General features: G+C 41.5%; 39 protein-coding genes (2 of these 39 cut by a window edge). 29 read left to right on the top strand and 10 right to left on the bottom strand.

Annotated features, from left to right (window positions below; all coding sequences use genetic code 11):
- Positions 1-1437: the 3' portion of a phosphomannomutase CpsG gene (locus ACKLNX_RS07550; protein WP_412971863.1), read on the top strand. It extends 18 nt beyond the left edge of the window; 1437 of the gene's 1455 nt are visible here — the last part of the coding sequence; the start codon falls outside the window, past its left edge; its stop codon occupies positions 1435-1437.
- Between the two features lie 110 nt (positions 1438-1547).
- On the opposite strand, the gene ACKLNX_RS07545 is transcribed toward ACKLNX_RS07550, so the two are convergent.
- Positions 1548-2828 (bottom strand): citrate synthase, encoded by a 1281-nt coding sequence (locus tag ACKLNX_RS07545; protein WP_411694801.1) that lies wholly within the window; start codon positions 2826-2828, stop codon positions 1548-1550.
- A 408-nt stretch (positions 2829-3236) separates the two neighbouring features.
- Here ACKLNX_RS07545 and sdhC point away from each other — a divergent pair, with 408 nt between their 5' ends.
- The 12 genes from sdhC to ACKLNX_RS07485 all read left to right on the top strand — a co-directional run bounded on the left by sdhC (position 3237) and on the right by ACKLNX_RS07485 (position 22458).
- The gene (sdhC, locus tag ACKLNX_RS07540) at positions 3237-3611 is read left to right on the top strand and encodes a succinate dehydrogenase, cytochrome b556 subunit (RefSeq protein WP_412971862.1); all 375 of its coding nucleotides are present in this window, start codon (positions 3237-3239) and stop codon (positions 3609-3611) included.
- Positions 3605-3952, top strand: coding sequence for a succinate dehydrogenase, hydrophobic membrane anchor protein (gene sdhD / locus ACKLNX_RS07535; protein ID WP_411694799.1), 348 nt, complete (start codon positions 3605-3607; stop codon positions 3950-3952). The genes sdhC and sdhD overlap by 7 nt, the downstream gene beginning before the upstream one ends.
- Position 3953: 1 nt before the next feature.
- Positions 3954-5726 (top strand): succinate dehydrogenase flavoprotein subunit, encoded by a 1773-nt coding sequence (gene sdhA / locus ACKLNX_RS07530; protein ID WP_412971861.1) that lies wholly within the window; start codon positions 3954-3956, stop codon positions 5724-5726.
- Between the two features lie 14 nt (positions 5727-5740).
- Complete coding sequence (locus ACKLNX_RS07525; RefSeq protein ID WP_411694797.1) at positions 5741-6451, top strand: succinate dehydrogenase iron-sulfur subunit; 711 nt, start codon at positions 5741-5743, stop codon at positions 6449-6451.
- Positions 6452-6722: 271 nt separating this feature from the next.
- Positions 6723-9551 carry a 2-oxoglutarate dehydrogenase E1 component gene (locus ACKLNX_RS07520; RefSeq protein ID WP_411694796.1) on the top strand — a complete coding sequence of 943 codons (2829 nt, stop codon included), beginning with the start codon at positions 6723-6725 and terminating at the stop codon, positions 9549-9551.
- Positions 9552-9560: 9 nt separating this feature from the next.
- Positions 9561-11072, top strand: a complete 1512-nt coding sequence (gene odhB, locus ACKLNX_RS07515) for a 2-oxoglutarate dehydrogenase complex dihydrolipoyllysine-residue succinyltransferase (protein ID WP_412971860.1) — start codon at positions 9561-9563, stop codon at positions 11070-11072.
- A 172-nt stretch (positions 11073-11244) separates the two neighbouring features.
- Positions 11245-12411 (top strand): ADP-forming succinate--CoA ligase subunit beta, encoded by a 1167-nt coding sequence (sucC, locus tag ACKLNX_RS07510; protein WP_412971859.1) that lies wholly within the window; start codon positions 11245-11247, stop codon positions 12409-12411.
- The gene (gene sucD / locus ACKLNX_RS07505; RefSeq protein ID WP_411694793.1) at positions 12411-13283 is read left to right on the top strand and encodes a succinate--CoA ligase subunit alpha; all 873 of its coding nucleotides are present in this window, start codon (positions 12411-12413) and stop codon (positions 13281-13283) included. The genes sucC and sucD overlap by 1 nt, the downstream gene beginning before the upstream one ends.
- 409 nt (positions 13284-13692) lie before the next feature.
- Positions 13693-16701 carry a TonB-dependent receptor gene (locus ACKLNX_RS07500; RefSeq protein ID WP_412971858.1) on the top strand — a complete coding sequence of 1003 codons (3009 nt, stop codon included), beginning with the start codon at positions 13693-13695 and terminating at the stop codon, positions 16699-16701.
- An 80-nt stretch (positions 16702-16781) separates the two neighbouring features.
- Positions 16782-21173 carry a pullulanase-type alpha-1,6-glucosidase gene (gene pulA / locus ACKLNX_RS07495; protein WP_412971857.1) on the top strand — a complete coding sequence of 1464 codons (4392 nt, stop codon included), beginning with the start codon at positions 16782-16784 and terminating at the stop codon, positions 21171-21173.
- A 250-nt stretch (positions 21174-21423) separates the two neighbouring features.
- The gene (locus tag ACKLNX_RS07490) at positions 21424-21849 is read left to right on the top strand and encodes an SRPBCC family protein (protein ID WP_412971856.1); all 426 of its coding nucleotides are present in this window, start codon (positions 21424-21426) and stop codon (positions 21847-21849) included.
- Positions 21850-21900: 51 nt separating this feature from the next.
- The gene (locus tag ACKLNX_RS07485; RefSeq protein WP_412971855.1) at positions 21901-22458 is read left to right on the top strand and encodes a zf-TFIIB domain-containing protein; all 558 of its coding nucleotides are present in this window, start codon (positions 21901-21903) and stop codon (positions 22456-22458) included.
- A 14-nt stretch (positions 22459-22472) separates the two neighbouring features.
- Here ACKLNX_RS07485 and ACKLNX_RS07480 read toward each other — a convergent pair whose 3' ends face one another.
- The 3 genes from ACKLNX_RS07480 to ACKLNX_RS07470 all read right to left on the bottom strand — a co-directional run bounded on the left by ACKLNX_RS07480 (position 22473) and on the right by ACKLNX_RS07470 (position 26701).
- Positions 22473-22829, bottom strand: a complete 357-nt coding sequence (locus ACKLNX_RS07480; protein ID WP_412971854.1) for a DUF1428 domain-containing protein — start codon at positions 22827-22829, stop codon at positions 22473-22475.
- A gap of 93 nt (positions 22830-22922) precedes the next feature.
- Entirely contained in the window at positions 22923-24764 is a 1842-nt protein-coding gene (locus ACKLNX_RS07475; RefSeq protein ID WP_412971853.1) for a hypothetical protein, read from the bottom strand.
- Between the two features lie 8 nt (positions 24765-24772).
- On the bottom strand, positions 24773-26701 hold the full coding sequence (locus tag ACKLNX_RS07470; RefSeq protein WP_412971852.1) for a hypothetical protein: 1929 nt from the start codon (positions 26699-26701) through the stop codon (positions 24773-24775).
- Positions 26702-26900: 199 nt separating this feature from the next.
- Between ACKLNX_RS07470 and ACKLNX_RS07465 the strand changes: the two genes are divergently transcribed.
- Genes ACKLNX_RS07465 through ACKLNX_RS07445 form a run of 5 tightly spaced genes read left to right on the top strand, consistent with a single transcriptional unit; the run spans position 26901 to position 34031 of the window.
- Positions 26901-28796, top strand: a complete 1896-nt coding sequence (locus ACKLNX_RS07465; RefSeq protein WP_412971851.1) for a carbamoyltransferase — start codon at positions 26901-26903, stop codon at positions 28794-28796.
- Positions 28797-28801: 5 nt separating this feature from the next.
- Positions 28802-29239: an SxtJ family membrane protein gene (locus tag ACKLNX_RS07460; RefSeq protein ID WP_412971850.1), complete on the top strand. Its 438-nt coding sequence runs from the start codon at positions 28802-28804 to the stop codon at positions 29237-29239.
- A gap of 1 nt (position 29240) precedes the next feature.
- Positions 29241-29393, top strand: a complete 153-nt coding sequence (locus ACKLNX_RS07455; RefSeq protein ID WP_411694784.1) for a DUF5989 family protein — start codon at positions 29241-29243, stop codon at positions 29391-29393.
- Positions 29394-29409: 16 nt separating this feature from the next.
- Positions 29410-31419 carry an alpha-amylase family glycosyl hydrolase gene (locus tag ACKLNX_RS07450; RefSeq protein ID WP_412971879.1) on the top strand — a complete coding sequence of 670 codons (2010 nt, stop codon included), beginning with the start codon at positions 29410-29412 and terminating at the stop codon, positions 31417-31419.
- Positions 31416-34031, top strand: a complete 2616-nt coding sequence (locus ACKLNX_RS07445) for a TIM-barrel domain-containing protein (RefSeq protein WP_412971849.1) — start codon at positions 31416-31418, stop codon at positions 34029-34031. Before ACKLNX_RS07450 ends, ACKLNX_RS07445 begins: the two co-directional genes overlap by 4 nt.
- On the opposite strand, the gene ACKLNX_RS07440 is transcribed toward ACKLNX_RS07445, so the two are convergent.
- Positions 34020-35543 carry a tryptophan halogenase family protein gene (locus ACKLNX_RS07440; protein WP_412971848.1) on the bottom strand — a complete coding sequence of 508 codons (1524 nt, stop codon included), beginning with the start codon at positions 35541-35543 and terminating at the stop codon, positions 34020-34022. The two genes, ACKLNX_RS07445 and ACKLNX_RS07440, sit on opposite strands and share 12 nt — an antisense overlap.
- A gap of 244 nt (positions 35544-35787) precedes the next feature.
- Between ACKLNX_RS07440 and ACKLNX_RS07435 the strand changes: the two genes are divergently transcribed.
- Positions 35788-37251, top strand: coding sequence for an MFS transporter (locus tag ACKLNX_RS07435; protein WP_411694781.1), 1464 nt, complete (start codon positions 35788-35790; stop codon positions 37249-37251).
- A 58-nt stretch (positions 37252-37309) separates the two neighbouring features.
- Here the strand turns inward: ACKLNX_RS07435 and ACKLNX_RS07430 are convergent, their stop codons facing one another.
- Positions 37310-38344: a LacI family DNA-binding transcriptional regulator gene (locus ACKLNX_RS07430; protein ID WP_412971847.1), complete on the bottom strand. Its 1035-nt coding sequence runs from the start codon at positions 38342-38344 to the stop codon at positions 37310-37312.
- Between the two features lie 170 nt (positions 38345-38514).
- Here ACKLNX_RS07430 and glnS point away from each other — a divergent pair, with 170 nt between their 5' ends.
- Positions 38515-40179 (top strand): glutamine--tRNA ligase, encoded by a 1665-nt coding sequence (glnS, locus tag ACKLNX_RS07425; protein WP_412971846.1) that lies wholly within the window; start codon positions 38515-38517, stop codon positions 40177-40179.
- A 253-nt stretch (positions 40180-40432) separates the two neighbouring features.
- Here glnS and ACKLNX_RS07420 read toward each other — a convergent pair whose 3' ends face one another.
- Complete coding sequence (locus ACKLNX_RS07420) at positions 40433-41185, bottom strand: YciK family oxidoreductase (protein WP_411694778.1); 753 nt, start codon at positions 41183-41185, stop codon at positions 40433-40435.
- Positions 41186-41452: 267 nt separating this feature from the next.
- On the opposite strand from ACKLNX_RS07420, the gene ACKLNX_RS07415 reads away from it, so the two are divergent.
- The 3 genes from ACKLNX_RS07415 (at position 41453) to sohB (ending at position 48000) form a co-directional block, all read left to right on the top strand.
- Positions 41453-44047, top strand: a complete 2595-nt coding sequence (locus ACKLNX_RS07415) for a VolA/Pla-1 family phospholipase (protein WP_412971845.1) — start codon at positions 41453-41455, stop codon at positions 44045-44047.
- Positions 44048-44256: 209 nt separating this feature from the next.
- Entirely contained in the window at positions 44257-46803 is a 2547-nt protein-coding gene (locus ACKLNX_RS07410; protein ID WP_412971844.1) for an acylase, read from the top strand.
- 171 nt (positions 46804-46974) lie between these two features.
- Entirely contained in the window at positions 46975-48000 is a 1026-nt protein-coding gene (gene sohB / locus ACKLNX_RS07405; RefSeq protein WP_412971843.1) for a protease SohB, read from the top strand.
- Positions 48001-48184: 184 nt separating this feature from the next.
- Here the strand turns inward: sohB and ACKLNX_RS07400 are convergent, their stop codons facing one another.
- A complete protein-coding gene (locus tag ACKLNX_RS07400; RefSeq protein ID WP_412971842.1) occupies positions 48185-48547 on the bottom strand; it encodes a hypothetical protein in 363 nt (120 codons plus the stop codon).
- Positions 48548-48650: 103 nt separating this feature from the next.
- Here ACKLNX_RS07400 and ACKLNX_RS07395 point away from each other — a divergent pair, with 103 nt between their 5' ends.
- Positions 48651-49409: a Nif3-like dinuclear metal center hexameric protein gene (locus tag ACKLNX_RS07395; protein ID WP_412971841.1), complete on the top strand. Its 759-nt coding sequence runs from the start codon at positions 48651-48653 to the stop codon at positions 49407-49409.
- A 202-nt stretch (positions 49410-49611) separates the two neighbouring features.
- Positions 49612-50388 carry a methyltransferase domain-containing protein gene (locus ACKLNX_RS07390; RefSeq protein ID WP_412971840.1) on the top strand — a complete coding sequence of 259 codons (777 nt, stop codon included), beginning with the start codon at positions 49612-49614 and terminating at the stop codon, positions 50386-50388.
- Between the two features lie 62 nt (positions 50389-50450).
- Here ACKLNX_RS07390 and ACKLNX_RS07385 read toward each other — a convergent pair whose 3' ends face one another.
- Positions 50451-50939, bottom strand: coding sequence for a glutathione peroxidase (locus tag ACKLNX_RS07385; protein WP_412971839.1), 489 nt, complete (start codon positions 50937-50939; stop codon positions 50451-50453).
- Between the two features lie 63 nt (positions 50940-51002).
- Positions 51003-52661, bottom strand: a complete 1659-nt coding sequence (locus ACKLNX_RS07380; protein ID WP_412971838.1) for a response regulator — start codon at positions 52659-52661, stop codon at positions 51003-51005.
- Positions 52662-52925: 264 nt separating this feature from the next.
- On the opposite strand from ACKLNX_RS07380, the gene ACKLNX_RS07375 reads away from it, so the two are divergent.
- The 4 genes from ACKLNX_RS07375 to mmsB all read left to right on the top strand — a co-directional run.
- A complete protein-coding gene (locus ACKLNX_RS07375; protein WP_412971837.1) occupies positions 52926-54416 on the top strand; it encodes a CoA-acylating methylmalonate-semialdehyde dehydrogenase in 1491 nt (496 codons plus the stop codon).
- Between the two features lie 62 nt (positions 54417-54478).
- On the top strand, positions 54479-55633 hold the full coding sequence (locus ACKLNX_RS07370; protein ID WP_411694768.1) for an acyl-CoA dehydrogenase family protein: 1155 nt from the start codon (positions 54479-54481) through the stop codon (positions 55631-55633).
- Between the two features lie 9 nt (positions 55634-55642).
- Entirely contained in the window at positions 55643-56857 is a 1215-nt protein-coding gene (locus ACKLNX_RS07365) for an enoyl-CoA hydratase/isomerase family protein (protein ID WP_412971836.1), read from the top strand.
- Positions 56850-57671: the 5' portion of a 3-hydroxyisobutyrate dehydrogenase gene (gene mmsB / locus ACKLNX_RS07360; RefSeq protein ID WP_412971835.1), read on the top strand. It continues 66 nt past the right edge of the window; the window shows 822 of its 888 coding nt (coding positions 1-822); the start codon lies at positions 56850-56852; the stop codon falls past the right edge of the window. Before ACKLNX_RS07365 ends, mmsB begins: the two co-directional genes overlap by 8 nt.

The raw sequence follows: 57671 nt of genomic DNA, 5'->3' as shown, positions 1-57671 counted from the left end.
TTCAAAGCCTACGATATTCGTGGAAAATTATTAGAACAATTAAACGAAACGGTAGCTTATAGAATCGGTCGTGCATTCGCTGAGGAATTACAAGCAAGGACTGTTGTCATTGGTGCAGATGTTAGGAATACATCCATTCCCCTAAAATTGGCGCTTGCAGCCGGTTTAATTGATGGTGGAGCAAAAGTAAAAGACCTAGGCATGTGCGGTACAGAAGAAATTTACTTTGCTACAAAACACCTTGGTGTTGACGGTGGTATCGAAGTCACCGCTTCTCACAATCCAATTGACTACAACGGACTGAAGTTGGTAAAAGCTGGCTCAATTCCCATCAGTGGTGACAGCGGTTTGTTCGCAATTAGAGATAGAGCAGAAAGCTACGATGAAATGAATATCCAAGCACGTTTGTGTGCTTTCAGTGCGGGAGAATTAGTAAGTGATGAAGCCTTCTTAAAAGGAGAGCATTCAATTAAAGAAATCAAATTGCTAGAAACAAACTCATATGAAAGAGTCAGTTGTGTTAATGACTACGTGTTGCACCTTACTAGCTATATTGATTATAAGAAGCTCACGCCATTGAAGTTAGTCGTCAATGCCGGTAACGGAAGCGCTGGTCCGGCTTTGGATGCGATTGAATTTTTCTTTAAACATCAGAATGTACCAGTTGAATTTATTAAAGTTCATCATGAAGCCAATGGGGATTTTCCAAATGGCATCCCAAACCCTTTGCTCCCTGAGAATCGCGCCGATACAACAAATGCCGTAGTTGCAAACAATGCACATATGGGAATTGCATGGGACGGTGATTTTGATCGTTGTTTCTTGTTTGATGAAAAAGGTCAATTCGTTGAAGGCTATTATATCGTTGGCCTCTTAGCGCAAGCGTTCTTAGCCAAGGAAAAGGGGGCCAGTATTATTTATGACCCACGCGTCTATTGGAATACTGAAGAAATTGTAAAAGCCAGTCAGGGCAAACCAATTAAATGTAAGACAGGGCATGCGTTCATTAAGGAAAGAATGCGCAAAGAAGATGCCGTTTACGGCGGTGAAATGAGTGCACATCATTATTTTAGAGACTTTGCATATTGTGATTCTGGGATGATCCCATGGTTATTAGTCGCTGAGTTATTATGCACAACAAAACAACCTTTATCTTCGCTGGTTGAAGCACGTATTAAGGCTTTTCCTTCCTCTGGAGAAATTAACTCAACGGTTGAAAATGCAGGTCTGACCATTAAGAAAGTGGTTGAGCATTACACGGCTCAAGCTCAAGTGATTGATAAGACAGATGGCATTGGTATGGAATTTGGCACATGGCGTTTTAACCTAAGAAAATCGAATACTGAACCTGTTATTCGACTCAATGTTGAATCAAGAGGGGATATTGCGTTAATGGAAGAAAAGACGAAGGAGCTTATGGCTCTTATTAGCGCTTGATAATTATTTTCGCATTTATCGCTTGTATAGTTAACTGCAAAATTTAGCAAAGGTCGGAAACAAGAAAGGCGCCAATCGGCGCCTTTCTTAATAGTTAGTAACAGTGTTTATTACTTTTTAATTGGTGTGTACTTACGTTGTTCTTCACCAGTGTATAACTGACGAGGACGACCAATTTTCTGTCCTGGTTGACTTAGCATTTCGTGCCAGTGAGATATCCAGCCAACTGTTCTTGAAAGTGCAAATATACATGTAAACATATTGGTAGGAATACCTATTGCTTTCAACACGATACCTGAATAGAAGTCGACATTAGGGAACAATTTCTTCTCTGCAAAGTACGGGTCACTAAGAGCAATTCGCTCTAGTTCCATCGCTACTTCTAGTAGAGGATCTTTCAAGTCAAGTTCCGCTAGCACTTCATGACAGCTTTCACGCATGACTGTGGCTCTTGGATCATGGTTTTTATAAACACGATGACCAAAGCCCATTAGACGGAACGGGTCAGACTTATCTTTAGCTCTTTCGATGAATTCAGGTATACGGTCAACCGTACCAATTTCTTCAAGCATTTCTAAGCAAGCTTCGTTTGCGCCGCCGTGAGCAGGGCCCCATAAAGAAGCAACACCAGCAGCAATACATGCATATGGGTTAGCACCAGATGAACCAGCTAATCTCACTGTTGAAGTCGATGCGTTTTGCTCATGATCTGCATGAAGGATGAAGATTCTGTCCATTGCACGTTCAACAGCTGGACTAATTTTGTAATCTTCGGCAGGTACAGAAAACATCATATTTAAGAAGTTTGCCGCATAGCTCAGTTCATTTGATGGGTACACAAAAGGCTGACCGACATTGTACTTATAGCACATAGCTACGAGAGTAGGCATTTTCGCTATGAGGCGGTGCGCACTGCGAAGGCGCTGCTCTTCACTATTTACATCTAAATCACTGTGATAAAAAGACGACATTGCGCCAACGGTGCCACATAGCATTGCCATTGGATGGGCATCATTTCTAAAACCGTGGAAAAACATATTAATCTGCTCGTGAACCATAGTGTGACGAGTGATTGTTTGCTTAAATGTTTGGTATTCTTCTTCTGAAGGAGCATGCCCATGCAATAACATATGACAAACTTCTAAATAGTCTGAATCTCGAGCCAATTCATCAATTGGGTAACCTCTGTGCAATAATACTCCTTTTGCACCATCGATGAACGTTATTGAAGATTCACATGAACCTGTTGCCATAAAACCGGGGTCGAAAGTGAAATAACCATTTGCGCCCAAAGATCTAATATCAATAACTGGGTGACCCGCTGTTCCTGTTAAAATAGGAAGCTCGATTTCTTTGTCACCAGCTTTTAAAATGGCTTTATCATTTGCCATGTAATGTTCTCCTCGTTAGTTCTCTAATATAACGTTGAAATCGACCAAATTGTTCACAACGTTAAGAAAAGTGCCGGTATTTGTACTGGTATTGGAGTAATAAGTCAATTTAAATGCACATTCGTCTAATAATTATTCCTTAATTATAGCGAGTTTACTAAGTATCAATAAATGTTTACGACTAAAGGCTTAATATGCAACTAAAAATTGTAATTTACGAGGCGGATTGTTATATTCAAACCCGCTAAATTAAAGGAAAGTATTTTATTTCAATTTAGCAATATATTATTCACAAATTGTTAACAGATAAATGGCGTTAATTCGCTTCAGAAAGTAAAACACACAACTCAGGTTATCGCATAAGCTTTCGAGTTTTATGCATCACCTACGAACGACAGGCATATTATTGTGAAGAAACAAAGACCGGTAAATTTAGATCTTAATACAATTACCTTTCCACCAGCAGCTATCTCGTCAATTCTCCACCGTGTGACAGGCGTGGCAATGTTTTTCGCGTTGCTATTTGTTATTTATGCGTGGGCTACTTCAGTTGCTTCAATCGATGGTTATAATTCGGTTTTAGCTATGATGGACGCTTGGTACGGAAAAGTCATTTCAATAGGTACCTTATCAGCGCTGTCTTACCACATTATCGGTGGAATCAGGCACGTTATTATGGATATGGGCTATTGGGAAGAACTTGACTCAGGAAATAACAGTGCACTCGCTGCAATGGGACTATGGGTGGTGTTAACTATCGTATTGGGAGTTGTATTATGGTAACGAATCAAGCATCAATTAAAAGAAACGGCATTCAAGATTACGTTTCTTTACGAGCAACAGCAGCGATTATCACTGCTTTCACGTTTTATATGGTGTATTTCTTCCTAACAACTCCTGTTGTTAGCTTTGAAGTATGGCAGGGTCTTTTTGCTAATATCTACATGAAGGCATTTACGCTCGCAGCTTTGATCTCAATCATGATTCATGTGCGTATAGGATTGTGGCAGGTGTTAACTGATTACATCAAGCCAACTGGTTTACGCGCCGGTCTTCAATTTGTTCTCAATCTTATTGCATTTGCGTATGTTGCAGTAGGTCTATTCGTTTTATGGGGTGTTTAATATGAGTTTACCCGTTCATGAGTTTGACGCGGTAGTAATCGGCGCTGGCGGCGCTGGGATGCGAGCAGCTTTGCAGATTTCAGAATCTGGAAAGTCATGCGCATTATTATCAAAAGTATTTCCAACCCGTTCTCATACGGTATCTGCACAAGGTGGTATTACCGTTGCGCTAGGTAATTCACATGAAGATAACTGGGAATGGCACATGTATGACACCGTGAAAGGGTCAGACTATATTGGTGATCAAGAAGCCATTGAATACATGTGTAAAACAGGTCCAGAAGCGATTATCGAAATGGAAAATATGGGCTTACCTTTCTCTCGTACTGAAGAAGGTAAAGTGTATCAGCGTCCATTCGGTGGTCAGTCAAAGAATTTTGGTGGTGAGCAAGCGGCAAGAACCGCTGCCGCTGCAGATAGAACAGGTCATGCCTTATTGCACTTGTTGTATCAACAAAATGTTAAAAATCGTACAAAAGTATTCAGCGAATGGTACGCGCTAGATTTAGTGAAAAACCAACAGGGTCAAGTGGTAGGTTGTACAGCTATCGATATTGAAACTGGTGAAGTGGTTTACTTTAAATCAAAAGCTGTCGTACTAGCTACCGGTGGTGCAGGTCGTATTTATGCATCAACTACAAATGCTCATATCAATACAGGTGATGGCGTTGGTATGGCACTTCGTGCTGGTGTGCCATTGCAAGATATGGAAATGTGGCAGTTCCACCCGACAGGTATTGCAGGTGCAGGTACGCTTGTAACTGAAGGTTGTCGAGGTGAGGGCGGTTACTTATTAAATAAAGACGGCGAACGTTTCATGGAACGTTATGCGCCAAACGCGAAAGACTTAGCAGGTCGTGACGTTGTTGCTCGTTCAATGATGACAGAGATTCGCGAAGGTCGCGGTTGTGACGGTCCTTGGGGTCCACACTTGAAGCTGAAACTTGATCATCTTGGTAAAGATGTTCTTGAATCCCGCTTACCAGGTATTCTTGAGTTATCACGCACATTCGCCCACGTTGACCCGGTGAAAGAACCCATTCCAGTTATTCCAACTTGTCACTATATGATGGGTGGTATACCTACAAATGTTGATGGACAAGTTATTAATATCGATATTGATGGTAATGAAACGAAAGTTGATGGTTTGTTCGCTTGTGGTGAAATAGCTTGTGTATCAGTACATGGTGCTAACCGTTTAGGCGGCAACTCTCTGCTAGATTTGGTTGTTTTTGGTCGTGCAACAGGCCTACACCTTGGCAAGAGCTTAGATGAAATCGACGTGCAAAGCGATGCCTCAGAGTCAGATCTTGAAGCAACGATGGCCCGTTTCAATCGTTGGGAAAGCTCTGAAAAAGGTAAGGGTGAAGACCCAGTTCAAATTAAGAAAGACATGCAGACTTGTATGCAGTTGAACTTCTCGGTATTCCGTGAAGGTGATTCAATGGCCGAAGGTCTTAAAGAACTGAAAGAAATTCGTGAACGCCTGCAAAATGCACGTTTGGACGACAAGAGCTCTGACTTTAACACTCAGCGTATTGAGTGCTTAGAGTTAGACAATCTAATGGAAACTGCATATAGCACCGCTGTTGCAGCAAACTTTAGAACAGAGAGTCGTGGTGCACACAGTCGTTTCGACTACCCAGAAAGAGACGATGAAAATTGGTTGTGTCACAGTGTGTACTTGCCGGAATCTGAATCTATGCGCCGTCGTGAAGTCAATATGGCTCCGAAGCTCAGAGAAGCGTTTCCACCAAAAGTACGTTCGTACTAATAGGACTTATCATTATGATGTTAGATATTTCGATTTATCGATATAACCCAGACGTAGATAATGCACCTAAGATGCAAGACTATCAATTGGAGGTCGAAGAAGGCCAAGATATGATGGTGCTTGATGCTTTGATTGCATTGAAAGAAACTGACCCTACTTTATCATTCCGTCGCTCATGTCGTGAAGGCGTGTGTGGTTCTGATGGTATGAACATGAACGGAAAGAATGGCCTTGCGTGTATTACGCCATTGTCTTCTTTAGGTAAGGGAAAAATTGTTGTTCGTCCACTGCCGGGAATGCCTGTAGTGCGCGACTTAGTAGTTGATTTAACTCAATTTTACACGCAATACGAGAAAATTAAGCCTTTCTTAATAAACGACGATAAGCAGCCGCCAGCAAGAGAACATTTACAATCACAAGAAGACAGAGCAAAGTTAGATGGCCTGTATGAATGTATTTTATGCGCATGTTGTTCTTCATCTTGCCCATCGTTTTGGTGGAACCCAGATAAGTTCATTGGTCCTGCCGGTTTGTTGCACGCGTATCGTTTCTTAATCGATTCTCGTGATACAGCTACAGATGAACGTTTGAGTGACTTGGATGATGCATTTAGTGTTTTCCGTTGCCATGGCATAATGAATTGCGTTAGTGTTTGTCCAAAAGGGCTAAACCCAACAAAAGCGATTGGCCAAATCAAATCGATGTTATTACAACGGGCTGTTTAGTGCCTCGTTGCCTGTTAAGCGGGCAAAATTGAATGCTAAATAGCCGTCCTGAGAAGGATGGCTATTTTTTTATCTAAAATAAACTAAATGCAAAACTAGCTTCAAAAGAATAAAATGAAGAAAATATTTAAGTTTTTTCTAAATGGGGTGTTATATATGGTGTGATATACCATTATAGTCGTATATATCCTTGCAAACATGCAATACATAATTTACAAAAAGAATCTACTTAGAATACAATACACTTAACTTTTTATATCAAGGCTTAAGAATGCAAGATAGCGTGATGAAAGCATGGTGGGATTCATCCCACATGGCGGGAGGTAATACCGCTTACATAGAAGATATGTATGAAGCTTACCTTGAAGATCCACAAAGTGTCCCAGAAAACTGGAAAGTCACATTCGACGCTCTACCAAAAGTTGATGGTGTAGAAGTTGAAGCCAACCACACGCAAATTAGGGCGGACTTCAAACAAATGGCCTCTTTAGGGCCTGCGGCAAGATTTAGTTCTGGTGCTTCTGCGAGTTCTGGCGATGTTCAAAGTGATGAGCGACAAATAAAAGTATTGCAGTTAATCAATGCTTACCGTTTTCGTGGCCATCAGCATGCCAACCTAGATCCATTAAATTTATGGAAGCAAGAGAGAGTTCGTGATTTAGAGCTTTCTCATCATAATTTATCAGAAAGTGACTTTGACGCCATATTCAACCTTGGCTCTTATGCAGTTGACACTGATAAAATGGCGTTAGGTGATTTGTTTAAATCACTCAATCGTACCTACTGTGGTTCGATTGGTTCAGAATACATGCACATTACTGATACAGAGCAGAAACGCTGGTTGCAACAGCGCATTGAATCAGTAGAAGCAAAACCTGTAATTGGCCGCGATGAGAAAGTGTCTATTCTCAAAGGGCTAATTGCTGCTGATGGCATGGAAAAATACCTAGGTTCTAAATTTACCGGTGCGAAACGATTCTCACTGGAAGGTGGCGATTCTTTGGTGCCAATGCTGAAGGGCTTAATTAGTGCTGCTGGTGTCGCTGGTACCAAAGAAGTAGTTATTGGTATGGCTCACCGCGGAAGATTGAATGTCCTAGTTAACGTTCTGGGTAAAAACCCTTCAGTCTTATTTGATGAGTTTGCCGGTAAGCACGATGATAGTTTAGGTGCAGGCGATGTTAAATATCACGCTGGTTTCTCTTCTGACTTTGCAACTCCTGGTGGTAATGTACATTTAGCATTGGCTTTCAATCCATCGCATTTGGAAATCGTAAACCCGGTAGTCATCGGTTCAGTAAGAGCGCGTCTACAGAGACGAAACTGCGAAGATGGTTCCGCCGTACTTCCAATTACGATCCACGGCGATTCAGCAATAGCTGGCCAAGGCGTTGTGCAAGAAACCTTTAATATGTCGCAAACTCGCGGCTTTAAAGTGGGTGGTACGGTTCGAATTGTAATCAACAACCAAGTTGGATTTACCACATCGAAGACTGAAGATACGCGCTCTACTCAATACTGCACAGATATTGCCAAGATGGTTCAAGCACCTATTTTCCATGTGAATGCCGATGACCCAGAAGCGGTCATGTTCGTCACTCAATTGGCTCTTGATTATCGTAATAAATTCAAACGCGATGTTGTTATCGATTTGGTTTGTTATCGCCGCCACGGCCATAACGAAGCTGACGAGCCTAATGCAACTCAGCCATTAATGTATCAAAAGATTAAAAAGCATCCTGTACCACGTGAAATATATGCTAATCAGTTAATTGCCGAAGGCTCGATTGAAAAGCATGAAGTCGACAAGTTGATGACAGAGTACCGGGCTGCGCTAGATCATGGTGCATGTGTTGTTGAAGAATGGAGACCAATGACAGAGCATTCAGTTGACTGGTCACCATACATTGGACATGACTGGGATGTAGAGTATGACGGTAGTTTGCCCGTTGAAAAACTGAAAGAATTAGGTGAAGCATTAATTACTTACCCTGAAAGTCACCGCTTACAATCTCGTGTAAATAAACTTTATTTAGACCGTAAAGCAATGGTTGAAGGCGAGAAACAGCTTGATTGGGGTATGGCTGAAAACTTAGCTTACGCGAGTATTCTAGCCGATAAAACAAATATTAGAATGACCGGTCAAGATTCAGGTCGTGGAACGTTCTTCCATCGTCATGCGGTATTGCATAATCAAGAAGATGGAACATCTTATTTGCCATTGCAAAATATATCGTCTGATCAAGGTCGCATTGAAATATATGATTCGGTCTTGTCAGAAGAGGCGGTTATGGCCTTTGAATATGGTTACGCAACGGCAGAGCCATCTTGCTTAACTATTTGGGAAGCCCAATTCGGTGACTTCGCAAATGGCGCACAAGTGGTATTTGATCAGTTCTTATCATCAGGTGAAGCAAAATGGGGCCGTTTGTGCGGTTTAACAATGTTATTGCCGCATGGTTATGAGGGACAGGGACCAGAGCACAGTTCTGCTCGATTAGAGCGTTTCTTGCAAATGTGTGCTGATCACAACTGGCAAGTTTGTGTACCATCCACTCCGGCTCAGGTATACAATATGCTGCGCAGACAATCTGTTCGACCAATGCGTCGTCCATTGATTGTAATGTCACCAAAGTCATTGTTACGTCACCCGTTAGCTGTTTCTTCGATGGAAGAGTTAGCGGCCGGTGTATTCCACAATGTCATTGATGAAATTGACGAAATTGACCCTAAAGGGGTTAAGCGCGTTGTGATGTGTTCAGGAAAGGTTTATTACGACCTGCTCGATCAACGTCGCAAAAATGAACAAACAGATGTGGCAATTATTCGTTTAGAACAGTTGTATCCTTTCCCGCAGGAAGAGTTCAAGGCTATAATGGCTAGATATGAACACGTAACTGACTGGGTTTGGTGTCAAGAAGAGCCACAAAACCAAGGCGCTTGGTATTGTAGCCAGCATCATTTCTGGCAGTCTATTCCGAAAGGATCAAATTTAACTTATGCAGGTCGAAATGCTTCGGCGTCACCTGCAGTTGGCTATGTCTCAGTACACAATCAACAACAAAAAGCGTTGGTTGAAGACGCACTTACACTAAACTAAGGAACCCAGATGACAATTGAAATAAAAGTTCCCGTATTACCCGAATCAGTAGCCGATGCAACGATAGCAACTTGGCATGTTAAAGCTGGTGAAACAGTCACACGAGATCAGAATCTTGTTGATATTGAGACTGACAAAGTAGTATTGGAAGTAGTAGCACCAGAAGACGGCGTCTTATCAGAAATCATACATGCCGAAGGTGATACGGTTTTAGGTGAGCAAGTCATTGGGAAAGTAGAAGAGGGCGGTTCTGCGAAAAAAGAAAGCGCTTCCTCAGATTCTGCGGCGACGTCAGAAGCACCAGCTTCAGCTTCAACGTCAGCTCCATCTGGCGCTAAATCAGAAATTAAAGTACCTGTTCTTCCTGAATCAGTTGCAGACGCAACAATTGCCACTTGGCATGTTCAACCTGGTGAACAAGTAAAAAGAGACCAAAATTTAGTTGATATCGAAACAGATAAAGTAGTGCTAGAAGTTGTTGCGCCTGCTGATGGTTCTCTGTCTGATATCCTAGCTCAAGAAGGCGAAACAGTATTAGCGGAAGCTGTTATTGCAAACTTCGTGGAAGGTGCTGGTGAAGCTAGCTCTGCACCTGCTGCGGCAAGTGAAGAAGCAAGCGACGAAAGTAACGATTCAGATGCGCTAAGCCCATCAGTGCGAAGACTTCTTGCGGAAAAAGGTCTAGATGCAAGCAAAGTAACTGGCTCTGGTAAGGGCGGTCGTATCACTAAAGAGGATGTTGAAAAACATCTGAAAGCACCAGCTGCTGCGCCAGCTGCCTCTGCTAGCTCTAGTGAAGCACCTTCTGTAGCAGCAGGCGAGCGTACTGAAAAACGCGTGCCAATGACCCGCTTGCGTAAAACAATTGCGAACCGTTTGCTAGAAGCGAAAAACTCAACTGCGATGTTAACTACTTTCAATGAAGTTAACATGAAGCCAATTATGGATTTGCGTAAGCAGTATCAAGAAAGCTTTGAGAAGCGTCATGGTATTCGTTTAGGCTTTATGTCATTTTATGTGAAAGCAGTGACAGAAGCGTTAAAACGTTTCCCTGAAGTTAATGCTTCATTAGACGGTGATGATATTTGTTACCATAACTATTTCGACATCTCTATTGCTGTCTCTACGCCTCGTGGTCTAGTTACCCCAATCTTGCGCGATACCGACACATTGGGTATGGCGGGCGTCGAAAAAGGTATTAAAGAGCTTGCGCTTAAAGGTCGTGATGGAAAGCTAGCAATGTCAGATCTTCAGGGCGGTAACTTTACCATTACTAATGGTGGTGTTTTCGGTTCTTTGATGTCTACTCCAATCATTAATCCACCGCAAAGTGCGATTTTGGGGATGCATAAAATCCAAGACCGACCTATGGCGGTAAATGGTAAAGTTGAAATTTTACCAATGATGTACTTAGCTTTATCATACGATCACCGAATCATTGACGGTAAAGAATCGGTTGGATTCTTGGTAACTGTTAAAGAAATGTTAGAAGATCCGACACGTTTGTTACTTGATGTGTAAATATTAAGTTAACAATCGGGTCATTCGTAAGAAACAAGGGTGATAACAATGTTATCACCTATGATATAGCTGAGTTTATGATAAACTTAGCGAGATAAAATCAAGTCGCCCTAAGTACTTTTTTGAGGAACAATCGGCGGCTTTTCTATTAAATAAAATCGGATAAATCAACATGAATTTGCATGAATACCAAGGCAAACAGTTATTCAAAGAATACGGTTTGCCAGTATCTGAAGGATACGCTGCTGAGACTCCTCAAGCTGCTGTTGAAGCAGCAGACCGCATTGGCGGTTCTGAGTGGGTAGTTAAATGTCAAGTACACGCTGGAGGTCGCGGTAAAGCGGGCGGCGTAAAACTAGTTAAAGATAAAGCCGACATAAGAGCTTTTGCTGAAAACTGGCTTGGTAAAAACTTAGTAACTTATCAAACAGACGCTGCTGGCCAACCCGTTAGCCAAATTCTTGTTGAAACTTGTACTGATATCGCTCAAGAGTTGTATCTTGGCGCGGTTGTAGACAGAACGTCTCGCAGAATTGTTTTCATGGCATCTACAGAAGGTGGTGTTGAAATCGAAACTGTTGCAGAAGAAACACCTGAAAAGATTCTAAAAGCTGAAGTTGACCCATTAGTTGGCGCACAGCCATACCAAGCGCGTGAAATCGCGTTTAAACTTGGTTTGAAAGGTGTTCAAATTCGTCAATTCACAACTATCTTCATGGGTTTAGCGAAGATGTTTGAAGAACTAGATTTAGCACTTATCGAAATCAACCCTCTAGTTATCAAAGCAGACGGCGATTTGCATTGCCTTGACGCAAAACTAGGTGTTGATGGTAACGCTCTATATCGCCAGCCAAAAGTTCGTGATATGAACGACCCTACTCAAGAAGATGCGCGTGAAGCTCATGCTGCTAAATTTGAATTAAACTACGTTGCTCTTGATGGCAATGTTGGTTGCATGGTTAACGGCGCAGGTCTAGCAATGGGAACAATGGATATTGTTAACTTGCACGGCGGTAGCCCAGCTAACTTCCTTGATGTTGGGGGCGGTGCAACGAAAGAGCGTGTTGCTGAAGCATTCAAGATCATTTTATCAGACGATAACGTTAAAGCAGTACTCGTTAACATCTTCGGCGGTATCGTACGTTGCGATATGATTGCAGAAGGTATTATCGGTGCGGTTAAAGAAGTTGGTGTAAACGTACCAGTTGTTGTTCGTCTTGAAGGAACAAATGCTGAACTAGGTCGCGAAGTACTTGCGGGTTCTGGTTTAGATATCATTGCTGCAGAGTCTTTGACTGATGCCGCACTTAAAGTTGTTGCTGCTGCGGAGGGCAAATAATGTCAGTATTAATCAATAAAGACACCAAAGTTATCTGCCAAGGTTTTACTGGCGGTCAAGGAACTTTCCACTCTGAGCAAGCAATTGCTTATGGTACTCAAATGGTTGGCGGTGTAACGCCAGGTAAAGGTGGAACTACGCATTTAGGTCTTCCTGTATTCAATACAGTGAAAGAAGCGGTTGCTTCAACAGGCGCTACGGCAACTGTTATTTATGTACCTGCACCATTTTGTAAAGATTCAATCGTCGAAGCAGTAGATGCTGGTATCGAATTAGTGGTTTGTATCACTGAAGGTATTCCAACTATCGATATGCTTTACGTTAAAGAATACGTGAACCAAAAAGGCGCACGTATGATCGGTCCTAACTGCCCAGGTGTTATCACTCCGGGTGAGTGTAAGATTGGTATTATGCCAGGTCACATTCACAAGCCAGGCAAAGTTGGTATCGTTTCTCGTTCTGGTACTTTGACTTATGAAGCTGTTAAGCAAACAACTGACGAAGGTTTCGGCCAGTCAACTTGTGTGGGTATTGGTGGTGATCCAATCCCTGGCTCTAACTTCATCGATATCTTGAAGTTGTTCCAAGAAGATCCAGCGACAGAAGCAATCGTTATGATTGGTGAAATCGGCGGAACTGCGGAAGAAGAAGCTGCTGAATACATCAAAGCAAACGTTACTAAGCCTGTTGTTTCTTATATTGCTGGTGTAACTGCTCCAGCGGGTAAGCGTATGGGTCATGCTGGCGCTATCATTGCTGGCGGTAAAGGTACTGCTGATGAGAAATTCAAAGCATTAGAAGCTGCAGGTGTTAAAACCGTTCGCTCACTTGCTGAAATCGGCAAAGGCTTACGCGAAATTACTGGTTGGTAATGCAGCGAAGCTAATTAGATTTGAGAAACCTGCCTTATGGCAGGTTTTTTTTTGCCTCAACTAATGCATGTGATTTGTACAAAAACTGAATGACCTTTGACCGTTTATACAAATGCTTCGTCTTCCCTTGTTAAATAAATGTTAAGCACTAGAATGGCGAATTTTGTAGCTAATTGTTTTTTATGCAAAAAAAATCAACTGCTAAATTCTCATTCCAAGTATCACGCCTATTTGCCTTCTTATTGTTAATAAAATGTTGCTGAATGTTATGAATACGTATGCACAGAATGTTAAAACAACTCGCAAGAATGTAACATAATAATTAAGTATAAATAGGCGTACTTGCGTCGTCATTCACACACTATGACAAGCAGGGAAGCGTCAACTTCAACAGTAATGGGATACAACTATGACTAAATTCAAACCCAGCTTGATTACCGCGGCATTAGTTGCTAGCGGAATGATGTTTGGTAGTTTGCCTCTTTACGCACAAGAGTCGACAGATTCGGAAGAGCGTACCGAAGAGAGCATTGAGAAAATTGAGGTACGTGGCTTTAGTACCAGTCTTATAAAATCACTTAATCAGAAACGCTTCAGCGATACGGTTTCTGAGCAGATTTCTGCAGATGATCTAGGTGGCTTACCTGATGTGTCGATGGCTGATGCATTAACACGATTACCTGGTATTTCCGCAGTTAGAACCGGTGGACAAGCTGCAGAGATTAATATTCGAGGCCTTTCAGGTGATTTCGTTTTCTCAACGCTTAACGGTCGAGAGCAAGTTTCAACGAGTGGTAGTCGCTCAATTGAATTTGATCAGTATCCATCTGAGCTGATTAGCTCCGCTGCGGTTTATAAATCGCCTAAAGCCTCTTTGATTGAAGGTGGTGTAGCTGGAACTGTGGAACTTAAAACTGCAAGCCCACTGGCGAATGCAGAAGAACATACATTCAACGCGAACGTACGCGGTATGTATAACAACCGTGCAAACGAAGTTGCTGATGCTGATGAGTTTGGTCATAGATTAAGCTTCTCATACCAAGGTAAATTCCTTGAAGATACTTTAGGAGTAGCTCTCGGTTATGCAAGGTTATTCCAACCAAGTGTTTCTACTCAGTTTATTGGTTTGTCTTATAGTCGTGAGAAAGATGTCGATTTCATCTCGGGTGATGTGGATAATTTAGATCCGAATCGTCCAGCTGCTGAACAATGTGGTGAATGCGAAAATATTTCTGAAGGTTTCGAATTACAACATAAAGGTGGTGGTGAAACTCGTAACGGTTACATGGCCGCTATTGAATGGGCACCTACGGATAACTTCGTATTAAAAGCTGACGCTTTCTTAAGTAAATTTGAATCAGAAGAATTTGCACGTGGGTTTCGTGTAAAACTCGAAGCACCCAATGTGACAATTGCCAACCCTACGGTTGTTGATAATGATGTTATTGGTGGAACTTTTAACCGCATCCCTGATGGAAATACTCGTGTTGAATTGGTCAACGATGATAACCAAGACTTTGATGAAGTACGAAGCTTTGGTTTAAACGGTGTTTGGGAGATGACTGATAATTGGTCGATGTCTTTTGATATTGCCCACTCAGCCGCTAAGAGTGATTTCAGAAACGGTTTGTTATGGTCTCTTGTTGCTGAAGATGCAAACGCGCCAGCACCTCTGTTAGATGAAAATATTTCAATTAGTTACCTATTGAATGGCTTAGATTTACCTGATTTAGGTTTCAATCAACAAGATGCCTTTATTGATTTAGATAGAGTATTAGTTTCCAAATATGGTATCTACCCATTCCAAAACTCTGACGAACTAGACGCATATCGCTTGGATTTCACTTATCAATTAGATAATGACTGGGTGCGTTCAATTGAGTTTGGTGCGCGTTACTCTGATCGTGCATACACGAATGACCGTTCAGTATATGAATATGGTAGTGATTCTGGTTTCTCAAGAAGTCAGCCACCATTACGCTTAACTGACGATATGGTGACAGTAGTGAATTGGGAAGGTGAATTTTCATACTTCCCAAGCTACTTAGCTATTAATCTTGATAAAGCACTTAACGCTTGGTTCCCGGGCGGCGTACCGCAACCAGTACAAAGTTGGGGCGGATTTGATGGTGTATTGAATCCACCAGATGGCGATCCACTGAATGACACTTCATGGTCTGTATTACAAAGTGGTGAAGTATACGAAGAAGTTAATTCTGCTTATGTCATGGCAAATTTGGATATGGAATTAGCCGGAATACCTGTCACCGGTAACGTTGGTGTGAGAATGGTAGATACTAAGCAGGCTTCTACCTTCCTACAAAACGTTGGTGGCGATCCTGAAGCCGGAGCTCAAATCATTACTGATGATATTGGTCTAGCGGTAGATACATTCCGCCCAGTTCTTTTAGAAGATACTTATACTGATTATTTACCATCACTAAACTTAACTTTCAGAGTGACAGACAATCAATTGATTCGTTTCGCGGCTGCGAAAGTTATGGGACGTGCTCCAATCAACGAAATGTTTGCAAATGCAGGCGTTCAAGTATCTGAGCCAGCAGCTCGCCAAGATATAGATACGGGAGAAATCACGGTCATTGGTGAAGCTCGTTTATCAGGTCAAAGTGATAACAGTCCTTACTTGCGTCCTTTCTACGCAAACCAATACGACATATCGTACGAGCATTATTTTGATGATACAGACGGTGCATTTATTGCTGCCTTGTACTACAAAGATATTCAGTCTTTCGTAGATAGAAGCACGACTGACCCTTACGATTTTGCTGCTAACGGTTTTATCGTACCTACCGAAATAGATATCCCTGTATTCACTGATGAAGAAGATGCACAACCGGTATTAGATTCATTAGGTGAGCAAGTGTTTGTGACGGTTCCTGTAGTGAATGGTTCATACACAACGGCTGAAAACAATGCTAGAGGTGGTTACATTCGCGGTTTAGAGCTGTCATATACTGAAGTGTACAGCAAACTTCCTGGTTTATGGTCTGGTTTAGGTGTGAGTGCAAGTTACTCATATACTGAAACTGAAATCATTCGTAGAGCCAGTGCAAGTGATGGTATCTATTCAGCCCTATTACCAGGCTTAAGTAAGCAAGTGTTGGCTGGTACCGTGTTTTGGGAAAATGAAGGTTTTGAAACACGCGTTAGCGCGCGTTACAGAGCACCATTCGTTTCTAAGCAAGTTGCGGTAAACGACCAAGTTGTAAACTTCGACTCTGAATTAGTCATCGATTATCAAGCAAGCTATGAAGTAAATGAAAACCTTGGGATCCTATTCCAAGTGAATAACTTAACTGACGCTCCTACTCGAAGCTATTTTGGTTCAGAGGCGCGCACCGGGACAATCCAGTACTTCGGTACACAATTCTTCTTGGGGCTAACGTATTCACTATGAGAATAATTAATTTAACGTCACTGTTTAAAAAGGGCCTTAATTTGGGTCGCATTAAAAATATAGCATTGGAGAATTTACCTATGTTTAGTCGTAAAAGCATCATCAGCTTTGCCGCAATTATCATGTCAATATTCGTATTGTCAGCTTGCGGTGGCGCGGATGTTAAATCAGGGGAGGTTGCATTAACATGTAATGTTCCAAATATCCCCAATTCAGATGCGACGGCCTGTGTGCCTCCACCACCGATTGTTTGTCCAGCACCTACCGTGCCAAATGAGACAAATGATGCTTGTGTTGTAGGTTTCAATCCGTCATTACCTGATCCTGTTTTCTTCCCGGGTGAAGACCAGGCAGTTTTGTATTATAACAGAGCTGCAGTAGGTGCTGATAACAGTGCATCAGACCCTTCCTATGAAGGCTATCGTTTGCATACTTGGAGCAACGATGCGTGTGATGCATATGCCGATCCTGATACTGCATGGGATAATGGGCGTGTACACACTGGAATCGATCCTACGTATGGCGCATATTGGGTGTTAGACTTAAAGCCAGGTTATGCACAAACGACTGGTGCTTGTCATAACTTTATTATTCACATCGGTACTGACGATGCGGGTAAAGAGTTGGGTGGTGGCGACTTTAAAGGTAAGTTGCAGCAACCTGAAGACGAGCGTTTTGCACGCATGAACTTCACTTTCTCTGGTGTTCCAACTCTGTATGAATTCCCAATTGATTCTTTGGGCGAGCAGCCAGTAGCTATTGATGGCGCACAAGCACATTGGTTAGATGCAACTACCTTCTTATGGGATGTTGACTTTGCCGTAGTTGATAGCGTTAAGTTACATTACTCTGCTGATGCAAGCCTTGAGGTTTCTGTTGAAACAGGATTGAACGGCACTGTAGCTGAGTTAACCGAAGTTGATCTAACTGACGAACAAAAAGCCATCGCTCCACATCTATCTAGTATGCCTGCATTTGCTGGTTCTTGGACTGCTGATGATGCGAAAGCTGTTTTGAAAACTCAAGCAGTACTCGGTGCATATAACGACGAAGGTAAATTAATTTCTGCAACACGTATCCAGATTCCAAATGTTCTCGACCAACTTTATACAGTAGGCGAAAACGATGCGGATGAAGCTGTACTTGGACCGGTTTATACCGACTCTGGCATTGAAGCAAAAGTGTGGGCACCTACAGCAACAAACGTTTCATTGAAATTGTACGGAGCTGACAAACGACTTGAAAGCACTCAGCCAATGACGCTTGATGCTGCAACAGGTATATGGACGTATGCTGGCTCTATGGATATGGACCGCAAATTATATCGTTATGAAGTGACGGTTTACCATCCACAGGATAATCAAATTGAAGTGTTGGATGTGACAGACCCATATTCAGTTGGTCTTGCAATGAATGGCCGATTCTCACAATTCGTTAATTTGAATGATGAAGATCTTAAGCCAGAGGGTTGGGATACGCATACTATTCCTACCATCACTGACCCTGAAGATGCTGTATTGTATGAAGGTCATATTCGTGACTTTAGTGCATTAGATGAGTCAACAACAGAAGCGAATCGTGGTAAATATTTAGCCTTCACAGAGAAAGAGTCATCGCCAATGCAGCATTTAGCAACATTGGCTGAGAAAGGTTTGACTCACTTCCATATGTTGCCTGCTAATGACATTGCAACTATCAATGAAGATACGACTAAGACTGTTGACTTCTCAAGTACCGTGCAAGAAATATGTGCATTGAAGCCAACCAGTGCTGTCTGCCAAGATAACACTTCACGTGATATGACAATTGGTGAGCTTTACAATAGCTTTAATGTGACGTCAAAACCTGGCGCTGCTCAAGAACTCACACAGCAATTACGTGATATTGACCAATTCAATTGGGGTTATGATCCTAAGCATTTTAACGCGCCAGAGGGTAGCTACGCTTCTAATCCGGATGGTGTGCAACGTATTGTTGAAATGCGTGCGATGAATCAGTCATTACATGAAATTGGTTTACGAGTTGTACTAGATGTTGTGTACAACCACACTAATGCCTCTGGTTTATTTGAAAACTCTGTGTTCGATAAAGTAGTACCAGGCTACTATCACAGATATGAAGTAGATACGGGCGCTATTGTTCGTGAAACTTGCTGTGATGATACAGAGCCACGTAACCGTATGATGGAAAAATTCATGGAAGATTCATTACTTCTATGGACTGAGCATTATAAGTTTGACGGCTTCCGTTTTGACATTATGAGTCAAGCTACTAAGCAAACAATGGTCGACTTGTATGCTAAAGTGCGTGAAATGGATGAAGACAACTACTTCTATGGTGAAGGTTGGACACGTCAAGATCGTGGTTACGAGCAAGCTAACCAAATCAATATGGCAGGTACACAAATTGGTACTTACAATGACCGAACTCGTGAAGGTATCCGTCGCGGTAATATTTTCTACAATGGCAGTGATAATAGCCGTTTAGGTGAAACTGAACGTGAAATGACCTTAGCATCAGCAATGGGTGACCAAGATATTGTTAAAATGTCGATGTCCGGTACATTAACTGATTTTGTTTTGGAAACTTCAGGTGGTAGTGCAACGGAAACAAGTTCACTTGGTGGTTATGCTTTAGATCCTGCTGACATCATTAACTATGTTTCTAAGCATGATAACGAGTCATTGTGGGATCAGTACAATTACAACTTGCCAAGGAATCTTAGCTTAGAGCAAAGAATTCGTGCACAAAATATCGGTATCGGCATTCCGATGCTATCTCAAGGTATTCCATTCTTACAAATGGGTGGCGACTTCCTACGTTCCAAGTCAATGGATAGAAACACTTATGATTCGGGTGACTGGTTTAGCCGAGTCGACTTTACCTTTGAAAATAATAACTGGAACGTCGGTTTACCGATGGAACAAGATAACGGCAGTATGTGGGATACGATCAGGACATTTATGTTCTCGCCAGAACGTGCAGCTAGCATGTCAGATATTGAGTTTGCAGCAGAAGTGTTCCAAGAATACTTAAGCATTCGAACTGACAGCAAACTGTTCCGTTTAACTACAGCTGAAGACATTAAAGCGCGTGTTGGTTTCCACAACATCGGTTCTCGTCAACAGCAAGGCTTGATCGTAATGAGTCTTGATGATGGTATTACACCAAACAGTGATGTTGTGCTACCTGACCTTGATGCTAAATACGATGCGATTGTCGTCGTGGTTAACACCGGTTATGAAGAAAAATCCATTGAAGTGCTAACAGCAACGGGTTTTGAGCTTCATACTGTGCTAGCTAATTCAATTGACCCTGTAGTGCGTGGCGCATCATTTTCTGAAGGAGCTGATGAGTCTGGCAATGGTACGTTCGTTGTTCCACCTCTAAGTATGGCAGTGTTTGTTAAAAACCAAGGCTTAGAACGTGGTTATGGTTTATCTGCATTTGCTACATCAGGCGCACCAGACGTTGTTCCATTCGGTGATATCACGGTGTTCTTGCGCGGTGAGATGAATGGTTGGGGCGAAGCTGATGCCTTCACATATAAAGGCGATGGCGTATATGAAGTAGCAGTAGCGTTAAGTGGTAACACAAGCTACGCATTCAAAGTTGCTTCTAGCGATTGGTCTTCGGTTGATTACGGTAATAACGATGCTCCAGAAGTGACTGAAGCAGTCGAGAAAGACGTATTCAGTGGTCAAGGCAATATGAGCTTTACGCCTAGCGTAGATGCTACGTATGTATTTAGCTTCAACGCTAGTGATACTGATGCTGCAACACTTACAGTTGTTAATGAAGAGCCATATGTTGGTAATCCTATCTTCCTTCGTGGTGGCATGAATGGATGGGGTACAGACAACGAGTTTAACTATGACGGTGGTCGTTTGTACTCTGTTGCAGTTGACCTTGGTGCTGAAGAATATCAATTTAAAGTAGCTAACGAAGGTTGGTCTGCACCAAACCTAGGTGCGCTTAGTGAAGACGATATTGATGACACGATTACTTTAGGTCAAGATTTACCGCTTGTTGAAAATGGAGATAACATTTTCATTAATGTGGCTGAAGCTGGTAAATACGTGTTTATCTTCGATAGCACGGATCTTGATGAGCCAAAAATTAGAGTATTCAATGAACAGTTCTTCGGTGCTAATACGGTATTTATCCGTGGTAGCTTGAATGGCTGGGGAGAAGATGATCCTCTAGTTTATCAAGGTGATGGTGTTTACACTGTGGACATCAACCTAGATGGTACCGACGTTGCCTTTAAAGTAGCTACGTCAGACTGGTCTACGGTAAACCTTGGTGCTTCGTCAGATGATACTGCTAATGTAACGCTTGGTGAGCCGAAAGTACTCGTCCAAAGTGATACTAACTTGACGATAACTGCACCAGCAGCTGGTCTATATCAATTTAAAGTTGAAGGGCCTGATGCCAAAGCAGCAAAAGTGACAGTAACTGCTATTGAGTAAAGTTTACTCTAGCTTTATTGCTAGCCTTTACTAGGGTGATTATTCAAAAACCAGCGCTAAGCGCTGGTTTTTTTTTGCTTCAAATTTTGTCACGGGATTTGTTTGTTGTTTTGTAGCTAAGCTAACTATATTTGAATAAGCTGATAAAACTTAATTGCACTAAGAAAAAACTCAGCTAATATAAAACGATTAAAAAATAATGCCTTAGCTAAAAAGAGACTTGGCCAATAGGCAAATTATAGGAATGGTAATGAAAGTCACAATAGAGATTGTAATTGAAGCGCCTATAAAAACTATCTGGGAAGCTTGGGTAACGCCTGAAGATATCACTCAGTGGAATTTTGCGATTGAAGAATGGTGCTGCCCCTCAGCAACGATTGATTTTGTTGAAGGTGGTAAATTCAATTATCGAATGGAAGCTAAAGATGGTTCTTTCGGATTTGATTTCGAAGGGGAGTTCACACATATTACCTTACATAAATTAATTCAGTATTCCCTAGAAGATGGCCGTACGGTGATGATTGAATTTATAGATTCTAATAATGGCGTGAAAGTAGTTCAGACTTTCGACACAGAAGATGAAAACTCAGCTGAGCAACAACGGCAGGGCTGGCTTGGTATACTGACTAACTTTAAAAGGCATGTTGAAGAACATAAAATAAACGGCAGGAGTTAGCCATCCTGTCCGCTATATAGCCAATAAAATTAAAACGAATAAGGAGATATTATGAATTGTACAAGTTGTAAAAATGGTGCGTTAAGACCTAGTTTCATTGATGGCCTATTTAGAGCGCATACTTGCACTAATTGCGGAGGTAATTGGATTCTTGTTGAGGATTTCGTCAGTTGGAAAGAGAAAAACCCAGAACATCAATTTCCAAAACCTTCTGAATGGTCAGAAGACGATGCGATGGACACAGCTGGCGCTATGTTATGCCCTGTTTCTGGCACAATTATGAGAAAGTTTAGAGTAACCGAAAAAACCAGTCACCGTATCGATTATAGTAATGCCGTTGGCGGAATATGGTTAGATAAAGGAGAGTGGGAACTTCTAAAATCAGAAGGGATCGCAGGTACAATTAATAACGTGGTAACTCAGCACTGGCAGAATAATGTCAGGGAGCAAAGTGCATCAAATAATTTTGCTGACATATATGAATCAAAATTTGGTAAAGAATCATATGAAAAAGCAAAAGAAATAAGAGAGTGGCTTAACTCGCAGTCTCAAAAGGCTGATCTGCGTGCTTATATTCTAGCTGAAAATCCTTACTCCGCTTCGGAGTAGGGTAACAACACATTTTATACTAAACTCTTAAACCCACCGTAAACCATCTTAGCTGCGTCGAACCCTGAATTGGATTTAGCTACTAGCTCTTCCATTCTTGGATCAGCGGCAACCTTGGCGTTAGCTAGATCTCGAGCCTCACGTGATTCAAACGTTACCCAACCAAATACGACAAAGTCATCCTCATTAGCCTCAACAAGATCTGTAAACGAACGAAGCCCCTGAAATGAAAGGTCGTCTCCTACATATTCTTTATAGTCGATTGCACCATGTTCTTTCCATATGTTGGCAACTTTTTCAGCGAGAGTTTGGTATTCATTTATATGACTGCGCTGAATTGGTAGGGTGAAACCATCTATGTAATTTGCCATATAAGATCCTTTAGTTATTAATACCAAGCTGAATTGTCATAGCGAATACAGCTCAACACTGTACAGTGCGAAGAGCGCTTTGTGAGCTTTGAATTAAGGCTTGGTGCTCTGCTTATTTAAGGTATTTTCTAACACGCTTATATTATTATCTATCGCATCGCCAATTGCCCCAGCTAACTTCGCTCTTCGGTAGTAATATAAGGATTCGTTTAGGCGTTTCTTCTTGTATTTAATTTCTGCAATTTGTAAGTTGTACAGGCCATTATGTGGAAGGGCATCTGCAAGAATTTGAATCGTTTTTGCCATCATTACTTGATTGCCCTGGCTCTTATAACGATTCAGACTCGCTTCCATCATGTTCAACCAATCCACTTTTTTGAGGAAAAAATCTAAGCCTGCTTGTTGCTGCCAATCGCTTGGTTTTGGCAAGGTTGGTTTGCGTGGATTATCGGTAAACGGGTAGTCCGAGGTGAGATTTAAAATGGTCGCAAATCCATAGTACTCCTCTTGTGGCAGTATTAACCGTTCTTCCCACGCTCTCTCTATGCTGACATTTAAGAAGGGTTTTAGCTCAAAGCTCTTATCTAAAGCGTTCTTAGCAATGGCATTGTAAAAGGCATTAGAAATCACGAAGTAACCCTGTAGGTTAGGATGTAAATGCTCCAACATCATCGTGCGACCAATAATGCCATTGGGACTGCGAATGGCTAGCTCTTTCTCAGCATCTACAAGGGCTGCATCATACTGACGGGCAAGCTCACGAATGATGTCATTAATCGCGGATGGTGCTCTGAAGCGCAATTGGTCATGCTCGAGTGCTAACCCGAAGTGCAGCTTTGCTAACTTTAAGTCATTTAGATTCAAGGCAAGCCTAGCTAATTTAAAATGTAAATCTGCAGAGCTAGAGCTCATTAATTGGCTTGATGCTTTCTTTAAATTACTGATCCGCTGCGTTTCGTTTAATTGTTGTTTGTTATTAAAAATCTCATCAGCGATTGTTTTAAAGTTGTCTTCTAATGGCAAACTTGAAAACGGCGGGTGACCGGAGTAGTTGCTCGCAATAGTAGAAATAAAAACCTGAATACCGGCATGTTGATACTTTTCTAGTAGGGTGGACATGTTATTTTCAAACTGCTCAAGACCTTGCTTATAAACACTGGAGTCTTTAGGTATCGCTTTATTTTTTGCTACCTTAGCCATAAATGTACGAGACTGTTGTCCTTTTGATTCTATACTTGCATCAGTAGTTGAATCTGCACGTGAAGCTGTTTCGTTAGATTGCGATAGCCCAAAGTAGAGATCTTGAATTAGTTGGAAGACCCTAAAGTCCTTCAGCTTTAAAAACCATCGAGTACTGGTTCCTGCTCCCATGGCAGTGTAGTTTGAGCCTACACCCAATATCCCTAAATATTCGTTATGACCAGCATAAATCAATACGGCATCGGGTTTTTGTTGAATGATTTCGTCGGCCAAATCGAGAAGCGTATAGCTATTTACAGCTGACATCGCAGTGTTGAGTACTTCTACATGTTTGCCAGGTAAACTGGGTTTTAAGCGTTGATCTAATGTGCCTGCAATACTGGCACCTAAACCATATGGAAAACCTGCTGCTGTGCTGCCACCTTGCACAATGACTCGGTATCCATTTTTGGGTTTTTCTTTAAGAATAAAGTTTGCTTCCATCGTTACCGATGGTTGCGGCGCGTTCGCGGGAAAATAGCGAGACATCACATCAGGTCTAGGTAACTGATAACTCGGATGAGCAGGGTTGTCGATGAATAAAGGCACATGTTGACCAAACCCCACGAGACGAAGGCCTAGTTCCAAAAGCACAAAAAATGCGAAGGGGATGAGCAATGCGATAGTATAAAAAAGCAATGTTTGCTTTTTTGCAGCGTTCTTTTTTACTGCTTTATTTTTGACTGTTTTCATCATTCTCTGTTCTATTGTATTTGTTGTTTTATAGCACGTGCGCGCTGGTTGTTTGGTTGCATACTTAATAATTCATCTAGTATCGCGATAGCTTCATTCGTATTGCCGGATTTAAAAATAATTTCAGCCAAAGTCAGGTAGTAGTTTGAATCAATATTTTGCATTTGTTTATTATTGAGCTTACTTATCGCTAAGGTGCGCCTAGCATAGTATTCAGCAAGCCCTAATTCATTCGTTTTTAGATAAAGCAGGCTCGCAACACGTGCAGCTTCAATTTCATTTGGTAAGGCATCAAATAACAAGGCCGCGGCCAAGGCAGCTTCTGCTATATTATTTTGGTTTTGTAGTAATACTAAGAGTTCAGGTTGGCCTGTTAGCCAGGGTTCACCCTCAATTCTTCTTTTCGCTAACGATTCCAGCGCAGTATTATTCTTTGGTGCTGGTACCGCTTTTTTACTGCTTCTAAATGGGTAGTCTGACATCAGTGTTTCAATTTTGTAATCAGCTACTAATTCGTCCACTTTGGATAGTGGAATATTACGCCAAGCTTGATCTCGGCCTATTGATACCTTATTTATTAATCCACTGTTTAGCTTGTTGTCGCTCAGATTGAGTTTTTCATTGTTATTCAGAATAGCTTGATAAAAAGCCTCTGCAATTAAAAAATAACCTCGAGGATTTGGGTGAAGATGCTCTAGCATATGAGCTGAGCCAATCAGTGCGTCACTTGAGTCTTCTCGAATAAATTGTTCACTGTTCACCAGCACTGCATCGGGGTTTTGCGTTACAACTTTTTCAATAATAGTATTGAACAAACTTGGGGCTCTGAAGCGCAGTAGATCGTAGTCTCTTGCCAACTGGAAATAGTCTACAGCTTTATCATCGCCTTCAGCTAACATCGCCTGTGCTACTTTATAGGCTAAATCGGCTGAGTGCGTTTCTTTAGCGAGTAAGGCCTGGCCTTGTTGAATGATCCTTCGTTGAGAACGTGGTTTTTCAGTATCCAAAAGCTTATCAAGTTCAGGCGAGTTGAATGATGAGAAGGGACTTAAGTCTTTTTCGTTCGATGCAATGCTTGATAGGAAAAGCGGGATCTTAGCCTTGTTGAATGAAGAGGAGATGGCTTGCATGTTTTGCTCAAACTGCTGAACACCTTGATTAAATAAAGTTGAATCAAAAGGTATCGCCTTTTCTTTGGCGACGGAGGCCATTACTGTGCGGGAGCTATCGCTGCTATTCGCACCAATAGAGTTGTCCGATAAGGCATCGTCAAACAACGCATAATAGAGCGTTTGAATTAACTGGAACAAGCGTAGATCTTTTAATTTCAAAAACAATAAATTTGCGGCATGACTGCCATTCGAAGCATATACAGAGCCAACGCCCATGATACCTAAATACTCATTGTGACCAGCATAGATAAGAACAGCATCGGGCTTGATGGCTATCACTTCATCCACGAAATCTAGGAGCGCATAGCTATTGATGCTAGCCATCGCTACTGAAATAATTTCGATGTTCCTATTTGGAAATTGTGCTTTTAGTCTTTGATTTAACATGCCTGCTGGCGATCCAAATCGCCCATAAGGGAAGCCCGCAGCGGTTGAACCGCCCATGAAAACAATACGAATACTGTCGGCAGCTTTCTCGCGTTTAAACAAATAGGTATCAGGCCCGACAGGAGGAGCAAATTCAGCTTTGTGAAAGAAGCGTTTCACAACCTCAGGATTTGGCTGTAAATAACCCTCGCTGTAACTGGATTCGATAAACAAGGGATAATGATGACCAAAATTGCTTAGTCGGAGAATGCCTTCCAACAAGAGTAATAATACAAATGGAAGTGCGATAGCAATGAGGTAAAAGATAGGTCTACTTTGTTTAAGAGTGTTTTGTTTTGCTGCAATGTTCTGTTGCTGACTTTTATGCTTATTTGTCGACATATTCCCTTAATCACCCATGCACTGATACTATAAACCACTTTTTAGATGATTAGTTTATCCTAAAAACTGAGTAAAAATCATGTTAATAGCTTGTTGCATACGTATGCTATGCGAAAAACCGGCAAATTGACTGTTTTAGACTAGTTCAAGTTAAAAATATCAGTAAACTACTATTTGGTTTATTAAAAGTTGTTAGGCAATGACGAAAATTTTAGGGATATCAGCTTTCTATCATGATAGCGCCGCGGCATTAATCGTCGACGGTGATATTCAATGTGCCGCTCAAGAAGAGCGCTTTAGTCGAATAAAACATGATCCTAACTTTCCCACACAAGCCATTCAATATTGCCTTAAAAGTTCAAACACGAATTTACAAGAGATAGACGCAGTCGTATTTTATGATAAGCCCTTGCTAAAGTTCGAACGCCTTCTTGAAACCTATCTAGCGACAGCACCTCGTGGTTTTCTTTCGTTTTTGCGTGCCATGCCAATTTGGTTGAAGGAAAAGCTTTATTTAAAATCAGTGCTACGCAAAGAATTACGGACGCTCATTCACCAGCAACGAGCACTAATAAATGGCACATCGTATGCTCATGAACTTAATCTAGAGAAAAAGCCTAAAGTGCCTCAACTTCTTTTTTGTGAGCATCATGAATCGCACGCGGCCGCAGCCTACTTCCCAAGTCCGTTCGATGATGCAGCTGTACTGTGTCTTGATGGTGTAGGCGAGTGGGCTACATCGTCTGCGTGGAGAGGGAAATCGGGTGAACTCACGCCATTGTTTGAAATTCACTTTCCGCACTCCCTTGGTTTATTGTATTCCGCATTTACCCAATATTGTGGGTTTAAGGTAAACAGTGGTGAATACAAATTGATGGGTCTCGCTCCTTATGGTGAAGCAAAGTATGTAGACCTGATCACGCAAAAATTAGTGAATATTCGCGAGGATGGTAGCTTTTCACTGGATATAAATTACTTTGATTATGCAGCTGGTCAAACAATGACTAATGCAAAATTTCACGCACTCTTTGATGGCAAACCTCATCCTTACGATAGCGAGACAACACAAAAGCAAATGGATCTCGCCCGTTCTATTCAGGTTGTCACAGAAGAGATTGTATTAAAGATAGCGGCTCATATTCACCAGAAAACAGCTTGTGATAACTTATGTTTGGCTGGCGGAGTGGCGTTAAACTGTGTTGCAAATGGTCGACTGAGCCGAGAAGGACCTTTTAAAAATATTTGGATACAACCCGCCGCTGGCGATGCCGGCAGTGCCATAGGTGCTGCTTTACAAGTCTGGCATAAATATTATCAGCATCCGAAACAAGCACTGGGAACAAACAAAATAGATTTTATGAAAGGTGCTTATCTTGGTTGTCAGTATTCGAGTGATGAAGTTCAAGCAGCATGCCATTCTCAATCCTTACCTTTTTCAGTCTTAGACGATGAAAGTCTTTTTTCTCAAGTAGCGGCTTTTATTAACGATGGTAAAGTCGTGGGCTGGTTTCAAGATGCTATGGAGTTTGGACCAAGAGCTTTGGGTAACCGCTCAATAATTGGGGACGCTAGGAATACGCAAATGCAATCCCAAATGAATTTGAAAATTAAGCAGCGTGAATCCTTTAGACCCTTCGCGCCAGCAGTTCTGAGTGAAGATGCAACTAGTTGGTTTGATATAGATGTCGATAGCCCTTATATGTTGCTTGTTGCGGATGTCAAAGCAGAGCATTGTTTGGATTTGAAAGACAATCAGGCATCAGGTTTGGAAAAGTTATTACAACTTAGAAGCTCAGTGCCCGCTATTACTCATGTCGATAATTCAGCACGTGTGCAAACAGTGCATAAAGAAAGTAATCCTAAATTTCATCGCCTGATAAGCGAATTCAAAGCATTAACGGGAGTGGGAATGGTCATCAACACTTCATTTAACGTTCGCGGTGAGCCGCCTGTATGTAGCCCAAAAGACGCAATTCGGTGTTTTCTCGCAACTGATATGGATGTGTTGGTCATGCAGAACGTGGTTCTTTTGAAAGCTGAACAACCTGAAGAACAAATCGCTTTGGCAAAATCTATTACATTTGAGAAGGATTAATGTTGATGCTCAATAGCATACGAAAATTGATGTTACCTACAGCAAGCAGCCACGATACAAAAGCGATGCGCTCATTTGCTATTAGTATGGCAATCTTCCTTCCGCTTGTATTTATGTTGGTGCTGCCTTGGATATTCAATAAACCAATGCCGTATTGGCCTCTCGTGATTTCGAGCACTTTGATGGTACTGTACTTTGTATATCCTAGAGGTATTTATAATCCGTATTATCTATGGATGATCATCGCTTCAATATTGGGTTGGTTGAATACACGCATTATTCTAGCTTTGGTTTTCTATATTGTTATTACTCCTATAGGGCTGGTAATGAAACTACTAGGAAAACTGCAATATAAAAAACAACTGAAAGAGAGTAGTACTTGGGTCATACAAGACCATAACGACGATAGAAAAGATAAGAAACGCTTAGAGGAGCCTTTTTAATATGAGTGAGTTTTTACAGGATTTGTGGGCTTTTTTAAGAGTTCGCAAAAAGCTATGGCTATTACCTATCATTGTTATCCTTGCTTTGTTGGGCGGCCTTGTCGTGGCGACGCAACAATCTTCACTTGCCACATTTATTTATACATTATTCTAGGAGCACGGGAATGCCAATGTTCAAAACAGTTTTAAGCAACGAGATTACAGCAAAAAAGCGAATAAAACTCAGCATGCTGGCGATAGCATGTTCCATCTTCGCGCTCGGTGCGTGTTCGCAGTCGGAGCAATCGAATTCCTCGGATACCAGTGGAGCGAAGCCTATGGGAAATTCTCATCTTACAACGCTTGAAAAACACCCTCATGCTGCACAAGGTGAAGGTAAACCTGTGGTATATCAAGTTTTCACACGTTTATATGGAAACAAAAATTCGACCAACAAAGCGTGGGGTACTTTAGAAGAAAATGGTGTTGGAAAATTTAGTGACTTTGATGTTCCAGCGCTTAGAAGCATAAAAGCACTTGGTGCTTCCTATGTTTGGTATACAGGAGTGCCGCACCATGCTGTGATTAGAGATTACACCGAATATGGTATCTCAATGGATGATCCAGATGTAGTGAAAGGGCGCGCGGGCTCGCCTTACGCTGTAAAAGACTATTACAACGTTAATCCTGACTTAGCTGATGATCCTGAGAATCGCTTAGCTGAGTTTGAAGCACTAATTAAACGCACACACGATCAAGGTTTGAAAGTCATTATAGATATCGTGCCCAACCATGTTGCACGAGATTATGAATCTTTAAGTAAACCTTTGGGCGTTAAAGATTTTGGTGAAGCAGATAACACGGAACTTGAGTATGCGAGAGACAATAACTTTTACTATGTAGTAGGAAAGTCTTTTCAAGTGCCAGAGAGTGAAAACGCTTATCAGCCTTTAGGCGGTGAAGCACACCCTTTATCTGATGGTAAATTTGATGAAACACCCGCTAAATGGACTGGCAATGGAGCGCGTGCGGCTCAGCCAAGTTTCCATGATTGGTATGAAACGGTGAAAGTGAATTATGGCGTAAAGCCTGACGGTACTTATGATTTTGATAGATTGCCGAAAGAGTACGCAAACAAGTCACTTAGCGAACATGCTGCATTTTGGCAGGACAAATCTGTACCAGATTCGTGGATTAAGTTTGAGCAGATTGTTCATTATTGGCTTGATAAAGGGGTCGATGGCTTTCGTTACGATATGGCCGAAATGGTACCAGTAGAGTTTTGGTCATACTTAAATTCATCCATCAAAAACAAAAATCCAAACGCCTTTTTATTGGCTGAAGTATATAACCCAGATCTGTATAGAGACTACTTGAAGTTTGGCAAAATGGATTATTTGTATGACAAAGTCGAGTTTTATGATTCGTTGAAGTTATTGATGCAAGGTAAAGGTCCTGCACAAGCACTAGAAGATATTCAAATAGGTTTAGCCGATATTGAGCTTCACATGCTGCACTTCCTTGAGAATCATGACGAACAACGGATCGCAAGCCCCGGCTTTGCAGGCAAGGCAGAGAAAGGTAAGCCAGCGATGGTGGTATCTTCCTTGATCAGCAAGTCACCAAGCATGTTGTATTTTGCTCAAGACGTGGGGGAGGATGGTTCTGAGGAAACAGGTTTTGGCGATCCAAGCCGTACCACTATTTTTGACTATGCCGGTGTGCCAGCTCATCAGCGTTTTATGAATAATGGTGAATTTGACGGCGGGCAATCTACAGAGTCGGAAAAGCGATTGCGAGCTTTCTATGAACGCTTAATGCAAATTTCTGCAAACCACCCAACCATGCTTGGAAAGTACCAAAGTTTGCATTCATTTAACGTGAAAAACGCAGAAATGTCTGAGACAAATTCTTATTCAGAGTCGCAATTTTCTTTCGTTAGATGGAATGAAGATAAAGCGCTTATTGTGGTCAGTAATTTTAGTGACGAGACACAAGCCAATTTGACTGTAAACCTCCCCATATCTTTGCTTTCAGAATGGCAACTTAGTGAAGGAAGCTATCAAGCAACTGATTTGTTAAATGGCTTTGTTTACAACTTACAAGTAGCTAGAAAACGCTCAGATGCTTTTGTGAGTATTCAACTGAAAGGCTTGGAGTCAGCAGTGTTAGAAATTTCCTTGAAGGAGCAAGCTAAATGAGTCGTCGTATTATGCACTTGACTTCAATAGCATTGAGTTTCTTATTTATTGTTAGCACGAATACTAGTTTTGCATTTGAACCGAGCGCGTTTAGTCAACGTTCGGCGAATCAAAGCGCGGCTAATCAAAGCAGTGATAATCAAAGCTCTGACAATCGCCAGACGGTGCCAAGTAAACTCAAAGTTACCGGTCACACTGATAGCAACGACACAATTCAAGACAAGATTGTTACCTTACAAGAAGTCCAAAAGCTGAAGAATAAGCTAGAAATTAAACTTAGCACAGGAATGCTGAGCATAACGGCACTAAATGACGCGTCCTTTGAAGTTTTTTATGAGCCAGACGGCCTCAAACAATTGCCTTCATTTGCGCTTGCTGATGGTGTTAAGGAAAGAACGGAGATAGAAACAAAGTTGGAGGCATTCGCCGGTTATCTTGAATTTTCTGTCGCAAATTTGACTGCAAAATTGAATATCTCACCGTTTTCAATTAGCTACTATCGAGATGGAGAGCTGCTCGTCGCTGAAGAAGCCGGATTATTTAATTTCGAAACAATTCGTGGTTTTCGCTTTGCCTTACAAGACGATGAAAAGATTATGGGCGGTGGTCAGCGTGTCTTAGGCATGGATCGTCGTGGTCATCGCATGCCACTGTATAACCGAGCCCACTATGGTTATACAACTGAATCTTCGCAAATGTACTATAGTTTGCCAGCAGTAATGTCGACTAAGCTATACGCTATTGGTTTTGATAATAGTGCTTCTGGTTTTCTTGATATCGGGCACACACAAAAAGACGTATTACAGTTTGAAGCAAAAGCAGGTCGTACATCTTATATCATTAGTTCAGGTTCAACTTATGCTGATTTAGTGTCTAATTTCGTTGATGTAACTGGAAAACAACCCTTACCTCCTCGTTGGGCCTTAGGCAACTATGCTTCTCGATTCGGTTATAAAACACAAAAACAGACTCTCGATACTATTGATAAATTTATATCTGAAGACTTTCCTGTTGACGCAATTGTGTTAGATCTTTATTGGTTTGGGCCTGACATTAAGGGCCATATGGGTAATTTGGAATGGGATAAAAACGCATTCCCTGAACCCGAAAAAATGATCAAGCAGTTGAAAAAGAAGGGTGTGAAAACGATTCTTATCACCGAACCGTTTATACTATCTACGTCAACTCAATGGGACTCTGCAGTAAAAAATGATGCCTTAGCTCGTAATATTGGTGGTGGCCCTAAACGCTTTGATTTCTATTTTGGCAACACAGGCTTAGTCGATGTTTTTGATACTGCATCTCAAGATTGGTTTTGGCGTTTCTATGAAGGACTTGATGAGCAAGGCGTTGCAGGTTGGTGGGGTGATTTAGGCGAGCCTGAAGTGCACCCAAGTGATAGTTTGCATCGTTTTGAAGGGAATATGATTACGGGTGATGAAATTCATAATGCCTATGGTCATAAATGGGCACAAATGGTTTTTGAGCGACAAGCTAAATTAACACCAAACGAGCGTCCATTTATCATGATGCGCTCTGGCTTTCTTGGCAGTCAACGCTACGGCATGATCCCTTGGACTGGCGATGTGAGTCGTGAGTGGGGTGGTTTAAAGCCTCAAGTTGAACTTGCACTGCAAATGAGTATGTTTGGATTAGCATATACACATTCTGATTTAGGTGGCTTTGCAGGCGGGGAAGTATTCGACCCCGAGCTATATATTCGTTGGATGCAGTATGGCGTATTCCAACCTGTATACCGTCCACATGCGCAAGATAACATAGCCCCCGAGCCCGTTTTTCATGATCAAAAAACGAAGGATATTACTCGTGAATTTGTGAAATTAAGATATCGTATGCTGCCATACAACTATTCTTTATCTTTTGAGAATTCATTGTTTGGTACACCGATGATGCGACCGACGTTTTTTGATACAGCCAGTTCGAATATCGATAACGCGCTAAGTTATTTTTGGGGCGATGCATTTTTAGTTCAACCAATCACTGATCCTGGCGTTGAAACAGTTTCTTTAACATTGCCAAAAGGCGTTTGGTTTAGTTACTGGAATGACCTTAAATATGTGAATAAGTCTGATACTGATAAAACGGTTAGCGTTCCAGCCCCTATTGATCAGATGCCTGTATTAGTTAAAGCTGGCGCATTCGTACCGATGGCTAAGAATATGCAAAACACAGGCGAGTATGACAACTCTTATTTAAATGTGCATTATTATCATGATGCATCCGTCCCGAAAGCGTCGTATAAAATGTACGATGATGATGGTAAAAGTGCTGATTCCATTTCTTCGGAAAGTTATCAAACATTAGTATTTAACGCTGAAACAAACACTACTAAGGACAAACAGCAACTTGAGCTATCGACAAGGGTTCAGGGAGCCTATAAAGGTTCTCCAAAAATCAGAACGATAAACTTTGTTGTACATGGTGTTGCTGAACAACCTACCAATTTAATGGTGAATGGCGAGCAACTTACATTGCTAACGGCCAAGGCTTTCAGTCGCACTAAAAAGGGAGCATATTACAACCCTTCTACACAACAACTAAGAGTAAAAGAAAGATTAGAGTCCAAGTTAAACCTGGTTTTAGACTTCTAATCCTAGACTTACATTATGCGGGGCAAAGTTTTTCGTGTTTCGCATAATGTACTGTTCCAATTGTTTCATTTGGCTAGCTGGCAGTTTGTTCGCAGAGCTTACTGGGGCAAATGCACCGTAGCCTGCTAGCAAGCAATACCATGAAATCACAGGGTAGTATTGGGTCATGTTGTTCTTTGTTAGCACCTCTGAGATATCTTTCTTAGAATGCCAAACATCTATGACCTCACTGAGTTTCGGTGAAATATTCGTGTTTTCTCGGTTGTCGATCCAATAATCAGAATCAGTTCGTGAGTTCATCTTGTAATGACACACTATGTAATCTCTGACTCCCTCAAAGCGCTGTCGAATATCATCGTTAAATGTTCGTTTCACTTCCTCTTCATTACTCGCGAAATTGGGTGCTTGTAAACTAGCAACTAATTTTTGAATGGTCTCTTGCACAAGGTGCAGCGCGGTTGCTTCTAATGGCTCAATAAAACCTTGAGAAAGTCCTACAGTAACTACATTCTTAAACCAGTGTTGTTGTACTTGACCCACTTTCATTTTTAAATGCTTTGCTTCATTTTTGTATGTGTCGTTATTGTTTTTTAGTTGCAGCCGTAACTCATCCTCAGCCTTTTCTGGTGTGATATATCTGTCGCTGAAAACATAGCCATTACCAGTTCGGTTTGTCAGTGGAATTTGCCATGACCAACCCGCACTTAAAGCTGTGGCTTTTGTTTCTGATCCAATTTTATCTTGTCGTGCAGAGGGAATAGCAACGGCTCTGTTATTAAATAAATTACAAGAAAAGTCCTCGAAGGGAACGTTTAAAGCGCCTTGCAATAGTAAGGAATTAAAGCCAGTAGCATCGATAAAAATGTCTGCTTCATGACGTTCACCAGATTCCAACTCAATCGATTGTATGCTGAGATCTTTGCGTTGATTCACTGATTTCATTGTACCGCTGATGTGAACAACGCCATTTGCTACAGCGTGCTTACCTAAAAATTCACCTAGTTTTCCAGAATCAAAATGATAGGCATAATTTAATGGTAGCTGTGGTTTTCCATCGAATGGTTTCGGGCTCAATTTTAAATCAGCCAGTTTTGCAGTTAAGAAAAAATTATCAGGATTAACTGCTACATCCATACCCCTTGAACGCATTTGGCAGTGATATAAAAAAGCTGCAGCTGTTTGGCGGTCGAAAGGAGAAGGGAAAGGATGGAAATAACGATTGTTTTGCGCGTTTTCGCTCCAATCTAAAAAACTAATGCCGTTTTTATACGAAGCATGGCAGGCGGGCATCCACTCCGACTCAGTGATACCTAAGAGATCGAAAAATTTCTTCAATTGTGGGGTAGAGCCTTCACCAACCCCAATAATACCAATTTGAGGCGACTCAACTAAGGTTATTTGCCAAGCTTCATGCTTTTGCTGCTGCGGATTTTTGCCTCCCAAATGATGATTGAGTAGATTTGCAGCCATCCAGCCAGCAGTGCCACCGCCTAAAATCAGCAGTTTTTTCATCGTGTTTATCACTTTCGTTTATCAAGTGTAAAATTTACCAAATATTAACAATGAATACATGCACTGTTTTTACGGATCCATTAAAAACATGGTCTGAATACGTATGCATATGGATAGTCATTTAATTATGATAACGTTAAACTTCAATGATAAGTTTACATATGATTTACATCCCTTGTGAATGTTCATGTGGTTTTGTTTTGCATGAAGAGGGTTTTAATAATAACAACAATAAGAGTAATTTATGCAAAAACAGCAACCTCGATTGAGTTTTTGGCAGCTTTGGACGGTTAGTTTTGGTTTTTTAGGCGTCCAGTTTGGTTTTGCTTTACAAAATGCTAATGCTAGTCGAATTCTTTCAGATTTAGGTGCGGACCTGCATTCTCTTTCATTTTTTTGGTTAGTTGCTCCGATCATGGGCTTGCTTGTTCAGCCTATCGTCGGTGCCGCCTCTGATAGAACTTGGAATAGATTAGGGCGACGCAGACCATTCATCCTAGCTGGTGCTATTGCCGCAGCAATTGGGATGTTTTTGATGCCTAATGCATCGTTAGTTGTTGCTTTGATTGCACCGATGATTTTTGGTGTATTGATGCTCGCGCTTATGGATGCATCTTTTAATGTCTGCTTTCAACCCTTCAGAAGTCTAGTGTCTGACATGGTGCCGCCAGAACAACGTAATTCAGGATATTCAATTCAGTCGCTACTCATTAATGTAGGAGCCGTCATTGGCTCAATATTGCCTTTCGTCTTAACTAATGTTGTAGGTTTAGAAAACACGGCTAAAGCTGGTAATGTTGCTCCTTCAGTTGTTTGGGCGTTCTACATTGGTGCCACAGTATTGTTAGGAAGCGTGCTTTGGACGGTTTTCAGAACGAAAGAATATACTCCCAAAGACTACTACGCATATAAAGGTTTAGATGCTGAAAAGGCAGCGCAAGAACTTAAGGAAGTAAAAAGTCTTGGTCAGAAACTTACGGAGTTTTGGGGCTTAATGAAAACCATGCCTGACACAATGAAACAACTTGCTGTCGTGCAGTTTTTCTCTTGGTTTGCCTTGTTTATTATGTGGGTTTATACAACACCTGCAATTACCCAACACATTTGGGGCGTTGAGGTTAAATGGTTCGATCCAGAATATTTAAGTTCTGTCGATGTACCTGCTTCGGTTATAGCGGCGAAAGGAGCGGCCGGTGATTGGGTCGGAATTCTGTTTGCTGCTTATTCATTGTTCGCTGCGATATTTTCCGTAGTTTTAGCTAAATTAGCAGACAAAATTGGCCGAAAAGTTGTGTACGCAGGTTCATTGTTTCTTGGTGGGATAAGTTATATTAGTTTCTTATTCTTCCAAGATTTAACGCCAACAACAGTCAATTTGTTTATTACTGAAGTAACTGTGCCGGTAGGGGCTGTGAATTTGGTCTTACCTATGATCGGCATTGGTATTGCTTGGGCGGCTATATTGGCGATGCCTTATGCGATGCTAGCGGGCTCACTGCCTGCGAATAAAACGGGCGTTTATATGGGGATATTTAACTTTACTATCGCCATGCCGCAAATCGTTTGTGGTCTTACTGCTGGTTTTATTCTCAAATATGCTTTCGACAATGAGGCGGTGAACATCATTATGGTATCTGGTGTTGCAATGATCATTGCTGGCTTCGCAGTCTTTAGAGTAAAAGAGCCGGTTCAAGTAACTAGTTTATAAACCTTGTTCCCTGGTTGGCCCCAGCTACATAATATATGTCGCTGGGGTTTTTTATTTTCTAACTGGCTTTGAAACCAGCCCCACAAGACTCTCTAACAATCAATTCAGGTGGCATTAAGTAGTCTTTGACAGGCTCATTGTGGATCATCTTTAACAGGTTCGATACCAGCAGTTCTCCAGCTAGTTGCGTGTTCTGTTGAACCGTTGTGAGTGGTGTTGAAGCAAACTCACTAATTTGAATATTGTCGTAACCGACAACAGCAAGGTCTCTGGGCACTTTCAAACCTTTACTTCTAATTGCTCTTATCGCACCCATAGCAATCAAATCTGAAGCGCAAACAATAGCATCTGGATGTTCTCCATCCAAAATTTCCATCGCCGCTTTGTAACCAGCGAGTTCGGTAGATATCGCGTCTTTTTGAACAATCTTTGAAATATCGAAACCACCTTGAGCTAATACTGTGATAAAGCCATCATAACGAGCTTTAAATTCAGGCGCACTTTCATCGGCAATCCCTATAAAAGCAAAACTTCGATGACCTAGAGTAACGAGGTGTTTTGTGATCTCAACGCCGCCTAAGAAATTATCACAACCTATTGAGACACCAGGGTGTTTCTTATCAGGCGCTCCCCAGCGTAAAAAGCGTGTTCCTTGCTCTTCAAGCTGAGACAACTTGTATTCATAGTCGGTGTAACTGCCGTAGCCAAGTAAAATTAGACCATCGGCTTTGTTTGAGTCTTCATAAACGGCATGCCAGTCATCTTTCAAATTTTGGAACGAGACTAAAAGGTCATAACCAGCGGCTGCGGTAGCTTTCGTTATACTGCCCAACATTGAGATAAAAAATGGATTGATCAAAGAATCGTCAGAAGTAGGGTCTTCAAATAGCAATAAGGCTAAAGTAAGGCTATGTTGTCTGCGCAAATTACTCGCATTTTTGTCTACTTTATAATTCAGATCTTTGGCAATTTTCTTTATGCGCTCTCTGGTCTCCGCATTGACTAGAGGACTGTCACTGAGGGCTCGGGATACTGTAGATTGCGATACACCTGCCATGTGGGCAATATCAAATGAGGTTGCTTTGCTCTTCATTTATTGATGAATTCTTATTGTTTGTTACCTGTTTATACACTAGTCGCACTATCAAGTTCAAATTCTTTACTATGAAGACTGACTAAAATGTAAAATTCTGGCTATTGTAATGGCTTCAAAGTGATATACTCCCGAAAAAACATATCTACACACTTAAGGAACATTTACACATGGCCGAGATTGAGCATCGACCGTCCAATTTTATTCGACAAATCATAGATAAAGATTTGCAAAGTGGCTTGCACACTACCGTGACAACTCGCTTTCCTCCTGAGCCAAATGGATATTTGCATATTGGGCATGCTAAATCGATTTGCTTGAATTTTGGAATTGCTCAGGATTATGAAGGCAAGTGTAACTTGCGTTTTGATGATACGAATCCTGACAAAGAAGATATCGATTTTGTTAACTCAATTAAGCAAGACGTAAATTGGCTTGGTTTTTCGTGGAGCGGTGAAGAAAGATACTCATCAAATTACTTTGATCAATTACATCAATACGCTGTCGAATTAATTGGTAAAGGTTTAGCTTATGTAGATTTTAGTTCTCAAGAAAAAATGCGTGAAATGCGAGGAACACTCACTGCGCCTGGCACTAATAGTCCGTATCGTGATACGAGCGCAGAAGAGAATCTTGAGCTATTTGCAAAAATGAAAGCTGGGGATTTTAAAGAGGGCGAGTGTTGTTTGCGTGCGAAAATTGACATGAGTTCATCCTTCATGTGTATGCGCGATCCTGTTCTTTATCGAGTTAAGTTTGCGCATCATCATCAGACGGGTGATAAATGGTGCATTTATCCAATGTACGACTTCACTCATTGTATTTCGGATGCGATTGAAGGTATCACGCACTCATTGTGCACACTAGAATTCCAAGATAACCGTCGCTTGTACGATTGGGTCATTGAAAACATTTCTATTGATTGCTCACCGAAGCAGTATGAGTTTTCTCGCCTTAATCTTGAATATACGGTACTGAGCAAGCGCAAGTTGATTCAACTCGTTGAAGAAAATCACGTTGAAGGCTGGGACGATCCTCGAATGCCTACCATTGCTGGGCTTAGAAGACGAGGGTACACACCCTCATCGGTCAGAGAGTTCTGTTTGCGAATCGGCGTAACGAAGATGGATAATTTGGTTGAGATGAGCATGCTCGAAGCCTGTATTCGCGATGAATTAAATGCTGCAGCGCCACGCCGAATGGCCGTATTAGATCCATTGAAAGTTGTAATTGAAAACTACCCTGAAGATCAAGTTGAATGGTTAGATGCGCCAAATCATCCAAGTGATGAATCAATGGGGACTAGGAAAGTACCTTTCAGCAAAGAACTGTGGATTGAAAAAGAAGACTTTAGAGAATCTGCGAATAAGAAATTCAAACGCTTAGTACTTGAAAAAGAAGTTCGTTTACGTAATGCCTACTTTTTGCGCGCAGATCGTTGCGACCTTGATGAAAATGGTGAAGTGTCAACTGTTTACTGTACTTATGACTCGTCTACATTAGGTAAAGACCCTGAAGATGGTCGTAAAGCGAAAGGTGTTATCCACTGGGTAAGCGCGGCGGAAGGTAAAAAAGCTGAAGTAAGGCTTTATGACCGTTTATTTACTTCTGCTAATCCAGCTGCGGAAGAAGACTTTACGGCAGCGATTAACCAGCAATCATTAATCGTGAAGCAGGGGATAGTCGAGCCATCTTTAGCAGATGCCAATCATGAAGACGCTTTTCAATTTGAAAGAACAGGCTACTTTTGTATCGATAAAGAAAGTAAGCCGGAAGCTTTGCTCATTAATAGAACAGTAGAGCTGCGAGATACTTGGGCTAAGATGAATAACTAAGATGATAATGGGGCTAGCAGAGGTGTTAGCCCTGAGTTACTAGCCCGAGTTGCTTAGTCAGCTTGATAAAGGCTGACACTTGTTTCATATAAACGCCCGGTGTATTCCATCGGGCGTTTCGTATTTTAAAGCTGTTTGTGGTCGCTAATACAAAGCTTTTACAATCCTCATATCTTATACAAACGTGACACATATAAAAGTGACTCATATTTTATGAGAGAAATTGCAGAACGACCTCGTTAGATAAGCGGATTTACTTTACTTGGCAGTCTAGAGACTGACCGTTAACGCCTATACTGTCATCGGACGCTAAATATAAGTAAGTGGGCATAATATCTTCAGGTGTTTTAAGCGAATCTGGTTTTTCACCAGGAAAGGCTTTAGCTCTCATACTTGTTTTAGTTGCGCCCGGATTAATGCAATTAAAACGAATTCCAGTGTTTTTATACTCATCAGCTAGCACTTGCATCATGCCTTCTGTCGCAAATTTAGAAATGCTATACGTTCCCCAGTAAGCGCGACCTGTTCTGCCCACTGACGAAGTTGTATAAATAACAGAGGTGTTTTTGTTCTTCTTAAGTAAAGGTAACAGCGCTTGCGTCATAAAAAACTGACTATTCAAGTTCACTTGATTAACTTCCAAAAATTCTGACTCTTTTATCTCATGAAATGGACATAAATTACCGAGAACACTCGCGTTGAATAAAACGACATCAATTTTTTTCAATTGTCCTTCGATACTTGCGACCATATCTTGATAATTTTTTGGACTTGCGCCTTTGAAGTCGATTGGTACGATAGTGGGCTGTAGCCCGCCATTGCTCACAATTTCATCATAAGTACTTTCAAGCTTCGCCACTGTTCTTCCCAACAATATTACCTCTGCACCATGTTGAGCGAAAGTTATTGCTGCTTGTTTACCGATGCCATCGCCTGCACCAGTTATTAAAACGATTTTATCGCGTAATGCGTTATCTGAAGCTACATATTGTGAATGTGATTGCATATTTTTTAGTTTGTTATTTGCTTAGAATCGAAAGACGATATGGTAACGTAGAATATAATATGGCTAAAGCTGTTAGTGCTTATTTATAAAAATTTAGTTATTTTCATTACAAAGTATTAACAAACCTTTGCAAAGTGAAGTCAAAGTCAATACTATTACGATAAATATAACTGGTCATACTTGTTAGACTATCCGCAATACCATTGCGTTAATAATAACTAGAAATGTAATGGATAAATATTATCTGTAAGCAAGTGGGGAAAATGAATGAACAAATTGTTAATTAGCACTAGTGTTTTGGCTGCTTTGGGCCTAGCTGGTTGCGGTGGTGGCGACACTCTTGAAGAACTTAGAGAGGACGCACCTGCACAAACTCCTTTTTCGCGAGTCGTATTCGATCCGGCAAATGGTAACTTAAATATTCCAAATGATTTGCTAATGTTGCCAGGCGATGATGGTTTCTTTGATTATACCTTAAATATTCCTGTTGACGATCCTAGCAACTTCGGTGACCCTCAAAATGCATTGAATGTTTTAGACGGTTGGTCAACTACTCAACCTTTCGTAATAGACGTTGAAACGCCTCCAAATACACAACTTGACGCTAGCACACTCAGCGCAGGTGTTCATTTATACGAAGCAACTTTGGGCTTGAACCAACAAGATGCTGGCTGTGCATCTATAAAGATTCCAAGCGCAGGCTGTAAAGTAGGTGACAAGTTAACATTTGGTGTTGACTATGTGCTTAACTTAACAGACAACAATACAATCGCTGTCATCCCATTAAAACCGCTTAAACCTGCTCAAGGTTATTTGTTGGTGATGACTGACGATTTGAAAGATTCATCTTCTAAATCGGTAAAAGGCTCCACAACATGGGAGCTTGTTGCACAAGATATTGATACTATGCCTTTGGCGAGCGCTTCACAGCTGAGTTTGCAACAATTAATTAATCTTCACCTCGACTCTCTGACTGCTGCCGGCGTACAAACAGACAACGTGACTTATGTTTCTGCATTTACTACTCAGTCAATCTCTAATGTACTGGACACGGTTAAGCAACTAATGATTGCTGAATTTGCTGGGCGCGCAGCTGCTGGTGACCCAACTGCTGGTGAAGCTTTACCGGCGATTATCGCTAGAGATGTTGACTCAGGTCCAAACTCAATGGAAGCACTAGGCTTGGTTTCAGAAGCACTAGTCGCTGGTGCAGTGCAGCAGGGGATTGCGGGTTTACCGCCTGAAGCTGAACCACTTATTCCAGCTATTAATGCATCTGATTTCTCATCTTTCACTACATGTTCAGGCTTACTTGTAAGTGCTGGCGGTGGTTTTGGTAGTGACACTGCTGAAGTTAATGTTTTCGCAGCAGGCGTAGCAACAGGAATTTTGGGCCAAGTAGGTCAATTCTGCGCAGCAACTCGTTATGAAGGTAATATTTCATTACCATACTATTCAGGTGTTCCGAGCGCTGAGAACCCATTGGCTCCAGTCAATACGTTCTGGAAAGCGGCATGTGATAGCGGAATCGTTCTTGCAAATGCGGCGTCTGTACTACCAAGCGCGACTCCAGGTCCAAACGCAGCTTTATGTACACAAGTTGGTTTAGCTGATGTAAGAATTAACGGCGAGCTACTAGATCGTGACCGTAACTTAACCAAATTCAACCCTGTACCTCAAATGACAGGTGGAAACCAAGGTTTTGAAACTTTAGATGTACAAATTACGGTACCTAATGTTCAAGTAGCCGGGGCGCTAGGGTTTGCAATTGCAAAACCAGATGCAGGTTGGCCTGTTGTGATGTTAGCTCACGGTATAACGTCGAAAAAAGAAGACATGTTAGCAGTAACGGGTGCATTATCATTAGCTGGTTTTGCGACTGTTGCAATTGATCAGCCAATTCACGGTTCTCGTGGATTCGATTTAGATGGCGATGGCACCGATGAACTTAATGCTACGACTGTCAGTGCTACGCACTACTTGAATTTAGGTGTATTGCCAACGGGTAGAGATAACTTACGTCAAAGTGTGTCTGATTTATTAGGCTTAAGACTGGGTTTGAATGCTGTTGTAGACACAACGACAACGCAATCTGTTGATATTGATACTTCAAATGTATCTGTGTTCGGTGTTTCTCTTGGTGCAATAACTGGCGGCAACTTCGCATCTATTGCTAACACAGGCTTTGCTGGTCCATTAAGCGCTTTTGATGGCATGTTTGCGATTCAGGCTGCGTCGTTAGAGTCTCCTGGTGGTGGCACAGCTAACTTCTTACTAGAGTCGGCTGCATTTGGTCCATTAGTAAAAGGCTTGTTGTTGTCTCAAGGCTCACCTGATTTTCAGGCTTTCTTAATAGCGACTTTCGGAACTGTAAATGTATCTGAAGCGCAATTGGTTGGTGCTGTGAATGGTTTCTTAGGTGCCTTAACTCCAGAGCAATTAGCGGGTGCTAACGCATTGTTTGGCCAGTTCGCATTTGCTGCACAAACAATGATCGACTCTGCTGACCCTATTAACTATTTTGGTACTTTGGCAAGCAACACGCCTGTTCACATGATGACTGTAGTGGGTGACGGTGATGCAAATCTGCCAGACCAAGTAATTCCTGTAACGACAGCGCTTCCTTTAGCTGGTCAACAGGCATTAGCTAATATCATGGGCTTGCAGCAAATTTCATCAACGGCAGCAAGCACATCGCCAATTAGCGGCATTGTTAAGTTTACTGAAGGTGCTCATGCAAGTAGCTTGAATCCGTCTAGCAGCGCGGCTGTTACGGAGGAAATGCAACGTGAGTTGGCTAACTATGTTGGGTCAGGTGCAACAGCAATCGTTATAACGAACGAAGCTGTTGTTGCTAACTAAGATAATGTTGTAAACAAATAAGTATCTTTGAAAGCCAGCTTAAAAGCTGGCTTTTTTTGCCTGCTATTTATATGTGAGTTAATTGTCTATTTGTTTGTGTAAAGTAGTACGTGCATTTTTGAAACAAAATTTTACTAATTTGTTATTACTTCGCTATTTTTTTAGACTAGACTGATCCATGGAACCCAAATAATAATAAGGACATCGTTTTGATAAGTTTAGATTTTTCACGTTTTAGAGTTTCAATCTCCGTTGCTGCTGTTGCTGTTGCGCTTTCAGGCTGTGGTAGTGATGATAAGCAATACGAAGTAACACAACCGCTGCCGGTTACTCCTCCAACTACGCCTCCTGTGGCTCCTTCATTACCAGCATTCGATGCTGATGGTGAATTGCAAGCGAACATTCGTTGGACCGAGTATGGCGTGCCCCATGTCAAAGCGGACAATTTAGAAAGTATGGCATTTGGTGTCGGTTACGCTTTCGCCCAAGATAATATGTGTATCTTAGCAGACCAAATAATTAAATATAACTCTGAAAGAGCGAAGTTTTTAGGTCCGGATAGAAACGCAGGCACAGGTGATTCGGAGCATTTAATTAATGACTTTGGCTTCTTGACCCTTGGCATTCGAGAAACAGCGGAACAAAATCTTGCTTCTCTAAGTGCTAATAGTCGCGCTTTACTAAGTGGTTATACGCAAGGTTATAATCAATATCTAAACGATACTGGTGTTGCTAATATTGATCCGAGCTGTGCAAATCAGCCTTGGGTGCAAGAGATTGATAGCGTCGATTTATTAACTTATTCACTGGGTGTCGCGCTTTTGCCTGGCGCGGCAAACTTCCTTGGTCCAATGTTTATTGCTGCACCTCCAGGTGAAAATCCATTCCCTACACCAGCAGCACCAATTGCTGGTTCCTCTTTAGAGCAAGGAATACCGTTTGAAATTAATCCTAAAGTGTCCTTACCTGAGCGTAATCCACAAGAAATGGGATCGAACGGTTGGGGCTTGGGCTCTGATAAAACTGAAAATGGTATGGGAATGGTACTAGGTAATCCGCACTTTCCGCATACTGGAAACTTGAGATTCTGGCAATTTCATACAACGATCCCTGGCCATTTGAACGTAATGGGTGGCTCACTAATGGGTCTACCTGGCGCGGTTAATATCGGATTCAATGAAAATGTAGCATGGACGCATACTTTCTCAACGGCAGAGCACTTTGTTGTTTATCAACTCGCCTTAGATTCGAGTGATCAAAGCAACTTAACACATTCGGTAGACGGTCAAAAGAGGACTATCTATAAGAAGGAGTTAAGTATTGATGTCGCGGTAGCACCGGGACAAACGATTAAGCTGAAGAAAAACAGTTACACAACAAATTATGGTCCTATGATCGTCGTACCTGGCAATTTTGATTGGGAAAACGGTGGATCTGCTTTCGCTATTAAGGATGCAAACTTACCTAACTATGATATTTTTGATCATTGGTTAGCGATGAATCTGTCAACCAATATGACTGAATTCAAGCAAGCGTTTAAAGATTACGACGGCGTTATTTTTAACAATACCATGGCAGCTTCGAAATCGGGTGAGGTCTTCTACATCGATGACTCTACGGTTCCCGGTTTAACTTCAACTGCAATCAATGCATTAACTACAAACCCTGTACTTATTCAAACTAAGCAGTTAGCTGGTTTTACAGTGCTTCCAGGTTTCGCAAGCGCATTTGATTTCAATTTTCCAGTTTCATACGACAGTGCGCCAAAATATGAAGGTACAGATTATGTACAAAACTCTAATGATAGCTTTTGGCTGACAAACTTAGAAAATCCAATTACTGACGTTTCACCTTTGTATGGAAAAGTTGGAAATGAGCAATCATTGCGTTCAAGGATGGCACATAAGTTGTTATCTGACGCTGCTGGCTCTGATGGTAAATTCACTATTGCCGAAGTGGAAGAAGCCCTATTGGGAAATCGTAATTACCTTAGTGAAGCGATACTGTCGGAACTATTGTCAATATGCCAAGCTAATCGCGAAGAAGACGTTGATATCGGTACTGCTACAGTAAACATTGCCGAGGGTTGCGACGCTTTAAATGCGTGGGATTCAAAGATGAATACGGAAAGTGTTGGCGCACATGTATTTAGAGAATTTGCATTTCAGTTTGCACGAAATCCTCAATGGTCTGTAGCCTATGATGTAAGCGATCCAATTAATACTCCGCGCGGCTTAATTGATAACTCAACCACGGTCCAACAGCTTGCAGTGGCTATTGATAAGATCCAGCGTGCTGGTATTGAGCTAGATGCAAGCTTAGGGGAAGTACAGTTTGTTGAGAAAAGCACGGCTAACGGACAAGCAAGTGGGGAGCGTTTCCCTTGGGGTGGAGCACATAATGTCGAAGGTGGATTCAATGTCTTTAACTCAAGCACTGGTAATAACGGCACTGAAATACCGCGCCATACTTACCCAATGATGGATAACACTTCTATTTTGAGCGCTGAAGCTAAAGGCTATCATATTGCTTATGGAAGTAGCTGGATGTTTATCGCAAACTTTACGGAAAATGGCCCGGTTGCTAGGGGTTTGCTCAGCTATTCTCAATCGCATAATCCGGAATCAGAACAATTTGATGACCAGACAGGTTTGTATTCTACTCAGCCTCAGTTAAGACCTTTGCGTTTTACTGAAGAAGATATTGCCGCGAATCTTGTGAAAGAAATGAATATATCTAACGCAGCGCAAGAATAATTGTAGAATATTGTTTGTTTAACTCAAATTTTTGCGTGATTTTATGGTATAAAACTACGCATTAAAGTTAGTGCAATTAACTAGCGAATTGATGGAAGGACCGAAAGGTCCTTTTATTTTGTGTTTTCGGCCCCAAATATGCCGAGAAAAAGTAGTAACTAGGAGTGAAATTTGGAATTTTTATTTGTATATGGTTTGTTTTTAGCCAAGGCAATTACCATAGTCGTGGCGATTGTCGTCGTTGTTGGTTTCATCGTCGGAATGGCCTCGAAACAAAAGCAAACTAGCGGAAATCTGGAGTTTGAATCTCTTTCAGAGCACTTTGATGATATCAAGAATCAAGCTCAGCATGTTCTTTTAAGCAAGGATGAACTAAAAAAATTAGAGAAAGAAGAGAAGAAAAAAGAAAAGGAAAAAAAGAAATCCTCCAAAGATGAAGCAAAGAAAAAGAATCTTTTTGTCCTAAACTTTAATGGTTCCATGAATGCCCAAGAAGTTGAACAACTGCGTGAGGAAATTACCGCAGTGTTATGTGTGGCAACGAAAGATGATGAAGTTTTAGTTAACGTTGAAAGTGGTGGTGGCGTAGTACATGGATATGGATTAGCTGCATCCCAACTTCAACGTATTAAAGACAAACAAATTAAACTCACTGTTAGTGTTGATAAAGTAGCTGCTAGTGGTGGTTATATGATGGCCTGCGTCGCAGACCACGTTATCAGTGCGCCATTTGCTATTATCGGCTCTATTGGTGTTATCGCTCAGTTACCTAACTTCAACAAAGTGTTGAAGAAAAATGACATAGAATTTGAACAACATACTGCCGGTGACTTTAAACGCACTTTAACCATGTTCGGTGAGAATACTGCTGAAGGGCGAGCGAAATTCAAAGAAGAAATTGAAGATGTACACCTTATGTTCAAAGACTTTGTTAAGCAGCATCGCTCGGAGCTAGATATAGATAAAGTCGCGACAGGTGAATACTGGTATGGTCAGCGTGCTAAAGATTTGAACTTGGTTGATGAATTGAAAACGTCAGACGACTTCTTAATGGAAGCTAATAATACTCATAAATTATATGCTATTAAGTACGCGGCTAAGAAAACGCTAGCCCAGAAGCTTGGATTTTCAGCATATAAAGCGCTTGAGCAAACTTTTATGAGACTTGTTGATGCAGGCAATAAACTTTATCGTTAGTATTGTTTTTAGGAAACTAGGAAACTAGGAAACTAGGAAACTACGAATTTAGCTAACTACGAATTTAGCTAATTACGAAACAATAGTTAGAAAACAACAGCTAAAAAAGACAATAAAAAAGCGGCAATGCCGCTTTTTTTATCGCTAAATTTTAATAGCTAGTCTTAAGCTACTCTCAGGATACTTATCGAGGTGCCTTAGCGCCAGGATTAGATTCTTGAATTTGCTTAGTATAAAAGTCTTTCACTGAGAAACTAGATGTAGACTTTTTCGCCTTAGCTTTTGTTTTAGCAGGGGCTTTAGGCTTTTCTGCTTTCGCGGCAGCCTTCGGCTTCTCTGCTTTTGCTGGTTTCTCTGCTTTTGCTTTTTTAGGAGCGGGAGCAGCCATACCATCAGCCATTTCATCCAACTGTGCTAAACGAACGTTTTTACCGCCGTCGACACTGTACCAACCACCTTTTGCTTCGATAGTTGGTGCTTTACCATTTGCTGCCTCATAGGCCGCCGTGAATTTTGCTAAGACGCTGTCTTTGTCTAATTTGCTCATACGTTCTTATGAACCCTTTTTGTTGTAGTAATGTTAATATAGTTACAGTGTAAACCTTTTTTATTTCAAATGTCTAATTTGAGTTCATTGGAGCCGTATTTTTGTGAAAAGACATGAATTTATTACCTTAATTGACGAATTGCTACAACCCGACTTGATCAATGACTATTGTCCGAATGGGCTGCAGGTTGAGGGTTCTGAGGAGATTAATCGAGTCATTACGGGCGTTACGGCGTCACAAGCATTGATTGATGCAGCGATAAAGCAACAAGCTGACTGTGTTTTGGTTCATCACGGATATTTTTGGAAAGGGGAGTCGCAAGCCATTACAGGGATTAAAATGCGCCGAATCAAATCCTTGTTGACGCATAATATAAACCTGCTCGCTTATCACTTGCCAATCGATATTCATCCAGAATTGGGAAATAACGCACAATTAGGTAAGTTGCTCAACATAGGAAGTATTCAGAATCACCCAGGTTTAAAGCCTCAAGGGATAGTAATGTTTGGAGACTTAAGTGCTAAGCAAAGCGCAGAGGACTTTCAAATGCAAATCGTCAAGGCGCTTAGCAGGGACGTAATACATGTAAGTGGAAACACAAATCGACCAATTAAACGAATTGCTTGGTGTACTGGTGGAGGTCAAGGCTATATTGACGCATGTGCAGAGATTGGCGTCGACGCATTTATCTCCGGTGAGATTTCAGAACAGACAACTCACAGCGCACGTGAACTTGATATTCATTATTTCGCCGCGGGTCATCATGCGACTGAGCGCTATGGTGTCAAGGCACTTGGTGAATACCTGAGCAAGACTGCTGGACTCGAAGTAACATTTGTCGATATTGACAACCCTGCTTGAGTGTATAAACGCTGTATTTCAAAACGTAGATGCTCAGAAACGCAGAAACGTAGGAATGCAGAAACGCAGGAATGCAGAAGCGTAGAAATGTAGAAGCGTAGAAACGTAGATGTGCAGAATTGTAGAAACACAACCAACATAGCGCATAGCGCAAAAAACAACTAGTCGAAAATATAAATCAAATGCGTAAGCAAATTAGAAGATGAGAAAACCAAAAGTAGTCATACCCAGCGATACCTTCTTTGATGGCATCGCTAATAAATTCGATAAGAATATTTACGGCACAAGCAAAGGGCGTTTACGACATCAAATGTTGTTACATTATTTGTCGCCACTAATACACAACATTGAGCCTTTAAACGTGTTGGATGCGGGCGGTGGTACAGGTGTCATGTCCTTGGCTTTTGCAGAAGCTGGCCATCATGTGACATTGTGTGATGGTTCAGAGGAAGTGCTTGAAATTGCAAAGAAGCGTTTGGCCGATGTCCCCAATACGAGCATCGCGCAACAAGACATATTGTCGTTGGATGACTCTGAGAGCTTTGAACTGGTGCTGTGTCATGCTGTACTAGAGTGGGTTCAAGAGCCCTTGAAGATTATAGATAAGCTGTTTTCGCAGTTGAGTGTAGGCGGGAGGCTTTCCTTAAGCTTTTTCAATCGTGATGCCGCTCTTTTTAATAATGCGATATGGGGGAACTTCGATTATATTAATGCCGGTTTGAATACTCGGAATCAGGTGAAGTTGAATCCTCATAATGCGCAACGTCCACTCGATATCATTCAGTACATAAATGAAACTTACCCCGATTACATTGTTGAACATAAAGCCGGAATTCGTTGCTTTCACGATTACTTACATGACCGCACAAAGCAAGTTGATGAGTATGAAAAATTATTAGAATTAGAGTTAGAACATGGAGCTACCGAGCCGTTTATGTGGCTCGGTAAATATTTCCATTTGGTAATTGTGAAGCAGTAAAGAAAAAGTTCATTGCAAAGCGTTAAGAACGAAAAACATACTTTTTTCGCAACGCGCATTTTTTAAGCGTTAAGTGCTGCAGTTATGTCTGCTTCAATTTGTTCAGGCTTAGTTGTTGGGCTATAGCGCTTGAGTACTTCACCATTTTTACCGACTAAGAACTTTGTGAAGTTCCATTTGATGCGTTTCGTGCCAAGAATGCCAGGTGCTTCGTTTTTCAATAACTGATAAATTGGCGCAGCATTCTCACCATTGACTTCAACCTTCTTCGAAAGTGGAAATGAAAGATTAAAACGCATTTCACAAAATTGTGCGATGTCACTGTCAGTGCCGGGTTCCTGATGACCAAATTGATCACATGGAAAACCAATTATCTCTAAGCCCTTCTCTTGATGTGTTTTGTACAAAGCCTCCAAACCATCATACTGAGGCGTAAATCCGCATTTACTCGCAGTGTTTACGATGAGTATTACTTTGCCTGCATATTGCTTGAAGGGGACTGTCTCGCCATTGTTTGCGACATAGTCTAGGTCATAGATTGAATTTGACATGAATTACTCTAAGTGAAGAATTTGCTGCTAATTGTAACAGCGTTCTTGAAATAGTCAGTAAGTTTAAGCAACGTCTTCCGATAACTGTTCTTCAAAAGGAGGCATTCTGTAAGCATCTGGATAGTCGCCTAATTTTTTCTTAATTAAGTTGTAACGCTTTTGATTAGAGTCGGAAAGTGTTTGGTCTTTTAATTCGTCAAATAAGCTCAATGTTTGTTGATCCTTATATTCCGCCTTTTTAATGTCACTTAAGCATTGCAATAGATTCAGAGTGAAGGCTGGAACTTGTGGATTAAGCTGTCGAGCTTTATAAAATAGCTCCATCGCTTCACTCACATTATTACTTAAGTAATAAACCATGCCCTGATCGTTTACGCGTTTTGCTTTTTCCTCAGACAAACCGAGTGATTTCTCTGCTTCGAGTATCATACTATCTGCCAAAATTAAGTCTATTTGGTCATCTTTCGCTGAAAGCTTACTTTCTACCTCATTCCATACTTCACGGGCTTTCTCATCATCACCTAAGCCAAACCAAACTTTAATCGCATCAACCATCGTTGTTAATTTTGCACTTTTCGCATCGCCGACCGTTTTATCGACGATAATACGAGCTGCTTTCTGCTGGTCGCCTTCTAACAAACTTGCTAGTGCGAGCATAAAGTCTCTCTGATGTTGCGTTTGACGGTCTAAAATACTCCGATTGGCATTGCCAATAAGACATTTAGCTGCATGAATTGTGGGACCTCTCTCTTCTACCGCTGAATTCTCTGCTAACTGCAGTTGATAGCGAGCAAGTTCGATGGTGTATTCATCAAAACGTTCTTTAACGGTGAAGTTACTCTGTCGTTTCTTTTCCAATAGCCTGATTGCATCATCGCTTCGGCCCTGCTTTTTGTATGCAAGTACTTTTAATTTGGTCGCTGGAATCGTTAGTTCATTCTCCTTGATATGATCAAGAATTTTCTCCGCTAATGCATAGTTTTCTTTACCGATTTCTACACATGCCATCCATTCGTAAGCTTTGTCTTTGGTTAGCTGCTCACTGACGAGTCCGCCTAACATGTTTTGACAATGACGCCATTGGCCAGAGAGAAACTCACTTTTGATTAGCCCCCAATGCGCCCAAAGTACATTAGACGAACGCTCAAGTATGTCTTGATACAGAGCGATCGCTTCTGCATATCGCTGTTCATTGATTAATAAGCGCCCCTTTAATTTGATGAAATCGGCTTTCGCTCGCTTACTCAAGCCCTTTTCTAAGGCTTCATCCAGAAATTTGAGTGCTTGACCAGGTTTGTCATTGTCTAAGTAAACAAGTGCAGGTTTAATTTTTTCACGTACGCTCAAATAATGCTTCACAGAGGTGTGCAGGGTTTTAATTGTGTATGGTTTGATGATAAGCACATCGGGGTGAATATCCAATATCTGACTGATGGTTTGTGGCAGACGATCAGAGGTTAAGAATATAACGCCCGTAGAAGGCTTGATAAGCTTTGATTCTGCTAAATACTGTACCCATTCGACACCATTTTTATGTTGGCCCAAATGGAAGTCTGTAACAACAATATCGAAATCAATAGTACGTAAACCATTTCTTAGTTCTTTACCATTAGAATAACTTGCAATATCAAATTCGCCCAAAGACAATAAATGACTGCGTAGATTTAATCGGGCAGTGGCATTATCCTCAACAATTGCGATTTTGATTTTATGCTTATTCATATCGAGTTCTTTTCTTTTGGTCTAAACTGAGCATAGCAATTGACAGTACAAGATGCATTCAAGTTGATGGACTTTTAGCCTAATTTTGGGTATGCACTAAAATACATAGGTCTTTCAGTGCCCTCAAATTGAGCATAAGCTAACGTTCTCGTAACAATAACTTTACAACAAATCAGTCAGTCGACTATACTTTACGTTTACGTAAAGGTAATGCCAGTTTACTGTATCACCCAACGCACTGATTGAATCACTTTAAGGTTTCCCATGAATAAGATAGCTCAACTAATCGATGGACAATTCGTCCAGTCCAAAACCAATGACTTCATTGAAGTGACAAACCCTGCAAACAACGAGGTTATAGCACATGCACCATGTGCAACCGATATTGAAATGGAGCAGGCAATAAGCGCAGCAACTACTGCATTCAAGACTTGGAAGAAAATACCGGTTCCAGAAAGAGCGCGTTTAATGATGCGTTATCAGCATCTACTAAAAGAAAATCACGATGAGATCGCGACAATTTTGAGCGAAGAAACGGGTAAAACATTTGCCGATGCAAAAGGTGATGTTTGGCGCGGCATCGAAGTTGTTGAACAAGCAGCCAATATTTGTTCAATGATGATGGGCGAGACTGTAGAGAACGTCGCTACAAACATCGATACATATAGCATGATCCAGCCTTTGGGCGTTTGTTTAGGTATAACGCCATTCAACTTCCCGGCAATGATACCTTTATGGATGTTCCCAATGGCAATAGCTTGCGGTAATACGTTCATTTTAAAACCATCTGAACAAGATCCAAAAACACCAATGAAATTGGCTGAATTGTTCTTGCAAGCCGGCGCGCCAAAAGGTTTGTTAAACGTATTGCACGGTGGTAAAGACCAGGTTAACTATTTGCTTAATCATGATGCAATTCAAGCTGTCTCATTTGTCGGAAGTGTGCCTGTTGGTCAACACATCTATAAAACAGCAACTGACAATATGAAACGTGCACAATGTTTCGCAGGTGCAAAAAACCACTCTGTAATTATGCCTGACGCAAACAAAGATTTCGTTTTGAATAACTTAGTGGGTGCTAGTGTTGGTGCGGCAGGTCAGCGTTGTATGGCTATTTCAGTAGCTGTGTTTGTTGGCAGCAGTGCGGATTGGATCCCAGAGTTGGCTAAGAAAATTGCTGAAGTGAAGCCGGGTCTTTGGAATGACGAAAACGCAGGTTACGGCCCGCTTATCAGCCCACAAGCAAAAGCGAAAGTATTGTCATTCATCGAGGAAGGCAAGAAACAAGGCGCTACTTGTTTGGTTGATGGTTCAGACTTCACACTAGAAGGTTATGAAAACGGTAACTGGGTTGGTCCAACAGTATTTTCTGATGTAACGACTGAAATGAGCATTTATCAACAAGAGATATTTGGTCCTGTTTTATGTTGCATGGTGGTTAACACACTTGAAGAAGCTATCGCGCTTGTTAACGCTAATCCATTTGGTAATGGTACTTCAATATTTACCGCTAGCGGCGCAGCTGCTCGTAAGTATCAGAGCGACATTGAAGTTGGTCAAGTTGGTATTAATGTGCCTATTCCTGTCCCACTTCCATTCTTCTCATTCACTGGTTGGAAGAATTCTTTTTACGGAGATCTGCACGCATATGGTAAGCAAGGTGTGCGTTTTTACACCGAAACAAAAACCATCACTGCTCGTTGGTTAGATGACGATATTCCTTCAGGTCCAAACATGACCATTGAATTAAAGTAATTCACTGCTTTTGTTAGCAGTGCGTAATTTTTGAATGAATGTGATAAAAGAGCTTACATAATATGAATTTTGAATTAAATGAAGATCAAACAGCATTTGCTGAGACAGCGAGGCAATTTGCTGAGCAAGAATTAGCGCCTTTCGCAGCGAAATGGGATCAAGAACATTATTTTCCTATTGAAGCAATTCAGAAAGCGGGTGAGCTCGGATTTTGCTGCTTGTACACACCAGAAGATGAGGGAGGCTTGGGACTTCCTCGTCTTGATTCCTCGATTATCTTCGAACAACTTTCAATGGGTTGTACGACGACTACCGCGATGCTAACAATTCACAATATGGCGACGTGGATGATTGCCACCTGGGGAACGGCTGAGGCGAAAGAGAAATGGATGCCCTCATTAGTGACAGGTGCTTCCATAGCAAGCTATTGTCTAACAGAGCCTGGTTCAGGTTCAGACGCGGCCTCAATGCGTTCTACAGCGAAAAAAACGGATACTGGTTACGTACTAAATGGCTCTAAAGTGTTCATCTCAGGAGCTGGGGCAACTCAAGTTCTTGTAGTTATGGCGCGCACTGGTGAAGCCGGTGCGGGCGGCGTGTCTGCTTTTGTTGTGCCTGCCGATGCAAAAGGCGTCGAATATGGTAAAGCCGAAGAAAAGATGGGCTGGAATGCTCAGCCGACTCGCATGATTACCTTTGATAACGTAGAGATAAGCGATTCCGCTTTATTGGGCAATGAGGGCGAAGGCTTCAAATTCGCTATGCAAGGGCTTGATGGTGGACGTGTGAATATTGCGACATGTTCTATCGGTACTGCGCAGCAAGCCTTAAACACTGCGCAAGCTTACATGCAAGAAAGAACACAGTTCGGTAAACCTCTGGCTGCTTTTCAAGCACTTCAATTCAAACTTGCTGATATGGCAACTGAACTTGTTGCTGCTAGGCAACTTGTTAGGTTAGCGGCGAGTAAATTAGATAACAATCATGCGGACAAGAGCACGTATTGTGCTATGGCGAAGCGTTTTGCTACTGACGTCGGCTTTGAAGTATGTAATCAAGCCTTGCAGATTCATGGTGGTTACGGCTATATCAAAGAGTATCCTTTGGAGCGCCACGTGCGTGATGTGAGAGTGCATCAAATTCTTGAAGGTACGAATGAAATAATGCGCGTTATCATTGGGCGTCGCCTCATTTCATCCAATATAGAAATACTATAGGTGAGCACAATGGCAGTTATTGAGCCCAAACTACTCGCGCGCAATGTTTCAGGCGAATATATCGGTGTTATCACACTCAATAAAGAAAAGTCTCTGAATGCACTGAATCTCGAAATGGTGCAATTGATGACCAAGTATTTAAATGAATGGCGCAATGATCAATCGGTCGTTGCCATTTTCATTGAAGGCGCTGGGGGTAAAGCCTTCTGTGCTGGCGGTGATGTGGTGTCTATGTATCAAGCCATGAAAAACGTGCGTGAAGAACAAAACCTAAAAGCAAATGAGAAGCTTGAAAGCCCACCTGAGTTCTTAAGTGACTTTTTCACACAAGAGTATGCATTAGATTACTGCATTCATACTTATCCAAAACCTATCGTTACTTGGGGCAGTGGAATAGTCATGGGCGGCGGTTTAGGTTTATTCGCGGCCTCTCAATTTGCAATCGCGACGGAAACATCGAAAATCGCGATGCCAGAAATCAGTATTGGCTTGTTTCCCGATGTGGGTGGTAGTTACTTCCTGAATAAAATGCCTTCGGGTATTGGCTTATTCCTAGGTTTAACAGGAGCGAGCTTTAACGGTATCGATGCGTTTGATGTCGAATTGGCGAGTCACAAGCTATCTTCGCTAAGCAAGCAAACATTGTTGTCCACATTGGTATCGATGGATGTCGTGTCTGAAACGACAGTAGATAAAGCGCTGAGTGAGTTGCAAACTATTGACGCTGTCAGTTTTGCTTCAGTTGAACCAAGATTATCTCCTAACTTTAATCTTTTAAGCTCATTGGGAACTGCAAATTCACTTAGGGAAGCTGTTTCTGTGGTTTCTAAAATAGTTGAAGAGAAAGCGGGCGATAAGTGGTGGTCAAGAGCATTAAGCACCTTAGAAAATGGTAGTCCAATAACGGCTAATTTAGTATTTGAACAACTAAGCCGGAGTCACAGTCTTTCATTAGCTGATTGTTTTAGACAAGAGTTGAGCATGGCGCTTAGCTGCAGTATGTACGGTGAATTTGAGGAAGGTGTGAGAGCTTTACTTATCGACAAAGACCTTGCGCCTCAATGGCTTTACAAAAGCAGAAATGAAGTACCAGTTGAGGTGATTGAATCGCATTTTACTTATCTTGATGTTGCGAAAGTGGGAATTACGAAAAACAACGATAATAGTGACATTGTCCACCCATTGCATCATCTAGAAGAAACTTATGGAGTTAAGCATGTCTAATATCGCATTTTTTGGCCTAGGTAACATGGGCGCATCAATGGCCAAAAACCTAGTTAAGGCTGGGTTCAATACTACCGTCTTTGATCTTGTAGAGTCGCAAGTACAACTATTAGCAGATGCTGGCGCTAATCCAAGCAAAAGCGTCGCGGAAGCCGTTTCCAATGCAGATGTTGTTATTTCAATGCTACCAGCGGATAAGCATGTTGAGTCTCTGTATTTTGGTGAAGAGGGCATTGTGAACAATATATCTGCTAATGCCTTGTTCATCGATTGCAGTACGATTGAATCAAGTGCGGCAATCACTATTGGAAAAAGACTAAAGCAATTGGGACATCGTTTTATCGATGCACCCGTGTCTGGAGGCGTTGCTGGAGCAGCAGCAGGCACACTTACCTTTATCGTAGGTGGTGATAAATTAGATTTCGAAAGTGCTGAAGGCTTTTTGAATGCAATGGGAAAGAACATTTTCCATGCAGGTGATGTTGGTGCAGGTCAAGTCGCTAAAATATGCAACAATATGCTCTTGGCAATTCTCATGGCTGGAACGTCCGAAGCCTTACAAATGGGTATAGACAACGGTCTCGATCCTAAAGTTATGTCTGATATCATGCTACAAAGTTCTGGCCGCAACTGGACCTTGGAGCTGTATAACCCTTGTCCTGATGTAATGGAGAATGTGCCATCATCAAAGGGCTATCAAGGCGGCTTCATGGTTGATTTGATGAATAAAGATCTCGGTCTTGCTATGAGCACGGCCGCTAATAAGCAGTCAGTTGTTCCGCTTGGTCAATTAGCCAAGTCTATGTTCCAAATA

Source organism: Glaciecola sp. MF2-115 (assembly GCF_047250385.1).
Lineage (GTDB): Bacteria > Pseudomonadota > Gammaproteobacteria > Enterobacterales > Alteromonadaceae > Glaciecola.
The sequence above is the reverse complement of the archived record's forward strand: the minus strand, read 5'-3'. Positions and strand labels throughout refer to the sequence as shown.

Excerpts from the sequence above, each read along its gene's own strand:
- ACKLNX_RS07485 (WP_412971855.1), top strand. The coding sequence starts at position 21,901 with ATGAATTGTACAAGTTGTAAAAATGGTGCGTTAAGACCTAGTTTCATT.
- sucC (WP_412971859.1), top strand. The coding sequence starts at position 11,245 with ATGAATTTGCATGAATACCAAGGCAAACAGTTATTCAAAGAATACGGT.
- ACKLNX_RS07450 (WP_412971879.1), top strand. The coding sequence starts at position 29,410 with ATGTTCAAAACAGTTTTAAGCAACGAGATTACAGCAAAAAAGCGAATA.
- ACKLNX_RS07415 (WP_412971845.1), top strand. The coding sequence starts at position 41,453 with ATGAACAAATTGTTAATTAGCACTAGTGTTTTGGCTGCTTTGGGCCTA.
- ACKLNX_RS07490 (WP_412971856.1), top strand. The coding sequence starts at position 21,424 with ATGAAAGTCACAATAGAGATTGTAATTGAAGCGCCTATAAAAACTATC.
- ACKLNX_RS07420 (WP_411694778.1), bottom strand. The coding sequence starts at position 41,185 with ATGCAATCACATTCACAATATGTAGCTTCAGATAACGCATTACGCGAT.
- ACKLNX_RS07435 (WP_411694781.1), top strand. The coding sequence starts at position 35,788 with ATGCAAAAACAGCAACCTCGATTGAGTTTTTGGCAGCTTTGGACGGTT.
- ACKLNX_RS07520 (WP_411694796.1), top strand. The coding sequence starts at position 6,723 with ATGCAAGATAGCGTGATGAAAGCATGGTGGGATTCATCCCACATGGCG.
- ACKLNX_RS07465 (WP_412971851.1), top strand. The coding sequence starts at position 26,901 with ATGACGAAAATTTTAGGGATATCAGCTTTCTATCATGATAGCGCCGCG.
- ACKLNX_RS07385 (WP_412971839.1), bottom strand. The coding sequence starts at position 50,939 with ATGTCAAATTCAATCTATGACCTAGACTATGTCGCAAACAATGGCGAG.
- ACKLNX_RS07390 (WP_412971840.1), top strand. The coding sequence starts at position 49,612 with ATGAGAAAACCAAAAGTAGTCATACCCAGCGATACCTTCTTTGATGGC.
- ACKLNX_RS07370 (WP_411694768.1), top strand. The coding sequence starts at position 54,479 with ATGAATTTTGAATTAAATGAAGATCAAACAGCATTTGCTGAGACAGCG.
- pulA (WP_412971857.1), top strand. The coding sequence starts at position 16,782 with ATGTTTAGTCGTAAAAGCATCATCAGCTTTGCCGCAATTATCATGTCA.
- ACKLNX_RS07475 (WP_412971853.1), bottom strand. The coding sequence starts at position 24,764 with ATGATGAAAACAGTCAAAAATAAAGCAGTAAAAAAGAACGCTGCAAAA.
- ACKLNX_RS07455 (WP_411694784.1), top strand. The coding sequence starts at position 29,241 with ATGAGTGAGTTTTTACAGGATTTGTGGGCTTTTTTAAGAGTTCGCAAA.
- ACKLNX_RS07480 (WP_412971854.1), bottom strand. The coding sequence starts at position 22,829 with ATGGCAAATTACATAGATGGTTTCACCCTACCAATTCAGCGCAGTCAT.
- ACKLNX_RS07375 (WP_412971837.1), top strand. The coding sequence starts at position 52,926 with ATGAATAAGATAGCTCAACTAATCGATGGACAATTCGTCCAGTCCAAA.
- glnS (WP_412971846.1), top strand. The coding sequence starts at position 38,515 with ATGGCCGAGATTGAGCATCGACCGTCCAATTTTATTCGACAAATCATA.
- ACKLNX_RS07460 (WP_412971850.1), top strand. The coding sequence starts at position 28,802 with ATGCTCAATAGCATACGAAAATTGATGTTACCTACAGCAAGCAGCCAC.
- sdhD (WP_411694799.1), top strand. The coding sequence starts at position 3,605 with ATGGTAACGAATCAAGCATCAATTAAAAGAAACGGCATTCAAGATTAC.
- ACKLNX_RS07525 (WP_411694797.1), top strand. The coding sequence starts at position 5,741 with ATGATGTTAGATATTTCGATTTATCGATATAACCCAGACGTAGATAAT.
- ACKLNX_RS07545 (WP_411694801.1), bottom strand. The coding sequence starts at position 2,828 with ATGGCAAATGATAAAGCCATTTTAAAAGCTGGTGACAAAGAAATCGAG.
- ACKLNX_RS07365 (WP_412971836.1), top strand. The coding sequence starts at position 55,643 with ATGGCAGTTATTGAGCCCAAACTACTCGCGCGCAATGTTTCAGGCGAA.
- ACKLNX_RS07430 (WP_412971847.1), bottom strand. The coding sequence starts at position 38,344 with ATGAAGAGCAAAGCAACCTCATTTGATATTGCCCACATGGCAGGTGTA.
- ACKLNX_RS07500 (WP_412971858.1), top strand. The coding sequence starts at position 13,693 with ATGACTAAATTCAAACCCAGCTTGATTACCGCGGCATTAGTTGCTAGC.
- ACKLNX_RS07440 (WP_412971848.1), bottom strand. The coding sequence starts at position 35,543 with ATGAAAAAACTGCTGATTTTAGGCGGTGGCACTGCTGGCTGGATGGCT.
- ACKLNX_RS07400 (WP_412971842.1), bottom strand. The coding sequence starts at position 48,547 with ATGAGCAAATTAGACAAAGACAGCGTCTTAGCAAAATTCACGGCGGCC.
- sdhA (WP_412971861.1), top strand. The coding sequence starts at position 3,954 with ATGAGTTTACCCGTTCATGAGTTTGACGCGGTAGTAATCGGCGCTGGC.
- sucD (WP_411694793.1), top strand. The coding sequence starts at position 12,411 with ATGTCAGTATTAATCAATAAAGACACCAAAGTTATCTGCCAAGGTTTT.
- ACKLNX_RS07470 (WP_412971852.1), bottom strand. The coding sequence starts at position 26,701 with ATGTCGACAAATAAGCATAAAAGTCAGCAACAGAACATTGCAGCAAAA.
- ACKLNX_RS07380 (WP_412971838.1), bottom strand. The coding sequence starts at position 52,661 with ATGAATAAGCATAAAATCAAAATCGCAATTGTTGAGGATAATGCCACT.
- ACKLNX_RS07445 (WP_412971849.1), top strand. The coding sequence starts at position 31,416 with ATGAGTCGTCGTATTATGCACTTGACTTCAATAGCATTGAGTTTCTTA.
- odhB (WP_412971860.1), top strand. The coding sequence starts at position 9,561 with ATGACAATTGAAATAAAAGTTCCCGTATTACCCGAATCAGTAGCCGAT.